Origin of the sequence: Bacillus sp. FSL K6-2971, assembly GCF_038006405.1 — a bacterium.
GTDB classification, from domain to species: domain Bacteria; phylum Bacillota; class Bacilli; order Bacillales; family Bacillaceae; genus Bacillus; species Bacillus pumilus.
Genome location: NZ_JBBOVD010000001.1, coordinates 576,716 through 632,987, shown reverse-complemented (window position 1 = coordinate 632,987; position 56,272 = coordinate 576,716). Strand labels below are relative to the sequence as shown.

The 56,272-nt window shown below is 41.1% G+C and carries 67 protein-coding genes and 7 tRNA genes (2 of these 74 cut by a window edge); 16 read left to right on the top strand and 58 right to left on the bottom strand.

Translation table 11 applies throughout. From position 1 onward, the window contains the following. The 3 genes from MHI33_RS03220 to MHI33_RS03210 form a co-directional block, all read right to left on the bottom strand. On the bottom strand, positions 1–286 hold the start of the coding sequence (locus tag MHI33_RS03220; RefSeq protein WP_003214133.1) for a nitroreductase family protein. 338 nt of this gene lie to the left of the window's left edge; only the first 286 of its 624 coding nucleotides appear in the window; the start codon lies at positions 284–286; its stop codon lies beyond the left edge, outside the window. Next, positions 270–743 carry a MarR family winged helix-turn-helix transcriptional regulator gene (locus MHI33_RS03215; protein ID WP_065097488.1) on the bottom strand — a complete coding sequence of 158 codons (474 nt, stop codon included), beginning with the start codon at positions 741–743 and terminating at the stop codon, positions 270–272. The genes MHI33_RS03220 and MHI33_RS03215 overlap by 17 nt, the downstream gene beginning before the upstream one ends. A gap of 108 nt (positions 744–851) precedes the next feature. Further along, positions 852–1,394 (bottom strand): dihydrofolate reductase family protein, encoded by a 543-nt coding sequence (locus MHI33_RS03210; protein ID WP_106066402.1) that lies wholly within the window; start codon positions 1,392–1,394, stop codon positions 852–854. A gap of 192 nt (positions 1,395–1,586) precedes the next feature. On the opposite strand from MHI33_RS03210, the gene MHI33_RS03205 reads away from it, so the two are divergent. Together MHI33_RS03205 and MHI33_RS03200 are read left to right on the top strand one after the other, a co-directional pair. After that, the gene (locus MHI33_RS03205; protein WP_106066403.1) at positions 1,587–1,982 is read left to right on the top strand and encodes a VOC family protein; all 396 of its coding nucleotides are present in this window, start codon (positions 1,587–1,589) and stop codon (positions 1,980–1,982) included. Then, on the top strand, positions 1,979–2,518 hold the full coding sequence (locus MHI33_RS03200) for a GNAT family N-acetyltransferase (RefSeq protein WP_106066404.1): 540 nt from the start codon (positions 1,979–1,981) through the stop codon (positions 2,516–2,518). Before MHI33_RS03205 ends, MHI33_RS03200 begins: the two co-directional genes overlap by 4 nt. On the opposite strand, the gene MHI33_RS03195 is transcribed toward MHI33_RS03200, so the two are convergent. Beyond that, the gene (locus MHI33_RS03195) at positions 2,515–2,784 is read right to left on the bottom strand and encodes a YesK-like family protein (RefSeq protein WP_003214041.1); all 270 of its coding nucleotides are present in this window, start codon (positions 2,782–2,784) and stop codon (positions 2,515–2,517) included. The two genes, MHI33_RS03200 and MHI33_RS03195, sit on opposite strands and share 4 nt — an antisense overlap. 54 nt (positions 2,785–2,838) lie before the next feature. On the opposite strand from MHI33_RS03195, the gene MHI33_RS03190 reads away from it, so the two are divergent. Then, positions 2,839–3,312 carry a GNAT family N-acetyltransferase gene (locus MHI33_RS03190; RefSeq protein ID WP_106066405.1) on the top strand — a complete coding sequence of 158 codons (474 nt, stop codon included), beginning with the start codon at positions 2,839–2,841 and terminating at the stop codon, positions 3,310–3,312. Here the strand turns inward: MHI33_RS03190 and MHI33_RS03185 are convergent. The 3 genes from MHI33_RS03185 to MHI33_RS03175 form a co-directional block, all read right to left on the bottom strand. Then, on the bottom strand, positions 3,307–3,510 hold the full coding sequence (locus MHI33_RS03185) for a GNAT family N-acetyltransferase (protein ID WP_243632632.1): 204 nt from the start codon (positions 3,508–3,510) through the stop codon (positions 3,307–3,309). The two genes, MHI33_RS03190 and MHI33_RS03185, sit on opposite strands and share 6 nt — an antisense overlap. Before the next feature lie 102 nt (positions 3,511–3,612). Continuing rightward, entirely contained in the window at positions 3,613–4,812 is a 1,200-nt protein-coding gene (locus tag MHI33_RS03180; RefSeq protein WP_340909058.1) for an MFS transporter, read from the bottom strand. A 31-nt stretch (positions 4,813–4,843) separates the two neighbouring features. Then, entirely contained in the window at positions 4,844–5,449 is a 606-nt protein-coding gene (locus MHI33_RS03175; protein WP_340909055.1) for a TetR/AcrR family transcriptional regulator, read from the bottom strand. Positions 5,450–5,654: 205 nt separating this feature from the next. Here MHI33_RS03175 and MHI33_RS03170 point away from each other — a divergent pair, with 205 nt between their 5' ends. Both MHI33_RS03170 and MHI33_RS03165 read left to right on the top strand, forming a co-directional pair. Continuing rightward, positions 5,655–6,107, top strand: coding sequence for a MarR family winged helix-turn-helix transcriptional regulator (locus MHI33_RS03170; RefSeq protein WP_065097490.1), 453 nt, complete (start codon positions 5,655–5,657; stop codon positions 6,105–6,107). A gap of 56 nt (positions 6,108–6,163) precedes the next feature. Next, complete coding sequence (locus MHI33_RS03165; RefSeq protein WP_340909050.1) at positions 6,164–7,063, top strand: alpha/beta fold hydrolase; 900 nt, start codon at positions 6,164–6,166, stop codon at positions 7,061–7,063. Between the two features lie 33 nt (positions 7,064–7,096). Here MHI33_RS03165 and MHI33_RS03160 read toward each other — a convergent pair whose 3' ends face one another. Then, positions 7,097–8,245, bottom strand: a complete 1,149-nt coding sequence (locus tag MHI33_RS03160) for a type II asparaginase (protein ID WP_185108419.1) — start codon at positions 8,243–8,245, stop codon at positions 7,097–7,099. 441 nt (positions 8,246–8,686) lie between these two features. On the opposite strand from MHI33_RS03160, the gene MHI33_RS03155 reads away from it, so the two are divergent. Further along, a complete protein-coding gene (locus MHI33_RS03155) occupies positions 8,687–8,890 on the top strand; it encodes a hypothetical protein (RefSeq protein WP_340909045.1) in 204 nt (67 codons plus the stop codon). Here the strand turns inward: MHI33_RS03155 and MHI33_RS03150 are convergent. From MHI33_RS03150 to MHI33_RS03120, 7 genes are all read right to left on the bottom strand, one after another. Beyond that, complete coding sequence (locus MHI33_RS03150; RefSeq protein WP_340909042.1) at positions 8,887–9,897, bottom strand: alpha/beta hydrolase family protein; 1,011 nt, start codon at positions 9,895–9,897, stop codon at positions 8,887–8,889. The two genes, MHI33_RS03155 and MHI33_RS03150, sit on opposite strands and share 4 nt — an antisense overlap. Further along, a complete protein-coding gene (locus MHI33_RS03145; RefSeq protein ID WP_340909038.1) occupies positions 9,894–10,646 on the bottom strand; it encodes a helix-turn-helix domain-containing protein in 753 nt (250 codons plus the stop codon). The genes MHI33_RS03150 and MHI33_RS03145 overlap by 4 nt, the downstream gene beginning before the upstream one ends. A gap of 105 nt (positions 10,647–10,751) precedes the next feature. Beyond that, a complete protein-coding gene (locus MHI33_RS03140) occupies positions 10,752–11,513 on the bottom strand; it encodes an SDR family NAD(P)-dependent oxidoreductase (RefSeq protein ID WP_283924172.1) in 762 nt (253 codons plus the stop codon). Positions 11,514–11,618: 105 nt separating this feature from the next. Continuing rightward, positions 11,619–11,984 carry an MmcQ/YjbR family DNA-binding protein gene (locus tag MHI33_RS03135; protein ID WP_003213869.1) on the bottom strand — a complete coding sequence of 122 codons (366 nt, stop codon included), beginning with the start codon at positions 11,982–11,984 and terminating at the stop codon, positions 11,619–11,621. 139 nt (positions 11,985–12,123) lie between these two features. After that, positions 12,124–13,017: an alpha/beta hydrolase gene (locus MHI33_RS03130; protein ID WP_065097494.1), complete on the bottom strand. Its 894-nt coding sequence runs from the start codon at positions 13,015–13,017 to the stop codon at positions 12,124–12,126. Between the two features lie 181 nt (positions 13,018–13,198). Next, a complete protein-coding gene (locus MHI33_RS03125; RefSeq protein WP_065097495.1) occupies positions 13,199–14,638 on the bottom strand; it encodes a DHA2 family efflux MFS transporter permease subunit in 1,440 nt (479 codons plus the stop codon). 72 nt (positions 14,639–14,710) lie between these two features. Further along, positions 14,711–15,289: a TetR/AcrR family transcriptional regulator gene (locus MHI33_RS03120; RefSeq protein ID WP_340909031.1), complete on the bottom strand. Its 579-nt coding sequence runs from the start codon at positions 15,287–15,289 to the stop codon at positions 14,711–14,713. A gap of 305 nt (positions 15,290–15,594) precedes the next feature. On the opposite strand from MHI33_RS03120, the gene bglS reads away from it, so the two are divergent. Then, complete coding sequence (bglS, locus tag MHI33_RS03115; protein ID WP_003214284.1) at positions 15,595–16,326, top strand: beta-glucanase; 732 nt, start codon at positions 15,595–15,597, stop codon at positions 16,324–16,326. Positions 16,327–16,368: 42 nt separating this feature from the next. Here the strand turns inward: bglS and MHI33_RS03110 are convergent, their stop codons facing one another. Beyond that, positions 16,369–16,770: a MerR family transcriptional regulator gene (locus MHI33_RS03110; protein ID WP_044140590.1), complete on the bottom strand. Its 402-nt coding sequence runs from the start codon at positions 16,768–16,770 to the stop codon at positions 16,369–16,371. A gap of 220 nt (positions 16,771–16,990) precedes the next feature. Between MHI33_RS03110 and MHI33_RS03105 the strand changes: the two genes are divergently transcribed. Further along, a complete protein-coding gene (locus tag MHI33_RS03105; protein WP_340909027.1) occupies positions 16,991–18,040 on the top strand; it encodes an NAD(P)-dependent alcohol dehydrogenase in 1,050 nt (349 codons plus the stop codon). A 248-nt stretch (positions 18,041–18,288) separates the two neighbouring features. Then, positions 18,289–18,750, top strand: coding sequence for a CarD family transcriptional regulator (locus tag MHI33_RS03100; RefSeq protein ID WP_044140588.1), 462 nt, complete (start codon positions 18,289–18,291; stop codon positions 18,748–18,750). A gap of 281 nt (positions 18,751–19,031) precedes the next feature. Here the strand turns inward: MHI33_RS03100 and MHI33_RS03095 are convergent, their stop codons facing one another. The 4 genes from MHI33_RS03095 to MHI33_RS03080 form a co-directional block, all read right to left on the bottom strand. Next, on the bottom strand, positions 19,032–19,235 hold the full coding sequence (locus MHI33_RS03095) for a cold-shock protein (RefSeq protein ID WP_003214229.1): 204 nt from the start codon (positions 19,233–19,235) through the stop codon (positions 19,032–19,034). A gap of 348 nt (positions 19,236–19,583) precedes the next feature. Beyond that, entirely contained in the window at positions 19,584–19,961 is a 378-nt protein-coding gene (locus tag MHI33_RS03090; protein ID WP_340909022.1) for a hypothetical protein, read from the bottom strand. Positions 19,962–20,374: 413 nt separating this feature from the next. Continuing rightward, the gene (locus MHI33_RS03085) at positions 20,375–21,175 is read right to left on the bottom strand and encodes an alpha/beta fold hydrolase (protein ID WP_340909019.1); all 801 of its coding nucleotides are present in this window, start codon (positions 21,173–21,175) and stop codon (positions 20,375–20,377) included. Positions 21,176–21,320: 145 nt separating this feature from the next. Further along, a complete protein-coding gene (locus MHI33_RS03080; protein WP_044140585.1) occupies positions 21,321–21,656 on the bottom strand; it encodes a winged helix-turn-helix transcriptional regulator in 336 nt (111 codons plus the stop codon). Between the two features lie 178 nt (positions 21,657–21,834). On the opposite strand from MHI33_RS03080, the gene MHI33_RS03075 reads away from it, so the two are divergent. The 3 genes from MHI33_RS03075 to MHI33_RS03065 all read left to right on the top strand — a co-directional run bounded on the left by MHI33_RS03075 (position 21,835) and on the right by MHI33_RS03065 (position 24,376). Beyond that, entirely contained in the window at positions 21,835–22,809 is a 975-nt protein-coding gene (locus MHI33_RS03075) for an NAD(P)-dependent alcohol dehydrogenase (protein ID WP_044140584.1), read from the top strand. A 440-nt stretch (positions 22,810–23,249) separates the two neighbouring features. Next, positions 23,250–23,594, top strand: coding sequence for a hypothetical protein (locus MHI33_RS03070; protein ID WP_034620217.1), 345 nt, complete (start codon positions 23,250–23,252; stop codon positions 23,592–23,594). A 224-nt stretch (positions 23,595–23,818) separates the two neighbouring features. Continuing rightward, positions 23,819–24,376: a hypothetical protein gene (locus MHI33_RS03065; RefSeq protein ID WP_340909013.1), complete on the top strand. Its 558-nt coding sequence runs from the start codon at positions 23,819–23,821 to the stop codon at positions 24,374–24,376. 177 nt (positions 24,377–24,553) lie between these two features. On the opposite strand, the gene MHI33_RS03060 is transcribed toward MHI33_RS03065, so the two are convergent. The 13 genes from MHI33_RS03060 to MHI33_RS03000 all read right to left on the bottom strand — a co-directional run bounded on the left by MHI33_RS03060 (position 24,554) and on the right by MHI33_RS03000 (position 32,653). Then, positions 24,554–24,637 (bottom strand) — tRNA-Leu (locus MHI33_RS03060). A 47-nt stretch (positions 24,638–24,684) separates the two neighbouring features. Continuing rightward, positions 24,685–24,767: transfer RNA gene (locus MHI33_RS03055), tRNA-Leu, on the bottom strand. A 7-nt stretch (positions 24,768–24,774) separates the two neighbouring features. Beyond that, positions 24,775–24,850: transfer RNA gene (locus MHI33_RS03050), tRNA-Lys, on the bottom strand. A gap of 30 nt (positions 24,851–24,880) precedes the next feature. Next, positions 24,881–24,955 (bottom strand) — tRNA-Gln (locus tag MHI33_RS03045). 20 nt (positions 24,956–24,975) lie between these two features. Further along, positions 24,976–25,047: transfer RNA gene (locus MHI33_RS03040), tRNA-Glu, on the bottom strand. Between the two features lie 9 nt (positions 25,048–25,056). Beyond that, a tRNA-Ser gene (locus MHI33_RS03035) sits at positions 25,057–25,147 on the bottom strand. A gap of 4 nt (positions 25,148–25,151) precedes the next feature. Next, a tRNA-Asn gene (locus MHI33_RS03030) sits at positions 25,152–25,226 on the bottom strand. Positions 25,227–25,435: 209 nt separating this feature from the next. Further along, positions 25,436–27,283, bottom strand: a complete 1,848-nt coding sequence (locus MHI33_RS03025) for a sigma-54-dependent Fis family transcriptional regulator (protein ID WP_340909010.1) — start codon at positions 27,281–27,283, stop codon at positions 25,436–25,438. Between the two features lie 108 nt (positions 27,284–27,391). Beyond that, positions 27,392–28,771: a dihydrolipoyl dehydrogenase gene (lpdA, locus tag MHI33_RS03020; RefSeq protein ID WP_340909007.1), complete on the bottom strand. Its 1,380-nt coding sequence runs from the start codon at positions 28,769–28,771 to the stop codon at positions 27,392–27,394. Positions 28,772–28,789: 18 nt separating this feature from the next. Then, the gene (locus MHI33_RS03015; RefSeq protein WP_340909004.1) at positions 28,790–29,935 is read right to left on the bottom strand and encodes a dihydrolipoamide acetyltransferase family protein; all 1,146 of its coding nucleotides are present in this window, start codon (positions 29,933–29,935) and stop codon (positions 28,790–28,792) included. Between the two features lie 17 nt (positions 29,936–29,952). Further along, positions 29,953–30,990 (bottom strand): alpha-ketoacid dehydrogenase subunit beta, encoded by a 1,038-nt coding sequence (locus MHI33_RS03010; protein WP_060595599.1) that lies wholly within the window; start codon positions 30,988–30,990, stop codon positions 29,953–29,955. A 20-nt stretch (positions 30,991–31,010) separates the two neighbouring features. Next, on the bottom strand, positions 31,011–31,988 hold the full coding sequence (locus tag MHI33_RS03005) for a thiamine pyrophosphate-dependent dehydrogenase E1 component subunit alpha (RefSeq protein WP_340909001.1): 978 nt from the start codon (positions 31,986–31,988) through the stop codon (positions 31,011–31,013). A gap of 191 nt (positions 31,989–32,179) precedes the next feature. Then, entirely contained in the window at positions 32,180–32,653 is a 474-nt protein-coding gene (locus tag MHI33_RS03000) for a SprT family protein (RefSeq protein WP_065097540.1), read from the bottom strand. A 99-nt stretch (positions 32,654–32,752) separates the two neighbouring features. On the opposite strand from MHI33_RS03000, the gene cmpA reads away from it, so the two are divergent. Then, positions 32,753–32,887, top strand: a complete 135-nt coding sequence (gene cmpA / locus MHI33_RS02995; protein ID WP_113754967.1) for a cortex morphogenetic protein CmpA — start codon at positions 32,753–32,755, stop codon at positions 32,885–32,887. 19 nt (positions 32,888–32,906) lie between these two features. On the opposite strand, the gene MHI33_RS02990 is transcribed toward cmpA, so the two are convergent. The 14 genes from MHI33_RS02990 to acpS form a co-directional block, all read right to left on the bottom strand. Further along, a complete protein-coding gene (locus MHI33_RS02990) occupies positions 32,907–35,066 on the bottom strand; it encodes a Tex family protein (protein ID WP_340908992.1) in 2,160 nt (719 codons plus the stop codon). A 76-nt stretch (positions 35,067–35,142) separates the two neighbouring features. Continuing rightward, positions 35,143–35,742, bottom strand: coding sequence for a PP2C family serine/threonine-protein phosphatase (locus MHI33_RS02985; protein ID WP_044140574.1), 600 nt, complete (start codon positions 35,740–35,742; stop codon positions 35,143–35,145). Then, on the bottom strand, positions 35,742–36,530 hold the full coding sequence (gene sigB, locus MHI33_RS02980; protein ID WP_012009000.1) for an RNA polymerase sigma factor SigB: 789 nt from the start codon (positions 36,528–36,530) through the stop codon (positions 35,742–35,744). Before sigB ends, MHI33_RS02985 begins: the two co-directional genes overlap by 1 nt. Beyond that, positions 36,496–36,984, bottom strand: coding sequence for an anti-sigma B factor RsbW (gene rsbW / locus MHI33_RS02975; protein ID WP_044140573.1), 489 nt, complete (start codon positions 36,982–36,984; stop codon positions 36,496–36,498). The genes sigB and rsbW overlap by 35 nt, the downstream gene beginning before the upstream one ends. Continuing rightward, positions 36,981–37,310, bottom strand: coding sequence for an anti-sigma factor antagonist (locus tag MHI33_RS02970; protein ID WP_044140572.1), 330 nt, complete (start codon positions 37,308–37,310; stop codon positions 36,981–36,983). The genes rsbW and MHI33_RS02970 overlap by 4 nt, the downstream gene beginning before the upstream one ends. A 59-nt stretch (positions 37,311–37,369) precedes the next feature. Further along, positions 37,370–38,377, bottom strand: a complete 1,008-nt coding sequence (locus MHI33_RS02965; protein WP_044140571.1) for a PP2C family protein-serine/threonine phosphatase — start codon at positions 38,375–38,377, stop codon at positions 37,370–37,372. 10 nt (positions 38,378–38,387) lie between these two features. After that, positions 38,388–38,789: an anti-sigma regulatory factor gene (locus MHI33_RS02960; RefSeq protein WP_003214085.1), complete on the bottom strand. Its 402-nt coding sequence runs from the start codon at positions 38,787–38,789 to the stop codon at positions 38,388–38,390. A gap of 2 nt (positions 38,790–38,791) precedes the next feature. Then, entirely contained in the window at positions 38,792–39,160 is a 369-nt protein-coding gene (rsbS, locus tag MHI33_RS02955) for an RsbT antagonist protein RsbS (RefSeq protein WP_003214235.1), read from the bottom strand. A 4-nt stretch (positions 39,161–39,164) separates the two neighbouring features. Further along, a complete protein-coding gene (locus tag MHI33_RS02950; RefSeq protein ID WP_340908985.1) occupies positions 39,165–39,995 on the bottom strand; it encodes an RsbT co-antagonist protein RsbRA in 831 nt (276 codons plus the stop codon). A 114-nt stretch (positions 39,996–40,109) separates the two neighbouring features. Beyond that, on the bottom strand, positions 40,110–40,460 hold the full coding sequence (ndoA, locus tag MHI33_RS02945; protein WP_003214169.1) for a type II toxin-antitoxin system endoribonuclease NdoA: 351 nt from the start codon (positions 40,458–40,460) through the stop codon (positions 40,110–40,112). A gap of 4 nt (positions 40,461–40,464) precedes the next feature. Next, positions 40,465–40,746: a hypothetical protein gene (locus tag MHI33_RS02940; protein ID WP_003214273.1), complete on the bottom strand. Its 282-nt coding sequence runs from the start codon at positions 40,744–40,746 to the stop codon at positions 40,465–40,467. 294 nt (positions 40,747–41,040) lie between these two features. Next, a complete protein-coding gene (alr, locus tag MHI33_RS02935; protein ID WP_340908982.1) occupies positions 41,041–42,222 on the bottom strand; it encodes an alanine racemase in 1,182 nt (393 codons plus the stop codon). Between the two features lie 334 nt (positions 42,223–42,556). Then, complete coding sequence (locus MHI33_RS02930) at positions 42,557–43,573, bottom strand: LolA family protein (protein ID WP_340908979.1); 1,017 nt, start codon at positions 43,571–43,573, stop codon at positions 42,557–42,559. A gap of 160 nt (positions 43,574–43,733) precedes the next feature. Further along, entirely contained in the window at positions 43,734–44,099 is a 366-nt protein-coding gene (gene acpS, locus MHI33_RS02925; RefSeq protein ID WP_340908976.1) for a holo-ACP synthase, read from the bottom strand. A 94-nt stretch (positions 44,100–44,193) separates the two neighbouring features. Between acpS and MHI33_RS02920 the strand changes: the two genes are divergently transcribed. Next, positions 44,194–44,799, top strand: a complete 606-nt coding sequence (locus tag MHI33_RS02920) for a rhomboid family intramembrane serine protease (protein ID WP_340908973.1) — start codon at positions 44,194–44,196, stop codon at positions 44,797–44,799. A gap of 56 nt (positions 44,800–44,855) precedes the next feature. Here MHI33_RS02920 and MHI33_RS02915 read toward each other — a convergent pair whose 3' ends face one another. The 7 genes from MHI33_RS02915 to MHI33_RS02885 all read right to left on the bottom strand — a co-directional run bounded on the left by MHI33_RS02915 (position 44,856) and on the right by MHI33_RS02885 (position 52,507). Beyond that, on the bottom strand, positions 44,856–46,355 hold the full coding sequence (locus tag MHI33_RS02915; protein ID WP_340908970.1) for a PH domain-containing protein: 1,500 nt from the start codon (positions 46,353–46,355) through the stop codon (positions 44,856–44,858). Next, complete coding sequence (locus MHI33_RS02910) at positions 46,345–46,824, bottom strand: PH domain-containing protein (protein WP_044140563.1); 480 nt, start codon at positions 46,822–46,824, stop codon at positions 46,345–46,347. Before MHI33_RS02910 ends, MHI33_RS02915 begins: the two co-directional genes overlap by 11 nt. A gap of 312 nt (positions 46,825–47,136) precedes the next feature. Further along, a complete protein-coding gene (gene cshA / locus MHI33_RS02905) occupies positions 47,137–48,627 on the bottom strand; it encodes a degradosome RNA helicase CshA (RefSeq protein WP_044140562.1) in 1,491 nt (496 codons plus the stop codon). A 165-nt stretch (positions 48,628–48,792) separates the two neighbouring features. Next, complete coding sequence (locus MHI33_RS02900) at positions 48,793–49,131, bottom strand: hypothetical protein (protein ID WP_003213982.1); 339 nt, start codon at positions 49,129–49,131, stop codon at positions 48,793–48,795. Between the two features lie 127 nt (positions 49,132–49,258). After that, positions 49,259–49,951, bottom strand: coding sequence for an alpha/beta hydrolase (locus tag MHI33_RS02895; protein WP_113768715.1), 693 nt, complete (start codon positions 49,949–49,951; stop codon positions 49,259–49,261). A 27-nt stretch (positions 49,952–49,978) separates the two neighbouring features. After that, positions 49,979–51,343, bottom strand: coding sequence for a UDP-N-acetylmuramoyl-tripeptide--D-alanyl-D-alanine ligase (locus tag MHI33_RS02890; protein WP_044140560.1), 1,365 nt, complete (start codon positions 51,341–51,343; stop codon positions 49,979–49,981). An 81-nt stretch (positions 51,344–51,424) separates the two neighbouring features. Next, a complete protein-coding gene (locus MHI33_RS02885) occupies positions 51,425–52,507 on the bottom strand; it encodes a D-alanine--D-alanine ligase (protein ID WP_044140559.1) in 1,083 nt (360 codons plus the stop codon). 183 nt (positions 52,508–52,690) lie between these two features. Here MHI33_RS02885 and MHI33_RS02880 point away from each other — a divergent pair, with 183 nt between their 5' ends. Both MHI33_RS02880 and fbpB read left to right on the top strand, forming a co-directional pair. Beyond that, positions 52,691–53,011, top strand: a complete 321-nt coding sequence (locus MHI33_RS02880) for a thioredoxin family protein (RefSeq protein WP_034663973.1) — start codon at positions 52,691–52,693, stop codon at positions 53,009–53,011. Positions 53,012–53,357: 346 nt separating this feature from the next. Then, positions 53,358–53,507, top strand: coding sequence for a Fur-regulated basic protein FbpB (gene fbpB, locus MHI33_RS02875; protein WP_065097549.1), 150 nt, complete (start codon positions 53,358–53,360; stop codon positions 53,505–53,507). A gap of 99 nt (positions 53,508–53,606) precedes the next feature. On the opposite strand, the gene MHI33_RS02870 is transcribed toward fbpB, so the two are convergent. From MHI33_RS02870 to MHI33_RS02855, 4 genes are all read right to left on the bottom strand, one after another. Beyond that, entirely contained in the window at positions 53,607–53,942 is a 336-nt protein-coding gene (locus MHI33_RS02870) for a hypothetical protein (RefSeq protein ID WP_003214381.1), read from the bottom strand. Positions 53,943–54,059: 117 nt separating this feature from the next. Next, positions 54,060–54,827: an ABC transporter permease gene (locus tag MHI33_RS02865; RefSeq protein WP_340908958.1), complete on the bottom strand. Its 768-nt coding sequence runs from the start codon at positions 54,825–54,827 to the stop codon at positions 54,060–54,062. After that, positions 54,805–55,731: an ABC transporter ATP-binding protein gene (locus MHI33_RS02860; RefSeq protein ID WP_044140557.1), complete on the bottom strand. Its 927-nt coding sequence runs from the start codon at positions 55,729–55,731 to the stop codon at positions 54,805–54,807. Before MHI33_RS02860 ends, MHI33_RS02865 begins: the two co-directional genes overlap by 23 nt. A gap of 126 nt (positions 55,732–55,857) precedes the next feature. Next, positions 55,858–56,272 carry the 3' end of a dicarboxylate/amino acid:cation symporter gene (locus MHI33_RS02855; RefSeq protein ID WP_044140556.1) on the bottom strand. Its footprint extends 827 nt past the window's final position, so only the last 415 of its 1,242 coding nucleotides appear in the window; the start codon falls outside the window, past its right edge; it ends in the stop codon at positions 55,858–55,860.

Genomic DNA, 56,272 nt, shown 5'->3' with positions numbered 1-56,272 from the left:
CATAAATGTTCGCCGCTTGCTGATAAGCCTTTGGGTCTCCCAGTACAATGATCGCTGCTGAGGCGGAATGCACTTTATATTGTCCAAATGCGGCTTCTCTTACTTGTTCTTTGAGACCTTCTGTTTGGACGACGACATATTGTGTGTGCTGTAAGTTAAAAGCAGATGGTGCCATTTTGACCTCTTCAAAAATGCTGTTAAGCTCTTCTCTTGAAATCGAGATATTTGGCAAAAAATTTGATGCGGATCGTCTTTCACGTACCAATGTATCAAAGCTGAGTGTCATCTTGTTTCCCCTTTTCGTGAAGTTGTTCTGCACCTAAACCAATTTTTTTTAGTAATTCAATGAGCTGTTCTTTTTCTTCTTTTTCAATAAAGGATAGGTTTTGTGAAATGACATCTGTGTGTTTAGGAAAAATGTCGTCAAACAATTGCTTTCCTTTTTCCGTCAGTAATACATGAAATACACGTTTATCAGAGGGCGCACATTGCCTTTTCACGAGCTCTTGTTTTTCTAGTTTGTTCACGACATATGTCATACTTCCACTTGGGATTGACAGGATGTCGCTGATTTTTTGGACGGGATGTGGCCCCTTACTATAGAGCAATTCAAGGATCTGAAAGTTTTCAAATCCGATATCATAACGTTCAATGTCTGTTTGAATATTTGTAAAAAGAGCTTGATAGGCTTTCATCCACACGCGGAATAGCCTTAAGTCTAATTCATGTTCATGCTGCACCATGGCAACTACTCCCTTTTTAAGAAATCCTAAAACTAGGATAAATTTATCCTAACACTAGGATATATGATTGTCAACGAGTTTGTTTCATAAAAAAAAGACCACCTCAGATCAATGATCCTCTTCTTTTAAGACAAAATGCAATTCAGCTATCTGCTTGTATTGTTTGACTTCTTTTAATGAAAACTTGGATTCTATATCCGCTGGGGAAAACAGAGGAATGCCTCTTCCAATCATGACAGGAGCGATTTGAAGGTAAAGCTCATCAACCAATCCTGCTTTGATGAAAAACTGAAGCAGTTCCCCGCCGCCGACAATCCAGATATGCTGACCTTCTTCATGTTTTAATTTTTTCATAAAAGATAAGATATCTTCACGAATGATATGGGTTCCTTTCAAACTGTCTTGTAAAGTACGTGACATGATATAACATGTCTTTCCTTCATAAGGAAACTCATCTGGTGACAGCTGTAGAACCTGCTCATATGTATTTCGCCCCATGATCAGCGTATCAACTGACGCATAAAAGTCATCATAGTTCGTATCTTCTTCGCCCTCTGTTCCTATTAACCAATCGAGCCTGTGATCCTCTCTCGCTAAATAGCCATCGATACTCATTGCCCCATAAAAAAGCAGCTTCCTTTTCTGACTCAATTCCATCACTCCTTACCCTATATAAGAACATACATTCTATTTTAATTGTATCAGAAAGGAAAGACAAAGTATACATGGATTTTTCATCATCCGTTTTCATATCTTCAACACCGTGATTCAATAAGGTATCCTCTTCAGGTAATGATATAATAAAATCAGTTCAATCAATGATCATACTTGGAGGAGAGACTGATGATACGACGACTTGATCATATCGTGTTGACTGTACAACATATGGAGGACACCATTCGCTTTTATACAAACGTATTAGGAATGAAGGAAGAAACCTTTGGAGAAGGCCGTAAAGCGCTTCGTTTTGGTTTACAGAAGATCAATCTTCATGAAGCTGGTCATGAATATGAGCCGGCAGCGGCTCATCCACTTCCAGGCTCTAGTGATTTGTGCTTTATCACTGATTTAGATATGGACAGTTTGCTGCTGCACCTTCGCAAGCAAGTGGTTCCTATTGAAGAGGGGCCTGTCAGGCGCATAGGTACATTAGGTCCGGTTGAATCTGTTTATATCCGTGATCCTGATCTGAATTTAATTGAAATCTCTCGATATATTGAGGAGGGTGATCCGTCATGACCCGCTTATTTTTGAGACCGATTGAAGAACAGGATTATCCGGGTATTCAAAGAGGATGCCAGCATGAAGAAACACTTTACATGACTGGCACACGCAAAACGTTCACACTAGAAGAAATTCGTTCAGCCTACACCCGATTTTTACAAGATGACAGCAGACGAGATTTCGCCATTTGTCTGTTAGACACGAAAGAAATGATTGGGGATGCGGCGATTGTGGATATTGATCCAATCAATCATACGGCAAGCTTCCGCATTGCGCTTCATGGACCAGAACATTTCCAAAAAGGCTATGGCACCGAAGCTGTCCGAATGGTTCAAGCATTCGCCTTTGATACGTTAGAACTCAACCGTCTTGAGCTCGAAGTCTTTTCCCATAATCCGAGAGCCTTCAGAAGCTATGAGAAAGCCGGATTTCAATATGAAGGAAAAAGGCGCCAAGCGCTTTATTTCAATGGTACCTACTCAGATGTGATCATCATGGGCATCCTTCGTGAAGAATACAATCAGATGAACAGTGGAGATGCCCCTGCTTAAGAAGGGACATCTTTTTTTAAAAATTGAATCGCTGTGACGATGATCAAACAAATCATGGAAGAGAGAACGATAGAGACGCTTGATATACTAAGCGCCATGCCTTCCCATCTGCCAATGAAGAAACTGGCTATCAATAAAACCAATCCAAATAGAATAAAGCATATAGGGAGGATCAGCCCCGCATGACGGTTTCTGCCTCTTCTCCCTGCCCACCATGAGAGACACAATACAACAATTGTAAAAATAGCGGTTTGCAGCCAAAACATGTTGTTTCAACTCACTTTCTCTTTTTTTATTTTATGATGATGGAGGTACTTCCAATGAACATGAGACCCATTGAGCAAAAAGACAACCCGTATATCGCAGCGATTATCCGCCAGTCACTAGAATCGGCGAATCTGGCGATTGAAGGAACCGCCTACACTGATCCCCACCTTGACCAGCTGTTCGAATACTATCAATCATTGACTCATGCAGCCTATTGGATTGCTGAAGAGAATGGCGATATTATGGGCGGCGTTGGCATTGCTCCATTTACTAACGGAATATGTGAATTACAAAAGCTTTATTTAAGTCCAAAGGCACAAGGAAAAGGTGCGGGCAAAAAACTGATGGATACGGCGCTGCAATATGCCTCTACATACTATGAAGCATGTTATTTAGAAACCCGCCAGGAATTAACTGCGGCTACAGGCCTTTATCAGCGATATGGCTTTTCTCTTCTTTCAGAACCGATTGAAGGCTCTGAGCATTCTGCAATGGATGCTTGGTATCTTAAAACTTTTTCATCATGAACAATAAAACAATCGATAGGTTTTTGTCCGCTGAAAGCCTAGCTTTTCTGCCAGTTTGATCGAAGTTAGGTGATGGACATCGCAATCCCAATGCGGTGTCCTCTTATTTTCAAGACAACTCTTGATCATCAGCTGACCTGCCAGCTGCGCTAAACCTTTCCCTCGGCAGGCTTCCTCTGTCCAAATATCTATCTCCACACGATCTTCACTTGAAAAAAAAGAAGACAAAGGGCTAAAATAAACATCATTTTAGCCCTTTGTCAACAATCTAAAGAGACCTCAATCAAGGTCTCTTTTCTGTTATTCTGCCGCAGGCTCTTCTGCCTTCCCCTTCCAAATAAGGGTTAAGCCTAATCCGAGAAATAAGACAACACCTGCGAATAGAAATGGGAAATGTATATTTTGATCGAATAAAATCCCGCCAAGGGCTGGGCCGAAAATCGTACCTAGGCTTGTGTAGGTAGAGTTCATCCCTGCGACAAATCCTTGTTGATTGCCAGCGATTTTTGATAAGAAGGTCGTTAATGCTGGACGCAATAAATCAAACGCTAAGAAAATCACACATGTGACAATGAGGACTACCATAAAGCCTGAGACGACAGTTGAAACAAAAGCGAGCACCGCTCCGACAATCAAGCATAGCTGAATGACTCTTTTTTCCCCAAGGGTATTTACGAGTTTCCCAAACACCAGCACTTGGATGATGACCGCCACAATCGAGCTGACCGTAATAATCACCGCAATATCTTTTGGACCAAATCCAAACTTATGATTTGTAAACAAGCTGAAGACCGTTTCATACGCAGACAGTCCAAACGCGAGGACAAACACAATGATAAAAGCGATGAGATAGCTTGGATGGATCGATTTTTTCAAATCCTTAAAGAAGGTGGATTCCTTCACTTGATCCATCTGCTTCGCTCGCTCTTCTTTTGTTAATGGCTCCTTTAGCAAAAGCATAGACGAAATGACAGCTATAAAGGCAATCCCTGCTGCAAAGAAGAATGGCAGGCGTACGCCGTATTCTGCGATAAAGCCACCAATTCCCGGACCAATAATAAAGCCGGTATTAATGGCCGCTGACACATATCCCATTGCCTTTGATCTTTCTTGAACGGTCGTGATATCAGCGACATAAGCAGTGACAGCTGGCATAACTAATGCCGCACTAATACCGCCTAGCAGCCTTGCAAAATACAGCACATACACGTGTGTCCCAAGACCGAAGACAAGTTCTGATAACGCAAATAGAAATAGTCCTGACACAATCATAATCTTTCTTCCATAGCGGTCTACCCATCTCCCTGCAATAGGTGATGCAATGAGCTGAGCCACAGCAAACGCTGCCACAAGGTATCCCATCGTACTCCCTGTTAGATGCATCACATTCATGAATAGCGGCATGACAGGAATAATAAGACCAATGCCTAAAAACGCAATAAATATGTTACTTAATAAAATAACGAGTACAGCTTTTTGCTCACGAATCGGTTTTTGCATGATGTTTGTTTCCCCTTTATTGATTCAATTGTTACTCATGAGGGTTGATTCCGTGAATAATCAATGAGATCGCTTGTTTTTGTAATTCTTTTTTCTCTTCGATTGGATCATTTTTATACAACACGTCTAATCCGTAAAAAACGGATAATAATATTTTCACCGTTGACTCGACATGCTGGATCGACCAGCTGCCATCTTTGTTACCTTTAAGTATGATGTCTCTCATCACATCATCAAAGTCGACATCAATCTTGTTCAGCCGTTCCATGACCTCGTCTGATGTAAAGGCACTTGCACAAAATTCCTCACTTGCTCTCATTAATGGGTAGTTAATGCCCATTTGACTGAGCAGCTCTGCAAATCCTGCGAGCTGATCAATGGCCAGGTGCATCGTTTGTTTTTCCTGATGCCACGTCTCCATCATCAAGAGGTGATCCTCTTCCATGATATGAAGGAACAAAAACTCTTTTCCTTTAAAATGGTGATAAAGATTGCCTTTACTCACTTCAGCCGCCTCTAGAATATCTCGCACAGATGTTTCTGAATATCCCTTTTTTGCAAATAAATCACGTGAAGCGGTGACAATTTTTCGCTTCGTCTTCTCGCTCTTTTCAGCCCCGCTTTGTGTACTTGTCATCTTTCACAATCCCTTCTATCTTGCTTTTCTTCATCAGGAAAATTCAAAACCGACCAGTTGGTTTATTTTTTTATTATAAATGGATCTTATTCAAAATACAATGAAAAAGTCATCGAAACAATCACTTATGCCATCTCTTCATTTAAATTACCTTAATATTTAACTTCACTTAACTATAAACATTGCCTATAATGGAATAGAGGTGATGTCATTGGATGCAGAAATCATTCATTACAGTAAAAAAATCATTGAATACTCGAATGCACTAGGCTCCATCTATGTAGAAGAGTATCAACGATTTTTAAAACATGAATATGCAGATTTATCAGCCAAACAAGAACTGACACTTGAATTATTACGGACAAAAACAAGAACAATCAACGAACTAGCTGATTACTTTTCAATTTCGGCAAGTGCCGCTAGCCAGCTTGTATCAAAGCTTGAACAACTTGGCTATGTCAAGCGAGAAATTAATCCACATAACCGACGGGAAATCATTGTTGATTTTGCTCAAAAGGGTCATGACTTTCACAAGAATACAGAAGAAATTCAATTGCACCTCATTCAAAAATATTATGCAAAGCTTCCAAAAGAAGATTTAAAAACATTATTGTCTCTATACGAAAAAATCTATCAGATTGCGAAAGAAGCGCCTTAATACGGTGTTTCTTTCTCCAACATTTAAGTTAGATAAACTATTAAGGAGATGAAAGTATGGATAGCATTCTTTTAAAAGATGGTCGTCATATTGGTTTGTGTGAATACGGGGATCTTGAAGGGTTTCCAGTATTCTTTTTTCATGGAACTCCTGGATCAAGAGTGATGTTTTTAGATGATGACCCCATTTCTAAAGAGCTCGGTGTTCGTCTCATCTGTTTAGACAGACCAGGATTTGGTTTATCTACCCCTCAACCTGACCGTACGATTTTAGATTGGGCAAAAGATGTGTTGGAAGTAGCAGATTATCTCGGCGTTCACCATTTTTCAGTGATGGGTGTATCTGGAGGCGGCGCATTCGCTGCTGGCTGTGCTTATCAATTGCCGAATCGAGTCCTTTCAGCCGCTCTGATTTCAAGTACAACGCCATTTCAAAACGGAAAACCGCCTAAAAGTATGCTCAAAGAAAACAAATTGGCTTTTTTCCTCAGTAAGAAGTTTCCTTGGCTATTAAGAGCAAGCTATCGTTCCCAGAAGAAAATGATTGAGAACAAACCAGAGAAATTTAAGAAGCTGGCTAAAAACGGGAACAAGCATTTACATCCGTGGGACCGTCAATTCCTTCAAACCGATGAGCAGTTAGAGATGATGATGACACATTTACACGAAGCCACTCGTCAATCGGTGGATGAATGTATTCATGAACCAGATTTACTCTCGCGTCCGTGGGCATTCGATATGAAAGATATTCAAATCCCAGTTGATGTATGGCATGGAAAAGAAGATTCCATGGCTCCGTTTGTCGAAATAGAAAAAATGGCTCCTAACATTCCAAACGTCAAAACCTATTATATCGATGAAGCGGGACATTTTCTTACGGATGTAGACGATATTTGGCGAGATATTTTACTCTCTTTAAAAACACGTGCAGAAGAGCATCATCAGGAGCACGTATAAAAAAAGACCCGAAGCTTCGGGTCCCTTTCTTCATTAATACTTTTCATAATATGCCTGCACTTTACTTGGATCTTTTGTCTTCGTTAGAGCGAGCATAAGCAGAATGCGTGCTTTTTGTGGATTCAATGAATCCGATGAAACAAAGTGATGTTCATCATCCATTTTTTCATGGGTCACAATTCCATTTCCTGCACGGCTTGATCTCACGAGGACCACGTCTTTCTTCACGGCATCTGTTGCCCCTTTGATGGCTTCTGTTGACATCGTTCCATTTCCGGCTGCGGCAACGACAATGCCTTTCGCTCCTGCTTTTACTGCTGCATCATACATGTATTTTTGATCATTTTGATAGCCGTATAAAATATCGACTTGTGGTAATTCTTTTATGTTTGATACATCAAATTCACTTTCAGACGTATGTTTTCTTGTTGGTTCGTTATAAAAGGAAACCACTTCACCAGCAATTTCTCCAATGTAGCCTTGCTCAAGAGACTTGAAGGAATCGGTTGTGGTCGTGTTTGTCTTTGTAATAAATCGAGCTGATGCAATTCGGTCATTTAATGTGACCATGACCCCTTTGCCTTTGGCTTCTTTTGTGGATGCAATTTTCACAGCATGATACAAGTTCAGCGGGCCATCCGCACTGATAGCAGACGCTGGTCTCATTGAGCCAACGACCACAACTGGCTTATTACTTTTGACAACCAAATGTAAAAAGTAAGCGGTCTCTTCAAGAGTATCTGTTCCATGTGTGATGACAATCCCATCGACTTGATCATCGTTTAAGAGTTTATTGACTCGTTTGGCTAATTTTAAAAGAAGAGCATCATCCACATTTTCACTGCCTACGTTCGCCACCTGCTCACCTGTTACGTTTGCAATATCCTTGAGCTGAGGAACTGAAGCAATGACTTTATCGATGCCAAGTGAACCAGATTTATATCCTGTCGTATCTGTATCACTGTCTGAACTGCCAGCAATCGTCCCGCCCGTCGCTAATACCTTAATATTAGACAAGGACTTATTGCCTGTTTCTACGGCTGTCGTTTTGTCTTTTGATTCCTTAGATGCGGTTTCGTTTTCGCTTTGATTTTTCTCTTGGGTACTTGTATTGGCACAAGCTGCTGTCGACATTAATAAAACAGAAAGAAGGACAGCACCTAACCATTTTGTTACGTTCATTCGATCATCTCTTTTCTTAAATGTGATGGATTCAAAGCTATATCTCTTTCTATAGGGTTTACTTTATACCAATCCTTCATTCATCAGCATGAGGCGAAAGTTACAGAACCAAATAAAGGCAAAAAGGTCATTATCACAATCATTTCTTTACATCTAAATACCTAACTTTTTTTAAAAAAAGGGAATATTGAGGTTGTTCAATTATTAACAGTAAACGATGCTAGATCATCAATTTATGATAAAATATAGTAAATTTTACAAAAAGGAGTATACATATTGCAAAAGCTTCAATCATTTCACAAAATCCTAATAACACTATTCCTTAGTTCGATTTTACTCAGTCTGTTCGTATGCTTCTATCCACCGATTCAGGGTGAGCCTACGTTTATGGTATTTTAGGTTCCCATCTTTTTTGTTTATTATTTCGTCTTTGCGGTTCCTTTGCAGTTGTTGTTTTCTTTGCAACCAAAGGCTTTCCATCCACTTTATCTAGCTGCTTATTTACTGATTGCAATGGTTGTCATGCTTTTTGTGATTGATGGAATTGGGAGTTCAGTATCTATACCTATCGTCATCATGAGCAGTCTCATCTACTGGGTCTTTGATTCTTTGCTTTATCAAAGAACATATGAAAAAAACACCTAATGTGAAGGTGTTTTTAGCTGCTCGAGTATATGCTCACAATGATCCAAGTACGCTTGGCTCAGTAGGAAATCTTTCGGTGCGGCGATCGATGCTAATGTGATCAGGGCATTGGAATGATGAATGAGCGGATTCAGCATTGAATGCTCTACGTCTCTTATTGTTTGAATATGCAACCATTGAGGTGCTACTTCTTTCTCGTAGATCCTTTTTGTTTCAGCGGAATCTACGTTTCGGTCATTTTGTGCCAGAACCAAATAGATCGGTGATTGGATGCGCTTGATATCTGAAGTGGCATCGGCTTTCATGTTCTTTTGAATGAATTCATAACGATCTTTTGTCATCTCTTGATCGTCCGTTTTCTTTTGATATGCGCGAAATGCCGCGCCTTCTTCTAATAATTTGTTTTGCTCATCTTCTTTTTCGATTGTTTTTTGAATTTGTTCTTGAGATGCATTCGTTTCTTTTAATGTTTGAAGTGTATTGTACCTTCCCTGTCTCATCCAATTGATAGCAGGCCCGACAAGGATGGAGGCTGTGATATCGGTTCGATCTGTCATTACTTTTGGGATCACCCAGCCCGCTTGGCTTGCTCCCCATAAGATGATTTGTTTTGATTGAAGATTATGCTCTTTCTTCGCCCATTTGATCACATACTCTACTTCCTTTGCACGATCATCCATGGATTGATGCAGCCAGTTTCCCTCTGATTGACCCACCCCGGGCTTATCCCATGATATAGACGCATAGCCTTGCTTTGCAAAGCGTTCCATTAAAGGTCTGTATCCTCCGTCATATGTGGCATTTTGTGGACCATCTCCGTGTACAAAAAGTACAATTCCTTTTATTGACTCCTTCTTAGGTGTTGTGACGATACCTGATAATGTCCCATCCGCAGTCTCCATGACAACTTCCTTTTCATTCATAGCAAAGCTGTTTTCATAAAATACAAATGCTGTGATAAAAATGAATGCCGTTGCAGCGATGATCAGCCAAATCCTTTTTTTCAAGTTCTATTCCCCGCTCTCTGTTCAACTGTATACACCATGGAATCTTGGTACGTGACAGAGACTGGTACATTCTCATATAAGATCATATAAGAAGGCTGGTCAAACGGAGCTTCGTGTAGAAAAGCCTCAATTTCTTCAATGACTTTCTCTTCATCTTCGGCTAAAAAACTTTTAACCGCGTAAGAACCTGCATCCAGTCTCACATCGTAATCCTGTTCATTTGATACATAATAAGAAATGGTTGAGTCATCTTGCAGATTGATCACATAATATCTCTCCTCAAAAAGAGACAGATCCAGATCCTTTTGTTGAACGATTTGTTTAAAATCGAGCTCTGTTTCAGTCTTTAGAAGATGATCTGGGATCTGTTTTAAATAACGAATTGGCCGATCTTGAGTGGTTATTTGATGAAGCTGAAGGTTGTTTTGAATCGACAGCATATGCTCCAGACGCTGTTTCACTTCACTCAATTCCTGTAATTGCTTCTCGACCTGATCCAGCATACCTTGATAGGACAGAGTCATACCGGGTTCTTTCGAAAAGCTCTCGCTAATATCTTTTAAAGAAAACCCCGCCTTTTTTAAGAAGAGGATTTGATAAAGGGTGTAAATTTCTTTTTCATCAAATAATTGGTACCCATTTTGAGCGACCTTCGCAGGGCGGACGAGATCCTGTTCTATATAATGACGAAGCGTATACTTTGTGATGTTTAATAGCTTACATACTTCTCCACTTGTTACATACGTCACTAGATTCCCTCCTTGTGTACACATTCTAAACCATGTGGTTACCACACAGTCAATCATGCCATAAAAAAATCACCGAGGACATCTTCCCTCAGTGATGTGTCATTTCTATTTCATACTTGGACCAGCATGTGAAAAAATCGGATCTTTCAATTCAAAATCAAATGTCTTGCCGTCAACAATACCGACTGTTTTTTCATGGTCATACAGCTCAAGCAGACAAGCTGCCATTTCTTTTGATGTATGATATTTCTTGATATTGCCTTCATATTCGAATTGATCTACATCTAATGAACGCTTTGCAAATTCTGATTCTGTTGCAGAAGGTGCTAATATTTTCGCCTGTAACTTAGCTCCCTTTTCTTTCAACTCTAGTGCCAGTCCTTCTGTAAAGGCACTCACGTAAAACTTCGTGGCCGAATAGGTGACGGCATTGCCGACGACTGTATAGCCCGCTCTTGAAGAAATGTTGATCAGCTGAGCCCCTTCTACTTGCTCATAATCACGAACAAATAAAGTGGATAAAATCGTTAAGGCTTCGATATTCAGATGAAGCATATCTCCAATTTTACTTAAATCCTGTTCTCCTATCGAGCCGAAATGGCCGAATCCTGCATTATTAATGAAGGTGTCGAGCTCATATTCAGCCAATGATTCATAAAATGAATACACTTGCTCCATGTCGGTTAAATCGACAGACTGTATATTTACTTTGATATCGGGATATTGATCAAGAATCTCCTTCTTCAGTTCTTGGAGTTTCTCGAGCCGGCGTGCAGCTAAAATAAGGTTTTTGCCTCGTGCTGCAAAGGCCAGTGCCGCCTCATATCCAATACCTGAACTTGCTCCTGTAATGACTGTATAGCTCATTTTATATCCCCCTATGAACGTCTTCTAACTAGTCAAATTATAACGACAGCACTTTGCTCTAGTCAATTTTGAAGAGAATCACAGGGGTGATTAACTTGTCTAGCTTCATTCATCATGTTGGAGGATGTCATGTTGAGATTTTTTTGTTAATTTGTGAAAAACCAATTGGTAGGAATGTTCGATTAACTCCTCTACAAATGAAGCTGGAATGTCTGCATCAAGGTAAATGGAATTCCAATGAGTCTTATTCATATAATAGCCCGGAATAATCCCCTCATGCATCTCTCTTAGTTCTTCAGCACGTTGAGGGTCACATTTTAAAGTGATAACAGGCTTTCGATTCGCATCTCCTCCCATCATAGCAAACATCTTTCCACCAATATGATATCGATCTGCCTGCCATTCTGGCTGATAATCATGGGTGACTCCTTTTAAAGAAAGACAAAATGCCTGTAGATTCTCTTTTTCCATTAGATTCGCTCCTTTTTTAAGTCTACTATTCTTTCTATTATATCGACTATAAAGGCATATATCTGATCTTTTTCATTCACTTCACAACAATAAAGCACAGACCCGCTGGGTTCTGTGCTTTTCTATCAATGTTTCTTTCTTATTCAAACGCCTTCTTCAATTGATCACTCATGAGATGCCAAGCTTCTTCAGCTATTTCTAAATCTCCGGCATGCGTGAAGGCGTGAGGGACTCCTTTAAACTGTCTGTACGTGACGTCTATCCCTGCTTCTTTTAACTTCTCCGCATATTGTTCGGCTTCTTGAGCTAGCGAATCTCTTTCAGCTGTGATAACGAGAGCTGGTGGCATTTGTGCCAAGGATGAACGATCGGCAAAGATCGGAGAAACGAGCGGATTGTTCGGATCTTGGCCTTGCAGATAGAAGGCATTAAAGAGCCTCGCCATTTCAACAGGGATCGCTTCTTCAAATGCTGGCTTTTGTGCTGGATCAGTGGCTAAATCAAGTGGCGGATAATCAAGCACTTGATAGACAACCGGGAGTTGGTTCCCTTTTTGGATATTTAAGAGACAAGCAGCCGTTGCCAAGTTTCCTCCTGCGCTATGTCCGCCAATGGCTACTCTATTAGGATCTATTTGAAGCTCATCAGGGTGTTCATACAGCCACTTCAGCACATCGTAGCATTCATGAAGAGCGGCTGGGAAAGGGTGCTCTGGGGCAAGCTGATACTCGACATTGACGACAATACATTGGGCTCGGTCTGCAATGACCGGACACCAGTGGTTATCCATTTCAGCACTGCCTAGGATAAATCCTCCGCCATGTAAATTCACAAAAACGGGCAGCGGCTGCTTTGAAGTGTTAACTGGCTTAAATACCCATACCTTTGTTTCGCCAGCACTTGTTGGAATGTCATATTCCATTTTATTCACTTCAGGAGGATGGACTGGTTTTAGTTCCGATTGACTCGGTAATGAACCTTCAGCCGGTTGACGTAATGACTCAGCGATTTTGATTTGTTCTTGTAAGTTCATGATCTCAGTCTCCTGTCTTATTTATTTCTTCTTAACTCATTCGTTTCTTTTTCATCTTTTCCTTCTACTGAATCAGCAGCACATTCTCATTGGTTCACTTTTTATCTATCTCCCCATTTTCGCCCTCTTTGAATATAAAAAAAGCACTGCGGCGCTAAGTCCTCAGTGCTTTTCATCTGTTTTATGAAACTTGCTGTTCTACCTTCACTCGTTTAATAAAGAAAGCGATGATCAAACCAATGACGGTCACGATCACAGCAAAGATAAATGCATGCTGGACGCCATTTGTAAAGGCGAGCAGCTTGTTCATCGGATTTGCAGGATCAGCCACATTTTCCATAAAGCTGCGGGTTCCTGATGAAAGGATCGAAATACCAACCGCAGTACCAATGGCTCCTGACACCTGCTGCAATGTATTCATAATCGCTGTACCATGCGGATATAGCTCTGGCGGCAGCTGATTTAATCCATTTGTTTGTGCAGGCATCATGATCATCGCGATGCCGACCATTAATGTAATATGAAGGGTCACAATGTATCCAATCGATGTATTCACACTTAGATTGGTAAAACCTAACATCGTCACTGCGACGATAGCAAGCCCTGGAATCACAAGCCATTTCGGTCCAAACTTATCAAATAAACCACCCATGATTGGAGACAGCAGACCGTTGATAATTCCACCTGGCAATAGCATTAAACCTGCTGTAAAGGTCGTTAGTGCCAAGGATGTTTGCAGATACAATGGCAAAATCATCATAGCAGACAGCATGACCATCATACAAACTAAGATCAGCAGTAACCCAATGACAAACATCGGATATTTAAACGGGCTTAAGTTCAGCATCGGTTCCTTCATATTCAACTGTCTGAGAGAGAATACAAGAATCCCAATGACACCTACTACAATTGCCACGATCACATGCATACTGCTCCAGCCGCCGCCTTCACCGGCACTACTAAAGCCATACACAATTCCTCCGAAACCAATGGTTGAAAGCACAATGGATAAGATGTCGATTTTTGGTCTTGTTGGTTCTGTAATATTTTGCATAAAGATAAAACCAAAGACGAGTGCAGCTATTAATAGCGGAAGTGAAATCCAGAAAATCCAATGCCACGTCAGCGATTTCAAAATAAGACCAGAGACTGTTGGACCAACAGCTGGTGCAAACATGATCACAAGACCTATAATCCCCATAGATCTGCCTCGTTTATGAGGCGGGATGATTACCAAAATCGTATTGAACATCAATGGAAGAAGCAATGCTGTCCCGACTGCCTGTACGACACGTGCCACCATTAAAATACTAAAGACTGGTGCAACTGCTGCGATAAAAGTTCCAATGATCGAAAAGACGAGCGACGTCATGAAAAGCTGTCTTGTTGTAAACCATTGAAGAATGAGTCCTGAAATTGGTACGAGAATACCAAGTGTTAATAAATATCCTGTTGTCAGCCACTGAGCTGTCGTCGCTTCAATTCCAAAGTCTAACGTTAAGCTTCTCAGCGCCATATTTAGTGCCGTTTCACTGAACAAGCCAATAAAACCAGCTGTAATAAATGAGATAATAATGGGCAGCGTTCGAATATGAGAAGCTGCTGCTTGCTGTTTGTTCATAGTAGGTTGGCTCCTTTTCTTTTTCAATTTAAATCAATCATAGGAAGTGAGGACGGTCAGAAATGAGCCACTTCAATGTCTATTGAAAACAGATAAAATCTGTTTTTCTGCAGCGAATTGAGCGATTTTTTCGATTGTATAACCAGATTCATGAATATAAAACATCATTTCAGGCGTCATCGGAGAGGACATACAAAGTGTCGTCAGTTCAATATCCTGTATATTCGCTTCACCTTTTTCATCTGCTTCTTCTAGCAAATCACGAATCATTTGCCTAAGCGATTGACTGTAATGACAGTCATACACTTTGCTTGTCTGCTCTAAATTCCCAGATATCGTAAGCATCCGAATCCAGTCTAAATGATGACCGACAATGAGATGAATTTCTTCGAGCACATAACGCAAACGTTCACGAACCGGCTGGTCACTGATTTTGCTCAAGTAAAGATGCAAAGCAGGGATCAGCTGTTCAAATCTTTCTCCAAGGATCGAAAGGCACAAATCACTTTTATTGGCATAACGGCGATAAAGAGTACCCTGCCCAACACCAGCTGTTTTGGCAATTTTATGCATGCTGACATTTTCCACGCCAAATTCCTGAAACAAAGTAAAAGCGACCTCTTCAATTTCCTTCCCAATATCCTTTTCCATGATGCTTCACCTTCTTTACCTTCATCCATATTGCACTTCTCTCTATGTGTTCAATCAAAACTTTTTGGTTTTCATTAGGACAATTGTACCGGTATTATCTTACGGACAACTGTCCGCTTTGTCAATCATTCTTTAGTAAACAGCCTGAAAAAGATCATTTTCTTTCGTAACTTCCTATGAAATAAGAGAAAAATCTAGTAAAAAATCCTCTTTAATATCATATATTAGACCGATTTTCCATTTCGAGAGAATCATGTATGATCAATTAAGAAAGCGCTTTCAAAACAAGAGAGGGGAATGCCTACATGTCTTACCGTGTGAAACGAATGTTGATGCTGCTTGTCACTGGAATAGTATTGAGTTTATCCACATTTACTGCGGGTGCCTCGGCCCAAACAGGCGGATCGTTTTATGAGCCTTTTAACAACTATAATACGGGGTTATGGCAAAAAGCCGATGGGTACTCGAATGGAAACATGTTTAACTGTACGTGGCGTGCAAACAATGTCTCCATGACGTCGTTAGGGGAAATGCGATTATCGCTCACAAGTCCTTCCTATAATAAGTTTGACTGCGGAGAAAACCGTTCCACTCAAACATATGGCTACGGGCTTTATGAAGTCAGTATGAAACCAGCCAAAAATGTTGGGATCGTGTCTTCGTTCTTTACTTATACAGGACCGACTGATGGTACGCCTTGGGATGAAATTGACATCGAATTTCTTGGAAAAGATACGACAAAGGTTCAGTTTAACTACTATACCAATGGTGTAGGAAATCATGAAAAGATCGTCAACCTTGGTTTTGATGCAGCAAACTCTTATCACACGTATGCATTTGACTGGCAGCCCAACTCGATCAAATGGTATGTGGACGGACAATTAAAACATACTGCCACTACTCAAATCCCTCAAACTCCAGGAAAGATTATGATGAACCTGTGGAATGGTGCAGGTGTCGATGAATGGCTCGGCTCCTATAACGGTGTTACACCACTCCACGCGCATTATAACTGGGTGCGTTACACAAAAAGATAACCACATCACAAAACCTGTGACAAGTCACAGGTTTTTCTTCATTTAAATAGAGCTGGTTTTTAGTTGATGAACTAGCTTTTGTTCATAACTGTGGATAATATCTTCATAACTTTCTATCTTGTAATCTAATCGCTTAATCGTCTCTTCGATTTCCTTTTGCTTTTCTACAAGTCTTTCTCTCTCATTGACCAAAATACTTTTTCGCGAGGACAGGGTATGATCCTCGCCCTCGATAAATAAAGCCGTATATTCTCGAAGTGCATCAATTGAGAGACCCGCATTTCTCATACATTTGATAAATTCAATCCACTGAATATCCTCTTCTGCATAATCACGAACACCGTTTTCATCACGACGGATCGGTCGAATTAAACCAATATTCTCGTAGTATCTGAGCGTAGCAGTAGATAAATTGAGCTGCTTGGCGGCTTGTGCTATTTTCATTGTTTTCACCCTTCTCTTCTTCTTCTCTCACCTTATGAAAAATGAAATTCCTTCTTCTCATCATCTCCAATTTGATAGAGAACGCAAGATGCTTTTGGCTCAATTCTTTATTTAAGGATGTTGAAAAGCCTGAAGAGGGTTCTCTATTGACTTAGAGTTCACTTTAAGACGTACAGTATAGAAGTAGAACAGAATCTTACTTTTGAAAGGATGATTTAGAATGTGTCAGACGCACCAATCAAACGTTTTAAGTGTTTCACATGCAAAAGCGAACTTTGAACGGACAACCATTGAACGAAGAGCGCTTCGTCCACATGATATTTTAATTGATATTCAATTTAGCGGGATCTGTCATTCAGATATCCACAGCGCCTTTGATGAATGGGGCGGCGGTATTTTCCCAATGGTTCCGGGTCATGAGATTACTGGAGTCGTTGCCGATGCCGGCGATGATGTGACGAAGTTTCAGATCGGAGACCGTGTAGGTGTTGGCTGCTTTGTTGATTCCTGCGGCACTTGTGAATATTGCCAAAATGGAGACGAGCAATATTGTAAGAAAGGAGTCATCCAAACGTATAACAGCCTTGACTATGACGGGGAACCGACTTACGGCGGCTATAGTCAGAAGATTGTCGTGACAGAGCGCTTTGTCGTCAGCATTCCAGATCAACTATCCCTTGATGTCGCAAGTCCTCTTCTCTGCGCTGGCATTACCACTTATTCTCCGTTAAAGCACTGGAAGGCAGGTCCTGGCAAAAAAGTCGCCATCGTCGGGATGGGCGGGCTCGGTCATGTGGCCATTCAATTCGCACGTGCACTTGGCGCTGAAGTCACAGTATTGAGCCGCTCTATGAATAAAAAAGAAGAAGCACTGTCATTTGGTGCAAAAGACTATTTTGCTACAAGTGATCCTGATACATTTAAAACACTATCCGGCCAATATGACCTCATTCTCAATACGGTCTCTGCTAATATCAATGTAGACGCCTATTTGTCCTTACTTCGAGTGGACGGAACCTTGGTGAATGTCGGTGCACCACCTGAGCCAGATCAGTTCCATGTCTTTTCATTAATCACCGGGCGCCGCAGCATTGCTGGTTCACTCGTTGGCGGCATCCAAGAAACACAAGAAATGCTCGATTTCGCAGCTACTCACCATATCGCACCACAAATTGAAGTGATCAACGCAAGTCAAGTTGATGAAGCGTATGAACGTGTGCTGAAAAGTGATGTGCGTTATCGGTTTGTCATTGATATTTCGACATTATGATCGGATTCTATCTGGAAAGACCAGCTCAACGGCTGGTCTTTTTTAATGGTGGATATCCTGTTTTTCTTGTAGTGAGATTCTAGAGGATAAGTTCAAAAATCATCCAACATTTTCATGAAATTATCTCTTTTTTTTAGAACTAAATTTATTGACAAAAAATAAATAAACATGTTATTATTAAAAATTTGATTATTTTACCCCTAAGTGTGGTACCCTTAAAGTAGATACATGATATGGAGGCGGATGATATGTTTCAAATTGGTGATAACATTGTTTATCCAATGCACGGAGCAGGTATAATTGAAGCCATAGAAGAAAAAGAATTTTCTGATGAAAAACAACAGTATTATGTGATTAATATGTCAATCAGTCATATGAAAGTGATGATTCCAACACGGAAAATATCGGGTTCACGCATTAGACCTGTTACAGATATACTGGCATTAAACAATGTGATGGACATTTTCCAGCATGGCGAATCAGTTCAAATACCGACATGGAAAGAACGGCATACAATTAATACAAACAAAATAAAAACGGGTAGCATCCAAGACGGTGCTGAAGTTGTACGTGACCTGATGCGTATGAAAAAAGAGAAAGCACTAAATGCAAGTGAAAAGAAAATGCTAGATGATGCCCATGAATTTTTGCTAAGTGAATTAGAGGTCATCGAAGGGATTACAGAAAAACAAATCAAAAGTTTCTGTTAAGAACTCTGCCGCTCTTTTGGGCATCCCTCACCATTTTTGAATTCAAGTTCTCTGACCCATCCTTCAATTAATGAAAGAAAAAAGAATTTATTTAGGCAAATTCCGCATATTGTAAATCCAATATGCTATACTGTTGATAAACCTTTGAAGCATGAATTTTTTTTACGATTACCTTGTAACAACTCCCTACTTGTACGCTGAGTAGGGTTTTTTATTGAAGAAATAAATGAAAGCACAAAAAAACAGGCTCTCTACAGAGAACCTGTTTTAAAAAATGAAGATTAAGCAGTTTTTTGAACGTTAGCAGCTTGAGCTCCACGAGAACCTTGCTCTACGTCAAATGTTACTTTTTGACCTTCGTCTAAAGATTTGAATCCGTCACCTTGGATAGCTGAGAAATGTACGAATACATCGTCGCCTTCTTCACGTTCGATAAATCCAAAACCTTTTTCTGCGTTAAACCATTTTACTGTACCTTGTTCCATGTTTGTTGCCTCCTAGTGCGTTATCACACAATGTATTATACTATCCTTGCCCAAAGTATCCTCAAGACGAAAAGTCTTTCTTCATGCTATCCTTTACGCCGAACAAAAATAATTAACCTTATTGTAACATGATTCGGAAATAATTGCAATTTAGGATTTAAAAGAACAAAATCAACGATTATACTCAATTTTGTTCTTCACTGACTTTAAAATATTTTTTTGCAAAAAGGGTGTTCAATCCGAAGGGAATAAGCAAGTTTATAACGTCAATCCATTTTTCAGTTTTATTTAAAAGTAAGGAATAACGAAACATTACTGTACTCTTAGAAAATTGATGTCATTTTTATTTTAGTTAAGATTAGCATCTTTATTCCTATCAATTCTTAAAGTGACTATAAGACTAGCTACACTGGCTAAAGTTCCTACAACAGAAACAACAATTGTTAAAAAATCTGGAATAAGAAATCCTATTGGAATGAGCCCTAGAAAAGATAGAACAATAAAACATTGGTATACACTAGATATAGTTCTCACAATCAAGTGACTGAAAAAGGACATCACTAACGGAGGAATGAATAAACATACCATTATTACAATTGATATTATTAAGATGTGAGGCTGATCAAATGAAATGACATGATCCCCAGAGGAATTTTTGGCAGCCGCTAGCAAAACAACTATAGACATCATGAGAGTAAGTAAAACTAGAGAAAACCTTTTTATCATGTTATAACTCCTTTGGTTGATCTTATGCGACTTAATTTCTTTTTATCAAATTATCTCATTATAACCTTTATTTAACAATATGAAAGATGAAAGGAAACTAAAAGCTGAATAAAAGAGCTTATTCAGTTCTTTTATGGACATTAATTAAAGTTGCAATATGATTTCGCACCTAAGATAATCTGATGTGGAATCGTTCATTCAAAAGAGAAATTTATATTAAAATGACCGGGTATGTTTCCACTTAGCATACTATCGATGTATCTTGTTATCACTTTATAGTAAAAGAGCACACAAAAAAAATACCAATGGTACACGACCCTTGGTATTTTTTAGAGATGCCCGAGAGGACTTGAACCTCCACGGGGTTATTCACCCCTGACTCCGATTTGCACATATTTTGCACAAAACCTAATCTATTTCTTTACATTTTCCGACTCAAGTCTGATTAACCAGTTATGAACTAATGAGTTAAATACATCGGGTTGTTCGATTTGCAGGTTGTGGCCAGCCATATCAAGCACTGCAAAGGTTGCCCTTGGATAGTCTTCGATCAGCCGCCACGCATCGTGATATCCAACTACATTGTCTTGACGCCCTGTGATAATGAGCGTGGGATACTGAAATTCAGATGTAATGTCGAAGGTATAGCCATATCCATTTTGAAGAATGTTATTGATGAATTCATGATTTGTTTGTTTTGAAGGAAGGTAAATTTCATCTCGAAACCTCTCCCATTCCGGTTTTCCTTGCACAACTGCCATGGAGCAAAATTCATCCGTCTCCTCTGGAGAGAGTTGTGATATCAAGCTGCTGTCACTTTTTAGAACGGTCTTCTCTGGCACGACTCTTTGATCGAATACAGGTATAGTCATTGGGGCCACAAGTAGTAATCCACGAACGGTTTCTAGGCGTGAATGAACAATACCTCTAGCTATGTACCCTCCATACGAATAACCACAAACAATAAACTGTTCATCAGGGATAATTTCGTCCAAAAGACGGAATACCGCTTCTAACATATCATCAGAATTCTGAATAGATGGATGCGGCTCGGAACGTCCCATACCCGGTAAGTCTATGTATATTCTCTTCCAACCGCTTTGTTTTTCAAATACCGGTTCAAATGCATGTAACATCACTTGATGGTCAAGTGTCCAACCATGTAATATAACGATCGGATATCCTTCTCCAATGACTTTATGGTAAATTGACATGTATTTGCATCCCCTTTTCTAGCGCTTCCCTAGTAATCTCAAGATTTTTTGTTGTTTTTCTTCATCATAGCTTAAAGTGAATAAAATCTTTGTTAGGAAGCTATGCTATGATTCCCTAACGAACTTCTCACGTAGATGGATTTTATTATGACTTTGATTTTTCTAATTGGTTTTCGCCCCATAAAAAAAGTTGTTCAAATATAGGGATCAGCTCTAGTCCTGCCCCAGTCAATGAATATTCTACTCTTGATGGAACTTCATTATACTGAACTCGTTGAACAATTCCGTTTTCAATCAGGTCCTTTAATGATTGATTGAGCATTGTTCCTGTAATTCCATACACTTTACGCTTTAACTCATTATATCGAATCTCATTGTAACTACATAGTACAGCTAAGATTTTTAAATTCCATTTTCCCGCTAATATATTTAATGCATAACTCGCTGGAGCTATCGCTTTATTCAGCTCACTTTCAGTCATATTTTATCCACCCCTTAGTCAGTTTTTCCTTCCTTAAGCAGTTTATATTGCGTACTTGTTAAATCAATTCCATTTATTATAATCAAATATGTAAACCGTGTCATCCAGGTATTAGAGAGCCAAATTGATTATAAAAAACCTTCAAGTCAATACTTTTTCAAGGAGATGGAGTGAGTAAATGAAAAATGAACAGATGCGCGCTGCACAATACACTAATTATGGATCACCGAATGTTCTTTTTGAAGATTCTATATCAAAACCTGTTATAGAGTCTGGAGAAGTACTCATTCGTGTACATGGTTCGAGTGTAAACTCTATGGATACGCTGTTTCGATCAGGCAAGTTGAAACTATTAACGGGTAATCAATTCCCTAAAGGGACAGGGGCAGATTTTTCTGGAGAGGTTGTTGAAGTAGGATCGAACGTAAAAAGTTATCAATTAGGTGATAAAGTGTGGGGAGTTCTTCCTATGAATCTCAGGAGCCAAATTGGTAGTGCCGCTGAATATGTAGCTATATCACCTGAGAAAATATCTAAAACTCCTACAAAGATTGATCTCATACAAGCCGCGGCATTGCCTGGCGTAGGTGCTACTGCAATTATTGCCTTAAAATATCAAGCTAAACTTAGAAGAGGCGAAAATTTACTTGTACGTGGTGCAAGTGGAGGAGTCGGAAGCATTGCGATTCAAATTGGAAAAATGTTAGGTGCTCATGTAACTGCTCTTGCAAACGAAGAACATCTCACTTTTCTTCAAGAGCTAGGTGCAGACGAAGTACTTGATTATAAAAAGACGTATCCTACTGATCTTAAAAAGTTTGATGTAGTCATGGACACAGTTGGAACTGACCTCAAACATTATAGGCGCCTGCTTACAAAGAACGGAAGAATGGTTACTATTGGATTTCCTAGTTTTTCGTCTTTCATATATATATTAGCTTCAACTACTTTCGGTTCTCGTAGAGTTCGCACATTCAGCGCAAACCCCAAAAATGAACTTTTAAAAGAATTAGCATTTTATGTAGATTCCAACAAGGTCAGGCCAGTTGTTGATAGCATTTATCGTTTATCTGATGTTGCCAAAGCCCATCATTCCTTAGAAACTGGAGGTGGACGAGGAAAACGTATCATAAATTTACTTGATAAAAAATAAACCATCAATTGACATGAAATTATTTAATTTTTCTGTTGCAAATGGTGCATGCTTGGTAGCCATTTCAAATCTTCCAGCTCTTCTAAAGTATTCAGCTGCTTCTAATGCAAAAATTTTCAATATCACCATGCATTTGTCTACTTTTAAAGAACGCAAAACACTGATCCAACAAATACTTATCTTCTTTTATATAAAGACCTTGAGCCAAAGAAATACTTTTTTTACATAAACCATTGCTTCTGTCCTTCTGTTATCCTTGCATAAGATATGAGACATATTAATAGTATTAAACTCCTTTTTCAGATTATTTTTGAACTTCATGTCCAGAATAGAGTAGACCACATTACTCCTTATTTACTTTTCACAAACAATCCATATATTTCAAATATTTTACATGTTATGATATATTTGTAACAAAATCAAACTTAGGGGGAAGTATTATGAATAAACTTTACAAGGGATTAATTGTTTCAGTATTATCAATTTCTTCATTAGCTCTTCCAGCTTTAACAAATCAAGCTTCTGCGCAAGAACCTGCAAAAATTCACAATATAGCAAAGCCTACAAATGAAATTGGAACGGTCGATTTCCATATGCTAAGAAACTCAAACGTTGGATTGCTGTATGGCTATACAAGATGGGAAATCATCTCTGGCAGTCACCTTATTAGCATTAGTTCTAGTGGTGTCGTATCTTCTTACTCATCACTTGGCACGGCGTTGGTTTATGCCTATGATATAAACGATAATTACGTCATTTTTAAGATTACAGTTGAACCTCGATAATTTTGTTTAGAAGGAGTGGTCTACTCACTCCTTCTAAACTTTTCTTTAATTACATCGATTTTTAGAAACAAAAAAGAACAGTCTTTTGACTATCCTTTAAAAACTCATACCCCCAATTCTTCAGAGGACTCCGATAGGCAGCTCAATAGAAATGCACTCCCCTATAAAATAATGTATAATTCTTAATCACAATTATGGTATAATATGGTTAAAGGAGTGGTTATATGTCTCATTTCTCTTTAGTTTTCAAGCAGAATTCTCCTTCATTTTTTGAATCAAATGATGATTATTTAGCCAAAAAAGAGACAAAAACAACACCTATAGAGATTTACCAAACAAATAAAGAGGTTAAATCTTTAGCTCAACTAATTGTATTAAAAAATAATGTGTCAGACAATAAACTGAACCCAGTTTTTGAAATCAGCAAAAATATGAAAGTAACTTTAAACGAACTATTTTATTCTCTCGATTCACCTAACGAAATTAAGTATGAACTACGTGTCTATTATGGCCAAGCCCAATTTATAAATGAAAACGGACACGATATTATAAAGTTCACAACAGAACTACATCATAAGAATCACCCAAATGAAATCGTGACTGACACACCTTCTATTAAAATTTTCTCTTCTAAGTTCAATGAATTTAGACACCTGAAAGGATTAGTGAGTTATCTAAATACCGATAAAACTTTTACTTGTTATTATTTCGGTTTTCCAAAACTAGACCGATTTATAAGATTCATACCTTACTATTATAACAACCTGTTTATCGAGTATTAAAAATTTCTCTGCAATCATCAACGAGTTTCTCCATATCAAGTATATTTAATGTTTTAACACAGTTCATATAATGCTCTTACTCGAGAAATATAATATTATACAAATTTTTCTCTCCAAAATAAGAACATTGAAAATAAAACAAAAAAACCAAAGGTCTACAACCTTTGGTTTCTTAGATGCGGCCGAGAGGACTTGAACCTCCACGGGTTATTCACCCACTAGGCCCTCAACCTAGCGCGTCTGCCATTCCGCCACGACCGCGTGTATGATGTGCTCATATATTCATAAGTGCACTGTTTGAAAAACAATGCGGGTGAAGGGACTTGAACCCCCACGTCATAAAGACACTAGATCCTAAGTCTAGCGCGTCTGCCAATTCCGCCACACCCGCGTGACAATGGTGAGCCATGAAGGACTCGAACCTTCGACCCTCTGATTAAAAGTCAGATGCTCTACCAACTGAGCTAATGGCTCATCTGCTATGCAGAAAAACATATAAAAAAATGGCTGGGCTAGCTGGATTCGAACCAACGCATGACGGAGTCAAAGTCCGTTGCCTTACCGCTTGGCTATAGCCCAACGAATCAAAAAACAAAACATGACCCGTACGGGATTCGAACCCGTGTTACCGCCGTGAAAGGGCGGTGTCTTAACCGCTTGACCAACGGGCCATAAAATAATGGCGGAGAAGGAGGGATTTGAACCCTCGCGCCGCTCGCGCGACCTACACCCTTAGCAGGGGCGCCTCTTCAGCCACTTGAGTACTTCTCCATTATGGCTCCGCAGGTAGGACTCGAACCTACGACCGATCGGTTAACAGCCGATAGCTCTACCACTGAGCTACTGCGGAATAATAAGACATGTTTCATTATATATATGCCAGAAAAATGTGTCAAGAATTTTTAAGCGTTTCATCCCTACTTCATTTGCGACGGCTTTTATAATTTAACATATACTAATATAACAGTCAAGCCTTTTTCCATGCCATTTGTTTAACTTGGCATAAAGCCCCCGACCTCTTCACGTAGACCAAGGGCCTTGATGCAGCCTTCCATGAGATTAAGACAGATGAAACTTTCTCATCCATTTATAAAAAGTACTTCTTGGCACTCCTGCTAACCTCGCTGCTTCTGACACATGACCTTTTGTTTTATGCAGTGCTTCTATCACTGTTTGCTTTTGAATGCGTTCCCTGAATGTGAGTTCTTTTGGAGTTTCAGTACACTCTGCTGGATGCAGCTTCTGCTTTTTCTGATCAATCGCCTCTAATACTGAAGCATATTGCGATTCACCAATCCATCCGCCTTGCGGAAAGAGGACCCTAAGATGTTCAAATAGGTTAAAAAGCTCTCGTATGTTTCCTGGCCAATGATACTCCTGTAATTTCTGAAAAAATGATTCAGGAAACGCCGCATGCCAGTGGTGCTTCTTTTGGTAATAACGATATAAATCATGAATGTCTTCTTTTCTTTCTCTAAGCGGCGGGATGTTGATTGGATAGACATGAAGACGGTAATACAAGTCTTCTCGTATTTTTCCTTCCTTCAGCAGTTCGTTCATATTACGGTGTGTCGCAGTAATGATTCTAATATCCAAAGGGGTTTCGTGTGTCCCGCCGAGCGGTACGACTTTCCTTTCTTCTATCACCCTAAGAAGCGCTACTTGCATCGCATATGTGATTTCGCCAATTTCGTCTAAAAAGAGTGTTCCTTTATGAGCTTGTTCAAATTTCCCTTTAGCTCCATGACGTTTTGCCCCTGTAAAAGCCCCTTCAGCATAGCCAAATAATTCGCTTTCTAAAAGGCTTTCAGGAATGGCTCCGCAATTAACAGCAATAAACGGCCCTCTATGCCTTTCACTGGCTGAGTGAATAGCTCTAGCGGCCAGTTCCTTTCCTGTACCTGTTTCTCCCCAAATATATACATTTGCATCTGTTTGTGCCGCTCGTTTCATTTCGCTGAGCGTCTGTTGAAATACCTTACTTGTTCCGGATTCCCCGGGAAATTGAGCAAAAGAAACGGTTATGCTGCTTTTCGCTGCTTCTTCAAGGGAAAGGGATATGCCTAGCATCTTTCCATCGTGCTCTGATTGAATGATCTGCTTCCCTCTGATAACAAATGGATGATCCTTAAGCCGCTCGACATCCATTCCATACCAGTCTGAAAATCGTTCTCTAATCGACCTGCTGGCAGAAACAATTTGCATTTTTTCATTACAGACCACATACGGTTTGTCTACTTCCACCTGCTGGAGACAGTGAGTGATTAGCTCCATCTCCCTCCTTTTTTGCTGGACTTGAATTTCTCTCTCGATGGCATAAGCAACCGTTGAAGCCATTCCAAGCATAAAAGGGTGCTTGTTATCCGTCATACAGGAGATGTCAATCACCCCTATGATTGTACCGTCTGCATCGCGAATAGGAGCGGCTGAACAACTCCAATGGTGAGAGGCGATAGAAAAATGCTCAGTTCCATTGATCGTCACCGCTTCTCCGATGACGAGTGCCGTTCCGATCGCATTTGTCCCTACATCAGTTTCGGTCCAGCGTGAACCCTCCATAAAATTTATTCTTCTTGCTTCCACCATCGTTCTTTCGCTTCCTGTCAGACTTAACACATAACCGTCTGCATCGATGAGTAAGGCCAGCATGTCAGATTCTTTTAATTGCTGACTGATTTTATTTAAGTAAGGGAGAGCCGCATTTAGGAATAATGAATATTTCTTTTTTTGGGCACTGAATCTTTCCTTTTCTAACAACGACTGTCCTTTATCTAAATACGGATTCACATTTGCCTGTTTACACCTGTGCCATGATTCCACCACTCTCTTATTCAGACGAGACTGATCAAGCAAACCTTCACGAACAAAACGTTTCCACGTATTTAAATAACAAGGCGTCGGATTCATTCCATCCTCTCCTCTAGGGGCTTTTTATTCATTATAGATAATTATAAAAGCGCTTTCAATTATCATTAGCTAACCCAAGAAGTCAATCGGATAGAAAAGAAGCCTTTTTCAGCAGTGTACCGCTCGTCCAATGGTTTGCAGCAAGGCTTCGTGTATCGCCTCTGAAAGTGTCGGATGTGCCGCAATAAACTGCTCTAATGCATCAGCGGTCAGCTCTGTATGCATCATCACCGCCGCTTGTCCAATCAGTTCTGTTGCATGCGGTCCGATGATTGAAATGCCTAATATTTCTTGATATTGCGGTTCAACAATGACCTTTACTTGACCGGCCGGTTGATTTAAGATTAATGCTTTTCCATTTGCAGAAAATGCACATGTCCCTATCCGAATCTCCTCATATTGTTTTCTAGCACTCTCTTCATTTAAACCAACACTGGCGATTTCTGGAGAGGTGTAGATGCACCTCGGAATTACTTGCTCATTGACCTTTACATGTTCTCCTGATGCATGGGATGCCGCAACCGTTCCTTCATGAAAAGCAGCATGAGCAAGCTGGACCCCACCTGTTACATCACCGCACGCATAGATATGCGGGTGATTGGTTTGCATATGTTCATTGACGTAGATGCCGTTTCTATCAAAATCAATACCAACCTGATCAAGATTCAATTCTCCAAGCTGCGGATTTCTGCCAATGGCCACTAAGCAAAGATCCGACTGGATTTCACACCGCTCTCCTTGATTATTCTCCACCACTACTTTTCTTGAAGAGCAATCAAGCTGTTTGACTGCGGCGGACGTCAAAATGTCTACACCCGTTTCTTCGAGCTCATCGTGAAGACATTGTGCTGTATCACGATCTTCTTCAGGTAAAATGTGCACTGCCCGTTCAACCATGACAACCTTTGATCCCATTCTGCTAAAGATGCTCGCAAACTCACAGCCGATCACCCCGCCCCCAATGATGCAAAGCGAATCTGGTATCGAAGAAAGTGACATGGCATCCTTGCTGTGAATGATCCATTCGCCATCAAAAGGTGAAAAAGGTAAAGCAGCAGGCGCTGCCCCTGATGCAATAATGATTTGTTTTGCTTGAATGATGTCAGACTTCCCTTCACTTTCTATCAATAGCTCATGTGCTGATAGAAATGAAGCCTTCCCATTTACCACGGTGACTTTGTTTTTATTCATCAAGTAGCGAACACCATCAGTGAGCTGCTTGACGACAGACTGCTTCCGTTTTTGGACAGCATTCCATTGGATGATAGGCTCATGTTCTGGAAGCTCAATTCCAAAATGTCCAGCCGATTTCACATGCTCATACATATCGGCACTTTGCAAAAGTGCTTTGGTCGGAATACAGCCTTCATTGAGGCAGGTCCCCCCCAGCTGACCTTGATCAATTAACACAACCTCCCTGCCGAAACGGGCGGCTGTTATGGCTGCCACATAACCTGCTGGTCCGCCTCCTATAATGACCAGTGTCATGGTACGTTCACCTTCTTCCTATAAAAGAGTGGATATTGGTTCTTCTAAATGTGCTTTGACCGTTGATAAAAATGCGGACGCCGGCGCTCCGTCCAGCACGCGGTGATCAAACGTAAGACTGAGAGGCAGGATGGTCCCTTTGCACAATTCATCCTCTCGATAAACCGGGGTGTCATACATTGTTCCGACGCCCAGGATACCTGCTTCCGGCGGATTCAAAATTGGCGTGAAATACTCTACACCATAGGCTCCAAGATTGGTCAATGTAAAGGTCGAACCTTGGATTTCATCATGGAGAAGCTTTCCTTCACGTGCTTTTTGGCCATACAATTTAATGCTCTTCGCTAGCTCTATCAGCGTTAACCGCTCCGCATGCTGAATGACCGGTACAGCCAATCCGTTATCTAACGCAGCAGCAATCCCAAGATGAACATTCTCAAAGGTTTCCAAAACTCCGTTATGATATTGACTGTTCATCGCAGGATGTTCTAACAACGAAAGGATCGCTGCTTTGGCTACAAAATCGGTGATGGTCAACTTTGTATCGTAACGTGCTATGGCTGTTTCATTTAGCTGTTGTTGTAAGTTTGTAAGTTGTGTCACGTCCGCTTTCATCGTAATGGTTAATTGTGCACTTGTTTGCAGGCTTTCCATCATTCTTGAGGCAATTGTTTTCCGCATCATGTTAATAGGCTGATGCTCTGTCTCTTTTTGTTTTTTCTCTTTTTGTTTTTTCTCTTCCCGTTCAGGAAGTGCATGAAGCACATCCTCTTTCGTAATTCTTCCACCTGGTCCTGTCCCCACGAGCGTATCAATGTCTAGGTTTGCGCTATTCGCCATTTTACGGGCAACAGGTGAGATTTTCTTTCTCTCTTTCTTTGGTTTTGACTGGTTGTCTCTAGCTTTCTTTTCCTCCACTGGTTCATTTCCTTCACCGATATAGCAGATGACCGTGCCAGGCGGTACACCTTCTCCCTCTGACACTTTTATATCCAATATGGTTCCTTCAGCAGGTGATTCGATCTCCATTTCAATTTTTTCGGAGTTGATGCTTGCAATGCTTTCTCCTTTATTTACGGTCTCACCAACCTCCTTATTCCAGACAGATACCGTTCCTTCTTTCATCGACATGCCCAATTTAGGCATCACAACTTCGACAGCCATCTCCCTCTCTCCTTTCTTTAGTTCAAGATCTTGTCATGACTCTTGCCAATCATCTCTAATACGGTGTTCACAACTTTATCAGGTGTTGGCAGATATATATCTTCAAGAGGTGGTGAAAATGGTACCGGTGTATGAGGAGCCGTCACTTTTTTGATTGGAGCATCAAGTAAATCAAATCCTTTATCTGCAATCAAAGAAGAGATATCTGCGGCAATTCCGCACCTTGGATTTGCTTCATCGACAATGACAAGTCGATTTGTTTTTTCTACTGAAGTCAGAATGGCCTCTTCATCGAGCGGCGACAAGCTTCTTGGATCAATCACTTCCGCTTCAATACCTTGAGCAGCTAACTCTTCTGCTGCTTCGAGTGCTGTATGCACTTGTTTGCCTACTGCAAAGATGGTTACATCAGATCCTTCTCTCTTCACATCTGCTTTCCCAAGTGGCAGTGTGTAATACCTTTCCGGCACATCTCCTGTGATATTGTAAAGCGTCTTGTCTTCAAAAAAGATGACAGGGTCCTGATCCTCGATCGCTGCCAGCAGCAGCCCTTTGGCATCATATGGTGAAGAAGGCACAACTACTTTCAATCCAGGGATGCTTGTAAATAGTGCATACAAACTTTGCGAATGCTGGGCAGCTGCTCTAAAACCCGCCCCATGTGTCGTTCGAATCGTGATTGGCACCTCTGCTTTTCCGCCAAACATGTATCGAAATTTTGCGCCTTGATTCAGGACTTGGTCCAGACAAGTACCGATAAAATCATTAAACATAAGCTCCGCAATTGGTCTTAGCCCTGTTGACGCAGCTGCCATAGCCGCACCAACATAGCCAGCTTCACTAATCGGTGTGTCAAGGACACGCTCACGTCCAAATTCCTGTACGATTCCTTTCGTTACACCAAGAACACCGCCCCATGCTTCATCATCCTGTAAGTGATCTACATGAGCGCCTCCCGCAACATCTTCTCCCATTAAAATGACATCTTCGTCTCTTCTCATCGCCAGTTTAATCGCTTCATTCAAAGCACTAGACATGCTGATTTCTCTTGTCATTTCCCTCTCCCCTTTCTGATTTATCGATACGAAACATACACGTCGGTCAATAATTCGGATTGATCTGGATATTCACTTTCTTCACTGAATCTAACCGCTTCATCTATCGCTTCTGCTACAGCCGCTTCAATACTTGATATCTCTTGATCCGTCAGCAGCTGCTCCTTTAATAATTCATTTTTAAAAAGCGTGATGGCATCTTTCTCTTCTTGGTGTTCTGTTTTTTCTTGGTTTGTTTTGTAGCGCTGGGCGTCTCCTTCAAAATGACCATAATTCCGATATGTCATGCATTCAATCAATGTCGGACCTTCTCCATTTTTTGCTCGTTCTATCGCTTGTTCTGCTGCTTGATAAACGGCTGTCACATCTTTTCCATCTACTTGAATACCCGGAATACCATAACTGGCGGCTCGATCCACAATCGATTTGCAGCTTGAAGCATAGGAAAATGGCGTCGCTTCCCCGTAACCATTGTTTTCTGCGATGAAAATGACTGGCAGTTTCCAGATAGCGGCGAGGTTGATTCCTTCGTGAAAAGTCCCTTGATTGTTTGCACCATCCCCAAAAAAGCAAACGCTTACATTATCTGTCTTTTTATATTTAGCTGTGAGGGCTGCCCCGCACGCAAGTGGAAAGCCGCCTCCAACAATTCCGTTGGCACCGAGCATTCCTTTATCAAAATCTGCAATGTGCATAGATCCACCTTTTCCTTTACAAAGGCCTGTGGCTTTTCCATAGATTTCTGCCATCATTCCTTTTAGATCACAGCCCTTAGCGATACAATGACCGTGGCCACGGTGAGTACTTGTAATACTGTCTTGTTCATTCAGATGAGCGCAGACTCCGACAGCAACAGCTTCTTCACCAGCATAAAGATGGACAAAACCTGGCAAGATCCCTTTTGTAAAAAGCGTGTGTACTTGATCTTCAAATTGGCGGATTTCCTGCATTTTTTGATACATCCAAACGGCTTTTTCTTTTGTGAGTGCCATTTCCATGATAAAACCTCCTATCTTTTTTGCTTGCACTTCTATACAAGCAAAAAGCGTGCCAACATCATGGCGCTTGAAAGCCTAGGCTTTGAGCGATTCACATCGATCAAAAAAGAGACAAAATGAGACTTGCGTCTCTATTTGTCTCAATGTGTCTACTTCATCTCACAAAAAAAGCATCCCTAAAGGAATGCTTATCACTCTGAACCGATTGTACGCTTCCATTTTAATTTTCCTTTGCAGACGCCGCACACATAACGAGAGGTATCAAACCGTCTTTTCCTGATAAAATACTGACCGCATCCTGTGCAGACATATTCATGCCGTTTCTGTACACGCCGTTTATTTTGTACGGTCTTTAGCGGTGTACAAAAACGCGGGGCTCCTACTTGTTTTAATAACTCTTTAAAGGAACGGTCACGATGCTGATAGCCTTTCCCCTCAAGATGCAGATGATAATGACACAGCTCATGCTTAATGATCCCGATTAATTCTTCTCGTCCATGTTCCTCTAGGTATCGGCGGTTCAGTTCGATATTGTGTGTACCAAGTAAATATCGCCCGCCTGTCGTTTTGAGACGGTCATTAAAAACAGCCTGATGGCGGAATGCCTTACCAAAGAAATGCTCAGAAATATGCTCTGTTAACTGCTGTAACTCGCTCTCCTTCAATCAAGATCGTTCCTTTCTATAAAAACACCGAACAGGACAATTTCCCCTTTGCATACATTGAAGGTACACCCACTGTTTTGATCAAAGGAGGAATGGGCGATGCCCAACTGGCTGAAAACTCAGATGCAGAAGGCTTTTTTCGAAAAAAATCATTACCAAATCAAGTTGCTGAATCAATGCTGGTACTTCTACAGAAAAAAACATTCAGTCACATCAAGGCACACCCCATCCTAAGGTGCGCCTCGTTTTTTGTTTACTCTGGTTTCAGCATGGAGAGGGCAACGCGGCCTTTTACCTGATCAACGGAGTCCACCCATACAGTCACAATGTCACCAACTGATACAACGTCAAGCGGATGCTTCACAAAACGGCTGCTGAGTTTAGAAATATGGACAAGCCCGTCCTGTTTTACACCGATATCAACGAATGCGCCGAAGTCTACGACGTTTCTTACCGTTCCTTGCAGCTCCATTCCTTGCTTCAAGTCCTCCAATTTCAACACATCTGTTTTCAAAAGAGGTTTTGGTACTTCATCGCGCGGATCACGCTCAGGTCTTGTCAGCTGATCGATGATGTCCTGAAGTGTAATGATACCAATATCAAGCTGCTCTGCTGCTTCGTCCAGTTTGACCTCTGCGATTTTCTCCTTTAATTGCTCTGTGCCAAGATCATTTGGTGTCATCTTGATCATGCGTAAGAACTGTTTTGTTTCTTTATAGCTCTCTGGGTGAATACCTGTCCGATCAAGTGGATCTTGTCCATCTGCGATGCGCAGGAAACCGATACACTGCTCATAAGTCTTTGCCCCAAGTCTTGGAATGTCCTTTAGCTCTTTTCTGCTTGTGAATCTCCCAATCTCTTCGCGGCGCTTGATGATATTCCCTGCGACGGCTTTTGAAAGACCTGACACATATTGCAGCAGCGCCTGTGAGGCCGTATTGACGTTCACACCGACTTGGTTGACGACCGTCTCTACCACGAAGGTTAACGAGCTGTTTAATTGCTTTTGGCTCACGTCATGCTGGTATTGACCCACTCCGACAGACTTCGGATCAATTTTCACGAGCTCTGCTAAAGGATCTTGTAACCTTCGAGCAATGGATATGGCGCTTCGTTCTTCGACTTGCAGGTCTGGAAACTCTTCTCGCGCCAGTGCAGACGCAGAGTATACGCTTGCTCCTGCTTCATTCACGATCAAATAGGAGACCGGCTGATCCAACTCTTGAATGAGGTCTGCAATGAATTGTTCAGTCTCTCTTGAGGCTGTTCCGTTTCCAATCGCAATGACTTCAATATTTGATGATTGAATGATCTCTTTCACTTTTTGTTTGGCTTCCGCTTTTTTCTGCACAGGCGGATGCGGGTAAATGACGCCGATCTGATGGACTTTGCCCGTATCATCCACGACGGCTAATTTACAGCCTGTACGAAACGCAGGGTCCACTCCAAGTACACGTTTCCCTTTCATCGGCGGCTGAAGTAGTAGTTTTCTTAAGTTTTCAGCAAAAATATGAATCGCTTGTTCTTCTGCTTTTTCTGTCAGCTCTTTGCGTATTTCTCGTTCGATGGAAGGCTGAATGAGGCGTTTATACGCATCGTCAATTGCCGCTTCGATAAACGGTCTCGCCGTCGTCTGTTTGCCTTTTATGACTTGTTTGTCGAGATAGAAACGAATATTTTCAGCAGGTGGCTCGATGGCTGCCTTTAAGATGCCTTCTTTCTCTCCACGATTAACCGCTAGTACACGGTGAGGTACTATCTTTTTGATGGGCTCTTGATAATCGTAATACATTTCATAGACATTTTTCTCATCGCTTTCGATGTCTTTTCCTGATGTGACTAGACTGCCCTTTTGATACGTTTCGCTGCGAATCCATTTCCGCATATCAGGATCATCTGCCAGCTGTTCAGCAATGATGTGCTGCGCGCCTTCAAGTGCCTCTTCTACACTTGTTACTTCATTTTCTTCGTTGATAAAAGAAGCGGCCTTCTTCTCGATCTCATCGTTTGGCAGCGTGAGTACATATTCAGCCAGCGGCTCGAGCCCTTTTGCTTTGGCTACATTTGCTTTTGTTTTACGTTTTTGTTTGAATGGCCGGTATAAATCTTCGACCTCTTGCAGTTTATGAGCCTGCTCAATTTTTTGTTTTAATTCATCCGTCAGTTTGTCTTGTTCTGCAATTAATCGGATGACTTCTTCTTTTCGGTTCATGACATTTTGGATATATGTATAGCGCTCTGAAATGGTTTGAATTTGCACCTCATCCAGTGAGCCTGTCTGCTCTTTCCGGTAACGGGCAATAAACGGGACGGTGTTGCCATCCTCTAAGAGCTTGATGACACTTTCAATTTGTTTTGTTGAAAGCTTTAATTCTGTTGCAATTTGTTTCAATAAAAAGTCAGATGTCTTCATACTTTGCATCCCCTCACTGTGTCTTCTCTTTTAGTGTATCAAAAAAATCGGCAAAACAGAAAAAAGGTCAGCTATTTTACGTGAGCTGACCAAGTACATAGGTGAGATCGTCCTTCTTGTCTTGTGTGTATGTTTCAAGTTGTTTGGCAATGTCTGCAACTGAATGACTATGCTTTAAACACATTCTCATGTTTGGCACATTCAATCCGTCTGAATACATAATGAATGTTGATCCTTTTTCGTAGGAATAGGTGTATGTTTTATATTTTCTAGGTTTCCCTGATAAGTATCCTGATGTCGGAAGTGGATAAATATAGTCGCCAGAAGGAGCATTCAAGATGAACCGAATATTACCAACCGAACAATAGGTAAATTGCTGCTGGGAAAAATTCACCTTTAAGATCGCAACTGTGGCTCCGCGTTTATTTTTCATCGCCTGATTGCATCTTTCGATGAGGGTCGTCATATCCTCATGTCCATATTCTTCGACAATTTCGCTGACTAAAGAAGATGATTCATTGGCGAACTGACCGCTGCCTAATCCGTCTGCCACAGCACAAATTAGTTCTTCATCATCTGCTTTAATAAAAAAACTGTCCCCACAGCATGATTTCCCTTCTTTATTCGATTGATAGATAATGGCATTCACATGCTCGTGCTGTTCAATCTGCTTCATTACCCTAGCTCCATAGACGCATCTTCTGATAATGCATCTCGTAGCTTTTTAACTGCCTTCCGTTGCAGTCTCGATACATGCATTTGGGATATCCCTAGTAAATCGCCTGTTTCTTTCTGACTCTTATTTTGCAAATAAGTCAGGTTGATAATCTCTTTTTCTCGATCTGTCAGAACATGAAGCACACTCTCAAGCATCATTTTTTGGTTTACACGTTCGTAGCCCTCTTCTTGTGAGCCGACAACGTCTAAAATGGTGACTGTACTTCCTTCAGAATCAGCCTCTACGCCTTGGTCAACAGACAGTGCTTGATAGCTTTTGCCCATCTCCATGGTTTCCAGTACTTCTTCCTCTGTCACATCTAGATATTCTGCAATTTCTTGAACTTTAGGTGATTTTTGCGTCTCCGTTGTCAGATGATCAACGGCCATCTTGATTCTTGGTCCAAGCTCTTTGATCCGCCTTGGTACATGGACACTCCATGTTTTATCTCGTAAAAAGCGTTTGATTTCCCCAATGATGGTTGGAATGGCAAAGGCTTCAAATGATTTACCGACGAGTGGGTCATATCGCTTAATAGCGCCAAGTAAACCAATCATTCCAACTTGTCTGAGATCCTCATGAAAGCTTTTTCCTTTTGAATATTTTTTTGCCAACATATCGACCAAGTTTGTATAGCATTCGACCAGCGTGAGCTGCGCCTGCTCATCTTGGTTGGATTGATAGCTTTGGATAAGGCGATCCACTTCATCTTTAGTTAGTTTCATAGTTTTGGATGGTTGTGTCATGGTCAACTCGCTCCCTGTTTAAAAACTTTGTCATCGCAACGGTAACTCCGGAGTTTGCTTGCACCTCGACTTCATCCATCAATGTTTGCATTAAGTATAAACCAAGACCTCCTTCTGCCAATTGATCCACCGTATGAGCAGATGTGTAAGGCCCTAATCCTTCCTGCTTTTGCTTAAAGTCAAAGCTACCGCCTTTGTCAGCAACAATGATTTCTAGACGATCCTCATAGACAAGAAAGCGAACTGCTACCTCTCCATCTTCGCCATGTTCACCTTTATAGGCATGCTGAACTGCATTTGTACAGGCCTCACTGACGGCAATTTTTAAATCTTCAATCTCTTCGTAAACATAGCCCATTCGGCTTGCTACGCCTGAAAGAGTCAGGCGGATGATGCCTACGTATTCTGGTTTCGCTGGGATTTTCATCTCGATTAGATCTACTGATTCGTTCATTGTACCCCACCCTCTGTCTTTGCAGAAATGTCAATGATGTCCTTTAGTCCAGTAATTTCAAACAACCTTACAAGCCGTTCTGACAAGTTCTCAAGCTTTAGTGTTCCACCTGCTTTTTGAGCCGCTTTAAACAGCCCAACAAATACACCTAATCCTGTACTATCCATATACGTAACATCCTTCAAACAAATTTCAAGATGCTCTCCCGCCTCGGCTTTAGGCATGAGTGTTTCTCTTAGCTGAGGAGCAGAGTACACATCGATTTCTCCGCTGACACTAATTTTTGTTTTTTGATCTATTTGATGCTCTTTCACTGTCATATTCATTATGCATTCACCTCGAAATTCTTGTTTCCTAGAATTTTATATACCCGCATCTTCACTTTCTAAACCTTTCTTTTGAGCACAAGTAAAGTGAAGTCATCGTGAAGCTGAAAATCTTGTAGCTTGAGTAAGCTGGCATAGATGGCATCGACCATTTCCTGAGCTGAGTAGGATAGGTGCTCTGCTATAAGCGCTTTGATATCCTCCCGCTCTAAAAAGCCGTCCTCCGACTTAGATTCTGTGACACCATCAGAGAATAAGATCACCATATCTCCTACGTCCAAATGCTTCTCATACTGCTTATAATCAAAATCTGGTGCGATTCCAAGGACAAGCCCTTTTGCATCTAAATCGTAAAATTGGTTCTCTTGATTGCAATAGAAAAAGCCCGGCTCATGACCAGCCGATGCATATTTAAATTCATGCGTTTCTTTATTATAACTGCCATAAAACATGGTGATAAACATACTTGGGTCTACGTTTTGCTCGACAACACGATTAAGGGTTTTCAGCACTTTAGTTGGGCCGCTCCCTGACTCAGGCAAGGAATCCATCGCATATTTAATCATCGACATACAAAGCGCAGCTGGGATTCCCTTTCCAATGACATCTGCGATCGCAATATTAATCGTATCGTGATCCGTTACAAAATGGTAATAATCTCCACTCATCTGTTTTGCCGGTACACTGATCGCCCCAATATCGAACGTATCTCCTTCTGGAATTTTCGTTTCCAGAAGGGTTTGCTGAACATTTGCAGCAATTTCAATTTCAGATTTAATTTCTTGCTGGATGCCTCTAAGTGTTAAATGTTCCTGATAGGCAAGTCCGTACCCAATCATGACTTCAATTAAGAAGTCTAGTGAATGAAAAACATCTTCCGGCAAATCAGGGTAAAGCTCCTGAATCACTTTTCGGTGAACACTCACTATTTCTTCAGGAGGTATTTGATGCTCAATGGTTTTACGGCTAAATTTTTGAGCTTGATAAAGCGATGTTTCAGTTAAATCACTGATATAACGACTGAGCAGCTGATGGTACCGTTGCTCCATTACCTCCTTAAAATCCATGGTTTCCCTCCTAGCGAAGCCACTTAACAGCTTGTATCTCCGTTCCTTGTTCTGGTGCAGAATCTAATTTAAATTCATCCATCAGTCTTCTGACGCCCGGCAAGCCTGCTCCGAGTCCGCCTGATGTAGAAAATCCGTCTTCCATCACTTTACGTATATCCATGATGCCAGGCCCCTCATCGGCTGCGATGACCTTGAGTCCACGCTTTCCGCGCTCCATCACTTCTTCTATACAAATCTGACCTTTACCAGCGTATAAATAGATGTTTCGAGCTAATTCTGAAATGGCCGTCGTAATTCTTGCTTGGTCAACTGTTCCAAAACCAAGTTCTTTTGCTACATTGCGCCCCAATTGTCTTGCTGCGACTATATCCCATTCCGTCAATATTTTCACACAGGATTGGTCTTTCATATCTATTCCCCCAATTCCCGCTTCAGTGTCTCAAGCCCTTGTTCAAGATCTAGTGCTGTCTGAATTTCTTCCAGTGATATACCAAGTTCAATAAGCGTCACAGCGACTGCCGGCTGTATTCCTGTTAATACAACTTTTGCCCCCATGAGCTTGGACATGGTGATCACATCACCTAATACCTTTGCGATAAATGAATCAATCATATCGACAGATGTTAAATCAATGACAACACCGTTTGCTCCTGTTTCATGAATTTTATTCAGTAAGTCTTCTTGAAAGTGAAGAGCTGTTTGATCATCAAGCTCCCACTGTATTGAAATCAGAAGACAGTTATATAGTTTTAAGATTGGAATCTTCGGGTGATTTCTCAATTGGTTATCCCTCCAATGAAACAATTTTTCGATTTGTCATTTCCAAAGCAGTTTGAATTCCTTTTTGAAGGGTATTCTTTGTTGTAACCTGTGATAAATCAATTCCAAGGTTAACGATCGTTTGGGCTATTTCTGGGCGAATACCGACAAGTAAACACTTCGCTCCTACTAATCTCACAGCCTCTGACGCTTGAATGATATGGTGGGCCACCATTGTGTCCACGACAGGTACACCCGTGATATCAATTAAGACGACCTCTGAGCGATGTTTGACAACACCATTGAGCAGGTTCTCCATAATTTTTTTCGCACGATCTGTATCAATTGTTCCAACAAGTGGCATGACGGTGATGTGCTCAAATACAGGAATTAGCGGGGCAGAAAGTTCCTGCAGCGCCATTTTTTGAAGGCTGACGGTTTTTTCCCATGAGATGGAGTACTGGTTTAAGATCTCGTTATGGATGGGTGTGATGAATCGATCGATTTGCCAAATGAGGTCATGACTTTCTTGTGTTGTATCTTTGTCATCGTTCATTTTTTCATATAAATGTGTACGGATTTCCGTTAGACCGTTTGCCAGTAACTTAAGTGATATACCCATTTGAACAATTTTTAAAGCAAAATTTTGCACTTTTTCTTCAAAATCCTCACTATACCCCTCTGAAAGAGATGTAATGATGAGTTGAACATATTCCGAACAGATGGTTTCATACATTTTGTCGTTCAGCATCATGTCCGTTTCTTTTTCTCCGAGTCGTTTTAAAATGTCCGTCCACTCTTTTTCTAATTCCTTTTGATGCTTTCTTGCAAAAGCTAACACGATATGATTCGACATGTTTTACCCCCTACTTACATTTAAAGCTCTTCTTTAGTCTTTCTTCATTATAACGTTAATAAAAATTGAACACAAAAAAAAGTTGCTCCAGTAGAGCAACCATATCTCACCATATTAAAAATCAATAAGAGCCAAACTAACTTGTAAGGCTTCATCAACCTTCTCCATCATCTCATCATCAAGATGTGTGATTTTATCTGTCAATCTTTGTTTATCGATTGTACGAATCTGTTCCAAAAGAATGACAGAATCTCGTTCAAAGCCGTAGCGCTTTGCATTAATTTCGACGTGAGTCGGTAATTTCGCTTTTTGTATTTGGGCTGTTATGGCTGCAACGATAGCAGTCGGGCTAAAGCGATTTCCAATGTCATTTTGAATCACCAATACCGGGCGAACCCCGCCCTGCTCGGAGCCAACAACAGGAGATAAATCAGCAAAGTAAACATCACCGCGTTTAACAATCAAATGTTTAACCCCCGCTGACTAATCGCTCAACTGTATTCTCAGCCTCAAACTCTGCGTATTGTGCCTCTGAAGAGATATTCAGATTAATTTTCGCCATCTCCATGTAGCCGCGTCTCATCGATTCACGATTTTGTCGAATATTACGTTCACGAATATACGTTTTTGTCGCTCGGTAGATCAATTCATTTCTTGTTACCTTATCCTGCTCTGCTACTCGTTCGATCTCAGACATTAAAGCCTCCGGCAGTCGAATCTTCATTTCATTTGTTGCGCTGGATTCAGACAAAAAACATACACCTCCACAAAACTTACGGATACCGTATCGATCCATTCCAAGACTAATCATACCATTATTCAATGCACAAGCAAAGCTGTTTCATGATTTCTTTTTTAGATGATGATATTGCGTTCGGCCACCCGTAAATCAAGATGATAATGGAGTTCCTCTTTCCCATTATACGCTTTTTTCCGAAAATCATACGGTATTTCCAAAATCTCTAAAAAAGGGAGAATGTTTACCCTACTTTTGTCGAATAAAAAAGAACGAAGTCAGTTTGACTATCGTTCTTTTGAATGTTGTTTATAAAAAACTTGGCCCGCCTTGAAGGAGCGGATTCCGCACATGCACTCTTTCGCCGTCCTCTATATATACTCTTGGGACGCGGTGGCCAATCGAACAAGTGACTTCATAGTTAATGGTTTCAAGCCTTTTGGCGATTTCATCGACTGATACCATGTCTTCTCCTTGCTGACCAATCAAAACGACCGGCTCCCCTACTGGAAGCTTGTCTTTCAGTTCAATCATGAATTGATCCATGCAAACCCTTCCTGCGATCTTCCGGCGCTTTCCGCCAACAAGCACTTCCGTTCCTGCCAGCTTCCTGATCCATCCATCTGCATAGCCGACTGGAACCGTGCCGATCCACGTATCTTGATTGGCTGTATACGTCGCCCCATAGCTGACACTCTCACCCTTTTGAATATGCTTTACATGGGCAAGCTTTGTATGAAGAGACATGGCTTCTTCGAGATTGAAAGGCAATTCATCTTTGATTTCTTCAGACGGTGACAGCCCGTACATACTGATGCCGAAGCGAACCATATTAAACAAAACGTCTTTAAACCTTAAAGCTGCAGCACTGTTGGCGCAATGAATGAGCAGCTTGTCCGTATGAAGCGGCTCAAGCAGTGTTTGAAAGGTGTCGACCTGCCGATCAAAGTAGGCTTCATCCTTTTCATCTGCTGTCGCAAAGTGAGTAAATACGCCTTCCAGCTGTAAATAAGAGTGCTCGCTGACAAGCTTTTTCACTTCGTTCACTTGCTCTATCGTTTTCACACCTAATCGGTTCATTCCGCTGTCTATTTTCAAATGAAAACGTATCGGTTGTCCCATCTGCCCTTTCACCATTTTGGTGACGTCTCTCAGCCAATCGATGGAGTAAGCGGTCATGATGACATTGTATCGAACGGCTGCTTTGACATATTCCGGCGGTACAGCGCCGAGTACAAGTATTTTTGCTGTGATGCCTTTATTTCTTAAAGAAACGGCCTCATCTAAAAAGGCGACGGCTAATACGTCTGCTCCTGCTTTGAGAGCAGCTCTTGCCACTTCTATATCTCCATGTCCATATGCATTGGCTTTCACCACAGCCATCAGTTGAACACTTTGACCGATATGATCTTTCATATGTGAAACATTATGCTTGATTGCTGATAAATTAATTTCTGCCCATGTGTCTCTATAAAAGGCATTTGTGTCCATCCGTCACACTTCCCTATTGAATGATTCAATCCCCTCATATGATACTAAAAATCAAGAATAAAGTGAAACAAATCAAAAAAATCAGCCCTTGCATAGGGCTGATTTAGATTGTTGACAAAGTGCTAATATGATGTTTATTTTAGCACTTTGTCTTCTTTTCAGCGTGATAGAAAACCTTTGAAGTCTAGGAAGGGCGGCTACTTTTGCGGAGCGAATTGAACATTCGTGAGCACCAGCGCGCAGACCTGACAACGAATGCGAGGGTTTGTCTACACGCTGAATCAGCCCTTGCATAGGGCTGATTTTTCATTTCTAAGGCTCTCGCCTGAGGTATTTATTTAGCTGACTGGCCTTCTACACTCTTTGCAACCATCAAGAGCTCTTCCTTCGATAGATCACTTGAAGAAATCAAGTAGTCCACTCCGTCAGATGTCCATGAAAGGGATTGATCTGTAAGAACCCCAACTGTCATGCCAAGGTCGACTGGCTCACCGTTCATTGTCACAGGCGTAGATGCTTCAGCGACTCTCGCTTTTTCCTGAATAAGTGTGAAGGATTTCTTTCCGCCATACGTCATGACATAACGCTTCCCGGTATCTGTCATCATTTCTTTCTCTTCCATCTTTTTCACACCCTCTGGCATGTCAACTGGCGTTTTCACCGCAAAGCTGTCAGATGGGTCTGCACTTGTGGCAACATCCATTTGAGAGAGTGTCATGTTTTTCTTCTCATCAAATGCATCTTTGCCAAAGGATTTATTGAATTCAAAGTGAGAGAATTCCACTTTCACCATTGGCTTTTTGTCGCTATCCAGCACTTTCACACTGGCAGGCGCCATTGTTTTTTTATGAAAAATAATCTCTTGGGTAGGCAGCATTTGGTTGTGCTGATAATTGGTTTTGGTTTCAAACACATACTTTGAATCTTTCGCTTTGAACTGAGCGGCACTGTCATTTTTAATATCCTTCACGAGTGACTCAAATAAGTAGACCTGACTGCTATTATTCGGCCAATCACTGTGGAAACGGAAGCTCTTGTTCAATGAAGGTGTCAGCACAAACACACCATTGCCATTTCTTAAAATGACTTGACTCTGATCCTTTTTCGGATTTTCTAAATAGACACGGTAAAGTTCCGGCTTCTTGTACCAAATCTCTACTTGATACTCCTGCGGGTCATTTCCTGTCTCAATGGTCATTTTTGCTTTGGCTTTGTATGATGTCATTTCCTCTGCCTTTTTGTTTAAATCTCCAACGATATCCTGCTGAGATTTTTGACCGCATGCGGAGAGAATCAGTACAAAAAGGATTCCCGTTACAAGCAAAACAAAGCTTTTTCTCACCCTTTTCAACCCCTTCGTTAATTGTGTTAAAAGGAAGAAACCGCTTGTTTGACTTTAACAGTACGCCTCAAGAGTTAACTGCGTACCGCGAACCATCAAAGCCTTTTAGCAACTCGCCCTTCCTTATCGCACTACCCAATATATGAAGGGGGGACAAACAATATGCAGACTAGCTTGACAACCTTTCAATTAAAACTTGTGCAGCAGCATATTCTTTCGTGTGAGTGATGGACACATGAACCTGGTCACCCTTCGTCTTTTCGCTTTTGATGAAGGGTTTTCCAAGTTCGTCTTTATGGATTTCCATATCATGAAAGCTTAAATGCCGGCCAATTCCCGTTCCATATGCCTTAGCGAAAGCTTCCTTTGCTACAAAACGTCCTGCCAAAAATTCCAGCTGCCTCTTTTCACTAAGTGCGTGAAAGATGTCTTGTTCATTTAACGTTAAAATCCGTTCTGGTAAACGAGGCTGTCTGCTAAGCACGCGCGCGAGCCGGTTGATCTCTACTATATCAATACCTATTCCTTTGATCATGAGGTACCTCCTATGATACTCGTACTAATTTGGATGTTCTCTTCATAAACGTGTTACTATAAACTTACCATTATCTAGTCAAAAGGGGTTTGTTATGTTTATTCGAACGGAGAGCTTTCAACAATTTATTAGATCTTATCCAATCGTCACAACGATCCTTGCTTTGCAATTTGGTCTATGGCTTATATTTGCGCTTCCTATCCCTCTTATACAGCTTGGTCACGACCATCTCGTCGGTTTCAATTATGGTGTAGCTACTGGAGAATGGTGGCGGCTCGTCACACCTGTTTTCCTTCACGGAAGTCTGACCCATATTTTGTTCAATTCTATGTCTTTGTTCTTATTCGCTCCAGCGCTTGAACATTTGCTTGGGAAGGTTCGATTTCTCATTATCTATCTTGGTGCAGGATTCATTGGCAATCTCGGAACCTATTGGGTGGAGCCTTTAGAGTATGTACATGTCGGCGCTTCTGGTGCCATCTTCGGTTTGTTTGGCGTTTATTTATACCTTGTTCTATTTAAACCGCATATGATGGACCGCGGTAATTCTCAGGTGATCTTAACGATTCTTGCAGTCTCTGTCATCATGACGTTCGTCAACTCAAACATCAATATTATGGCTCACTTATTTGGATTAATCGGCGGCATGCTCCTAGCACCTCTTACGCTACTTTTCCATACAAAAAAAAGACGCTACTAACCTCATAAAAAATGTCGATCACTCCTATGAACAGGAAGCGGATCGACATTTTTTGTTTAAGAAGATTTATTTTTTTCATATGAATACCAATCCATTACACGTGCTGCATCTTCTTCCTCAAGGTGATGAACACCAAAGGAATCAAGCAGCGCAGAGGATTTCACAAAGGTGTGAATACTCGCCACTCGGCCTTTCTTTTGAAAGAAAGATTGCGTCATCGTATAGTTTTGCATTCGTTTCCTCAAGACAATGCCGGTGGTTTTGCCAATGCCTCTTGATGTCAGTTGAATCAATGGATCTTTGATCGTATAGCCTGATTGTTTATAAGCTAAATAGCCAAAAACCAAAGCAATAGGAAGCGGAATGAGTGCCAAATACCCCCATGGCGGGAAACGGACAGATAGGATCACGCCGACAAGTAATGGTACAAAGCCGAAAGAGATCAGATAGCGCTTGAGTGAACGCTTTGGCACCTTTTTCAGTTCAGCTTCTGGCTCCAAATGATAATCATCTGTGAATTGAGAGAGCAGTTCGTTGATTTTTTTCTTCCGAATCAGTGGAAATAAGACGGAAGAGGTTTCTTTTTCGGTAATAGAACCTCCTGCACTCACAAGCATCACCGTCGCAAAACCAAAGGGTTCACGGAGAATATTTTCTTTGATTTTCACTGCTTGAATTCTCGCAAGTGGAATGGTCATTTGATGCCTCTCAATGAGCCCTCTTGTGATGATGATGTCTTTCCCTTTTCGTTTTGCGGTAAAATTTGCATATTGAAGGGCCGTTACCCCAACACTAAGAATCCACGCAATCAATACGGCAATAAATATGAGAATCGCATAAATCTCAACACTCGCATGACTTAAAAAAGAGAACCGCTTGAAGAATCCGTCCAAAGGAAGAATTTCATCTATTTGTGTGTAAATGGCGAGACACCCAGAAATAATGACTCCGATCCCACTTGAAGTGGTCGCAGCCAAAAGCAGCTCTGGTATACCCATTCGGTAGGAAACATTGATTTCTTTTTCTACAGGTTGCTGCGCTGTCAGAGTATCATGCGGGACATCCCCATTTTCATCCACCATTTCTTCTTGCTGCAAGCTTTTCTTCCGGTTGAAAATCGATTGCTTTAATTGTTCCGCTTCTGCTTTTGTAATTGCCGTCAGACTCACTTCCGGACCGTCTGTTCCGCCAGCTGTTTCAATTTGGACACGCACCAAACCAAAAATCCGCTGGAAGATACCTTCACTTGTATTCACCGTTTGAATTCGTTCTAACGAAATATATTTTTTCTTTTTTGTGATGACGCCCGATTCCACGCGAAATTCATCCTCTTCCATCCGGTAGGTAAATCGCCTCCATGCTAAAACGGTTGAAACAGCTTTCCATAAAAGAAGCACACCAAGAATGATAAATGCATAAAAACGAATGCTCGAGTTCGAGTTCACAAAAATAAGTACGAAAAAAGGGATAATGAAGTTTTTGATCATGGCTACGGCATCTGATATAAAATCAATGAACATCGAGATTGGATGTACACGTTTTGGTTCAGACATCATCTTCCGTCACCCTTGCTAAACGAGATATGTAATCACGAAGCTCATCTGCTTCTTCTAATTCTAGCGCCGGTATATCATGAACTGTGGCAGCAGTCGATATTTGAACAGATGCCAAACGGTAGCGCCTTAAAAGCGGCCCTTGTGATGTATCGACATGCTGGACACGAACCATGGGTACAATCACACGTGTAACGCGAATGAGTCCATGCTGAATTTCAATTTCATTTTCGAATACTTCGTAGCGCCAGATACGATGACGGATTTTCGGTATAAGCCAAATGCCAAAAATGACCTGTAAGACCCATAAACCGGTGAGGATGGCGCCAATCCAATATGGCCATTGAAGATAATAACTAGCAACAAATACCCCAATGATGATGAGTAAGAAAATCAATGAGATAATTCCATTTTGAAGACGCCATACCTTTAAACCATTTAAACTAATTTGACGTTGCGGCTGTTTTCTCACATTCTTCCCCCATTCTCTTACTTTTCTATCAATATATTACGAAACAAATCCTAAAAAGTTTCAGCAAACCTGTTAAAAAAAAGCGAATCCTGCAAAGGATTCGCTTTAGATTGTTGACAAAGTGCTAAAATGATGTTTATTTTAGCACTTTGTCTTCTTTTCAGCGTGATAGAAAACCTTTGAAGTCTAGGAAGGGCGAGCACTGGCGCGGAGCGAATTGAACATTCGTGAGCACCAGCGCGCAGACCTGACAACGAATGCGAGGGTTTGTCTACACGCTGAAGCGAATCCTGCAAAGGATTCGCTTTTGAATTAGCTATTATAAGATTTCTTTTGACGACGATCGCTAGAAGAACGATTGCGGTCATTTGAAGAGCGCTTTTTATCACCGTAAGATGAGCGGCTTTTCCCGCGATAGCCGCCTCCGCCGCCACCGTCTCTACGTTTAGAAGAGCTGCGGTTGTTACGATTGTGTTTTGAAATCATTGGTGCTTCATCTGTCAAACGAACAGGTGTTGCATCTGGCTCTTTTGTCATCATTTTGATGGCAGCCGCAACCACTGTGACAGAATCATGATCTTCTAGCAATTCAGCAGCAGCTGTCATGTAGAAGTTTAAGTTGTTTTCACTGATGATTGTGCGCAGCCGATCAATGGTTACTTGCTGTTGACCTTCAATTGCTTCATCTAGAGTTGGTTCTTTCATACGTTCCATTTTACGGTTAGTCGTTTTCTCAATCGCACGAAGCATATCTTTTTCACGCGGTGTGATGAATGTCACCGCCATACCTGTACGTCCAGCACGGCCTGTACGTCCAATACGGTGGACGTAGCTCTCTGGATCTTGTGGTACGTCAAAGTTATACACGTGTGTTACGCCTGAGATATCAAGTCCACGTGCTGCAACGTCTGTTGCTACAAGCACATCGATTGAACCTTCTTTGAATTTGCGAAGCGCAACCATACGTTTCGCTTGAGTTAGGTCACCATGAATCCCTTCAGCTGTATAACCTCTAAGGTTAAGCGCTTCTGACAATTCGTCAACACGGCGTTTCGTACGACCGAAGACAATTGAAAGCTCAGGTGATTGAATGTCAAGAAGACGTGTCAATGTATCAAACTTCTTACGTTCGTGAATATCCAAGTAGAACTGTTGGATGTTAGAGACAGTCATTTCTTTCGCTTTTACTTTTACGTGTTCTGGGTTGGTCATGAAACGTTCCGCAATGCGCTTAATTGGTGCAGGCATTGTCGCAGAGAATAAAAGGGTTTGGTGTTCACTTGGTACATTTGAAAGGATCGATTCAATGTCTTCGATGAAACCCATGTTTAGCATTTCGTCTGCTTCATCAAGCACAACAGTCTCAACATTTTGAAGACGCATTGTACGACGGTTAATGTGATCGAGTAAACGTCCTGGAGTCCCTACGATGATATGAGGATTTTTCTTGAGCGAACGGATTTGGCGGCTGATATCTTGTCCACCGTAAATCGGAAGTACGCGCGCACGCTTGTCTTGGCCAATTTTGTATAGCTCTTCAGATACTTGAATCGCTAATTCTCTTGTTGGCGCAATGATAATCGCTTGGATATTTGGAGACGCTGGGTCAATTTTTTCTACAAGAGGAATACCAAATGCTGCAGTTTTTCCTGTTCCTGTTTGTGCTTGTCCAATGACATCTTTATTCTGAAGACCGAGAGGAATTGTTTCCGCTTGAATCGGTGTTGCTTCTTCAAATCCCATGCGGTTAATAGCTTTCATGAGACTTTCGCTTAATTGAAAATCTTGAAACGTTATAGTCAAATTATTCAAACTCCTTCTAATTGCTGTTTCAGTAATCTCGTGAATGATCATTAAAAACTGCCCTTTTCCGAAAGGACAGGTCCATTATATACAAAGCCCGAATTACCCTACCTTATATCTTACCATTACACTATTTGTTTTTCAACAAGACAGAAATGGATATATCTACTGTTCCACAATGACAGATTCACCATCACTTTGATCTCCATCCATCCATTTCCACTTTTCGAACAGTTGAATTTTTCCGTTATCCAACTGCTTAGGTGTAGAATTGCAAGACCCGCTTCTCATGCTACCGTCTTTGCTGACATGGTGGTACCTAAAATGAAGTGTTCCATCCTCATTTACAGTTCCTACAAGTACACCAGATACAATACTGCCGCCTTGATATGTGCCCGTTAATATATTCCCGTCCTGACGATATTGAAATATGGTGCCTGCCGATACTTCTCCGTTACTCGAATTAGACTGCGGGACAAAGGTTTTTCCGTCATATTGAAACAACCGAATCAGCCACCTTTTCTTTCCTATTGTACCATAGGCTTGTCACTCATTCGACAAAAATGATGCAATTTTTAACAAGTGGGATTCAATTTATATTAGTTTAGCCACATTTTCGCTTTTCTATAGATTAAATTGTTTTTTTTAGAAATTGCTCTACTTTTTCAAACAATTGCTGTGCACACGGCTCGTGACAAACGTGGTGTTTACAGTCAGGTAAATAAAATATTTCTTTCTGTCGAGACGGGATTTTATGATCAATAAATTGTGCACTTGAAGCTGGCACAATCCCATCGCTTTCCCCTTGAACAATTAACACAGGGAGGTGAAGCTTCTCAAGGGAGCTCTTTGTTTGCTTCACCAGCTTCATAAATTCTACAGCGGCTGACAGCGGTGTGCTCGTTAGCTTATGACGGTATCTATCATACAAAGGATTCGTATCAATCAATCCAGACAATGATTGCTTCACCATCTGCCTTGTGTCTTGAATCATTTGTTTTGGATTCACATATTTCGCCGCAGCACTTAAAAGGACGAGACGAGCAACTGGATACTTCGCTGCAAGATAAGAAGCAATCATTCCTCCCATAGAAAACCCGATCAAAAAAATGGTATCACATGTTCGGTAAAGAGAAAGAAGTTCTAATTCAGCTGTCGCAATCCATTCTTGATAGAGAATGCCTTTTAGTTGAAGTTCATCTCCATGCCCCGGAAGCGTGACAGACTGAACGTTCCAATCTGTCTTCTGCTTTAAATATTGCGCTAGCGGTTCCACTTCATAGGGGGCGCCAGTGAATCCATGTATACATAGACAGCCAATCATTCTGTCACCTTCTTTGCCGCTCTCTTTTTATAGTGCAGTAATGACTTCTTCTAATCTCATGCCGCGAGAGGCTTTGACGAGAACAACATCGTCAGGACCTGCTACGTCAGCAAGTTTTTTCTTCAGTTCCTCTTTGTCCATAAATGAGAACACGCGCGCGTCACCGAATGATTTCTTTGCTCCTTCAGCGATGAATGCACCTAGGCGGCCATACGTCATCACATGATCAATAAATTCAGGCTTGATATAGCGGCCTAGTTCATAATGATACGTTTCTTCTTCGCTGCCCATCTCAAGCATGTCTCCAAGGACAAGAATGCGATTTGCGAAGCCGTCCATATCTCCTACAAGATCAATGGCAGCTTTCATGGAAGTAGGGCTTGCATTATATGCATCATTGATAACAGTGATTCCTTTTTCCGTTTTAAACAGTTCAAGACGCATCCCTGTCAACTTTGTTTGCATGAGTCCTTGGGCGATTTGTCTTTCATTCAGTCCGAAATGCTGGCCTATGGCAATGGCAGCAAGGGCATTCTTTACATTATGTTTCCCTAATACAGGAATGAGAAAACCCTGGGCATACCCTTCGACCTGAAATTCAGTTCCTTCTGCAAGCTGGTTGATATGCGTTACCTTGATATCACAGTCCTCTGCTTCTCCAAAGGTTTTCACTTGCTGCGAAAGTAGAGTCGCTCTCTCTCGGATCAAAGGTTCATCTCCTAAATAATAAAAGGTCCCATCCTCTTTTAGCCCTTTTGTGATCTCACATTTTGCATCAGCAATGGCTTCTCTTGATCCTAAATCTTGCATATGAGATTCTCCGATATTAGTGATGACTGCTGCATCAGGCTCAGCTAGGTTTGACAAGAACTCGATCTCGCCTTTTGCACTCATGCCCATCTCCAATACAGCTATCTCTGTACCTTCTGGCATCGCAAGAATGGTGAGCGGAAGACCGATATGATTATTAAAGTTACCGTCTGTTTTATGAACTTGATACGTTGTTTGTAAGACGGAATGAATCATATCTTTCGTTGTCGTTTTCCCGTTACTTCCTGTAATACCGACAACACGAGGGTTTTCTTCTTTTAAATATGATTTTGCCAATTGCTGAAGTGCTGCCAGAGTATCGTCGACAAGAATGACAGGTACACCGAACGGTGGATTGGCTTCTTTTTGATTCCAAAGAACGGCTGCGGCTCCAAGCTCCACTGCTTTAGAAGCAAATGTGTGACCGTTAAAATGTTCTCCAATTAAGGGGATAAACAATGCACCTTTTGATACTTTTCGTGTATCTGTCGTCACTCCGTAAATTTGCTCTTCGCCAAAAGCTTGATTAGATAGTGTCCCACCAGCCATTTGGGCGATTTGATTCACTGTACGTTTGATCATGATTTTTTCGCCTCTCTTTCTCATTTCACGTTTGAAGGAAAAGAGACACTACCTAAGGATAGTGTCTGCTTGTTGCTCACATTAAAAAGTCGTTTTAATGGTTTGTTTTTCTTGATGGCGTTCAATTGCAAGTGACACTAGCTTTTCAATTAGCTCTGGATACTCTACACCAGTGTGCTTCCAAAGCAGCGGGAACATACTGAATGGTGTGAATCCAGGCATTGTATTCACTTCATTGATCAACACTTCGCCTTTTTCTGTGAGGAAGAAGTCTGCACGTACAAGACCAGAACCGTCTAGGGATTTAAATGCCTTAATCGCCATATCATGAATCGTCTTGTATTCATCTTCTGACACACTCGCAGGAATGATCAAATCTGTATCGCCATCTTCATATTTTGCTTTGTAGTCATAAAAATCTGTTTTAGGTGCAATTTCACCAACGACAGAGCATTTCGGCTCGTCATTTCCTAATACACCAATCTCGATTTCTCTTCCTACAACGCCTTCTTCTACGACCACACGACGATCATATTGGAAAGCCAAGTCGAATGCGGTTTGTAGCTCTTCTTTGCTGCGGCATTTGCTTATTCCAACACTTGATCCCATGTTGGCAGGTTTCACAAAGCATGGATAGCCAAGTACTTGTTCCACCTGTTCTAAGCTGTCTGCCGTGGCTTTCTCATAGTCTTTTTTATTGAAGGAAAGGTGCTTTGCTTGTGCAAGTCCTGCTTGAGCAAAAACATCTTTCATCATGACTTTATCCATACCCGCGGCAGAAGCAAGAACGCCGTTGCCGACATACGGGATATTTAGCAGTTCAAGTAATCCTTGCATCGTTCCATCTTCACCATTTGGCCCGTGCAATAATGGGAAGACAACATCAATCTTCTCATCAGCGGATGCAGGCTGTGGAAACATGCTCTCATTTAAAGAAGTTGGTAAAAACGTCTTTGCGCTCTGTTCAAATTGAAGCATTCTGACGTTTGATACTGGTTCAGTGAGTTTTTCTCCTCTTAGCCATTCGCCCTCTTCTGTAATATAAATTGGATGTATATCGAACTTCTCAGTGTTAAGTGCTTTTGTAACTGCAAGGGCTGTTTGCAGTGATACATTATGTTCGGCTGACTTTCCGCCGTAAATCAATCCTAAACTTATTTTCAATGGATACTCCCCCCACTAAAATTCATCTTTACTATCTTATCACTTTCAAGCAAAAATGCTCTAATTAATTTTTGTTGTTACGGAATTGAAATGATTTGTAAAGTTGTAAGCGCCTCCCGAGCATTTGTATGTCATTCGCCTTTATTTTATATTAAAATGACATTGAAAAGGAGTTGTGACAAATTGAAAAAAATCACAAGTACTGAACAATTCAATGAAATCATTCAATCTGACAAAGAAGTCATCGTTAAATTCTTTGCAACATGGTGTCCTGACTGTACAAGAATGGACATGTTCATTCCAGACATCTTAGAGGCGTATGCTCACCATGAATGGTTTGAAATAAACAAAGATGATTTCCCTGAATTAGCAGAAACGTATCAGGTCATGGGTATTCCAAGCCTGTTAATTTTCAAAAATGGCGAAAAAACAGGTCATTTACACAGTGCAAACGCAAAATCACCTGAAGAAGTGACAGAGTTTCTTCAAGGGCACGTTTCTTAAATCGTGAAACGAAGGACATCAGCAAACACTTGCTGGTGTCTTTTTTTCTCCATCTCTTACATCAAATCTCTTCATAAGACGAATTGTTCAGTCAAAACGTTTCAATGAGCGAAAGAATGTTTTATATAGATGCTTCTCTTACGACATGAAATGACAGGAATTATTTCCTGGGAAAGAATGAGCGTCGACTAGGCTTCGAATTTGTCGATTACGTGAATTTTCTGAATATAATCTTTACTTCCGGCATCGCGCTTTGTATAATAGAGGTGCTAATTGAAAATGATTATCAATTTCATCTATACGGAATCCTATAGACGTTTATTCTTATAAAGGAGCGATGAGTCACATGTCTAAGAAGAAAATCAAAACGTATCAGCAATTGATTGAAGAAAACAAGAAAGCCATCATGCGCGATCCTAAAATGATGGAAAGTATATACGAAACCATCGACAAAAAGCATCAGAAGCAGCTTGCAGTTGCTGGACGTGAATCATAAACATAAGGGGGAGCAGTCAAAGCTGGCTGCCCCTCTCTTTTGTCTTTTTCAACAAAAAAAGCCGATAAAATCTATGCTGTGATTTTATCGGCTTTTGTTTTAATGTGATTTCGCTACACGGTCCTGCTTCATTCCTAAATAAATGAGCATATATGTGAGATAACCCATGGTCATTGTTAAACCACCGAAGAAGAACTGAGAAAAGACAGGCTCCTCAAATGTTGTGACAGCAGCAAGAATGATCCAGCTCGCATATAAATAAACCATGAACCATTTCATGTTTCTTTTAAGTGTATACAGAAAGAAAAGACCCGCTAACGAAAAGATCCCCAGCGCTAGCCTGAAATAAATAAGATGATCAAACTGGAAGGCAAAAGACACAAACGAAAACGACAGCAACAACAAAATGGGTAAAGCCGTAATGAAATTTTTCACGATAGTGCCACCTCCAAAACTCCCTCTTATTATAAGACAAAATCAGACGGTTATCGTGAAATGCAGACTCGTTTTCACAAAGATGTCACGAATTTTCCTTGTTATTTGACACAATTTTTACACATTTACATCACGCTTCCAAAAAAGAACCCAAGCCGTGCCAACAAAGAAAACAAAATGCGCCCCTACCATAAATAGAGAAAACAAAGGGCTCATGCCTTGGAAGGGCGGCGGTCCTTGAAAGCTGTACTGAGTAAAGTCCGTATTAGCAAAAAGCAGAATTTTCCCCCACTGATTTTCTAAAAGAGACATAATAGGCACAAGTGATTTAGCCGCATATAAAACAAAAAACGAGGTCACAAGCGCAACGAAGCTGTTCCTAAACAAGCTGGAACACATAATAGCGAAACTTGCCATCATGATCACTTCCACCCACTGAGATCCGATCACAGCAAATGTATGCTGAAATAATCGTCCCGTACTTTCATCAAATGCAGTACCAAAGAAAATAAGGCCAAATAGGAAAGCAATGACATAATAAAAAACAAACAAATAAATGACCATAAGCACAAGGGTGATGTATTTTGACATGAAAATTTGCAGCCTTGTTTTGGGCCGTATCAATAAAAACTTGATCGTCCTTTTTTGAAATTCTGTTGAGATCAAGGTCGCGCCAATGACAACTGCGAGCACCTGTAAAATAAACACGACATTCGTGGAATAAGCAAAATAGTTGGCGACAGTGTCTTGTCCACCAAAGCTGGAAATGACTCGTTTCAACACTAAAGCCATCGCCAATTGAAACACAACGATCAATCCAAGTGCAATGAACGTGATCTTTTTCCTCATCATTTTCTTATGCTCATTCTTGATGAGTTGAAGCATCTGCCGTCCCGCCTTCCGTCCATTTCATAAATGCCTCTTCAATTGATGGCTTTTGAGGCGTCATTTCAAGTACATCAAATCCAGCCAGAACAAGCTGTTTGTTCAGCTCAGGCACTTGGTCTTTGTTCAATTGAAGTAATACATGTGCTCCGTTTCGTTCATATGTATAGGCATGTGTATCGAGCCACGAAACCGCCTTTTCCACTGGCTGAATATTCATGAGCATCTGTTCTTTCCCCTCTATGTCTCGAAGCATGGCACTAGCTTTGATCTGTCCTTTTTGAATGATGATCATGCGGTCACATAGCTCTTCAACCTCATGCAATAAATGTGTGGCGAATAATACGGACGTTCCTTCTTCTCTTACTAGTGTTTGCAAGTGCTCCCTGAATTCCTTCATACCTGCAGGATCAAGTCCATTTGTCGGTTCGTCTAAAATGAGCAGGTTCGGCTGATGTAATATGGCTTGTGCAATCCCAAGCCTTTGTTTCATCCCCAGTGAATATGTCTTCACCTTTTGATGAATGGCGTGCTCCAGACGAACTCTTTTCACCACTTCCTGCATTCGTTCCTCCGTCACTGCATCGTGCATCGCCGCATACAGTTCAAGGTTTTCAAAGCCTGTTAAATAAGAATAAAATTCGGGATTTTCTATGATTGCACCAACAGATGACATCGCATGTCGAAAATCCTCATCCTGTGAATATCCATTGATCATGATTCGGCCATTGTTTTTTTTCATCAAGCCAACGATCAAACGAATCAAGGTTGTTTTTCCAGACCCATTTGGTCCTAGTAAGCCGACGATTTCCCCATTCCTTATTTCTATAGATATATCTTGTAAGATCATTTTCCGGCCAATTCGTTTATCGACTTTCTCTACTTTTAAAACAGCAGACTCCAACGTGGCTCCTCCTTCTGATGTAAAACCTTTGGCGGCAAATAAGACCGCTCATTCTGTTAAAAGTATATCACGCAAGACAAGGGACTCCATGAAAAAAAGGCTGATCGAGTCAGCCCTTCTTTTACATTACATGGATAGGTTCGGTGATGCTGCGTCTTTCTCGTGTTTTTTCTCCGTTTCTGTCACAATCACCGCACATGCGGCGTCACCTGTAATATTGACAACGGTTCTTGCCATATCTAATAAGCGGTCTATGCCAAGGATGAGCGCAATGCCTTCAACCGGCAGATTCACAGAGTTCAGTACCATAGCGAGCATGATGAGCCCAACTCCTGGCACACCCGCTGTACCGATACTTGCTAAGACAGCCGTTAAGACAACCGTCAGCATTTGGACAAGCGTCAGTTCAACTCCATACACTTGCGCGATAAAAATAGTCGCGACCCCTTGCATAATCGCTGTACCATCCATATTAATGGTTGCACCAAGCGGCTGTACAAAGCTTGAAATCGGCTCTGGTACCTTCAAGCGTTTCTGGGCT

Excerpts from the sequence above, each read along its gene's own strand:
- MHI33_RS03215 (WP_065097488.1), bottom strand. The coding sequence starts at position 743 with ATGGTGCAGCATGAACATGAATTAGACTTAAGGCTATTCCGCGTGTGG.
- MHI33_RS03205 (WP_106066403.1), top strand. The coding sequence starts at position 1,587 with ATGATACGACGACTTGATCATATCGTGTTGACTGTACAACATATGGAG.
- MHI33_RS03200 (WP_106066404.1), top strand. The coding sequence starts at position 1,979 with ATGACCCGCTTATTTTTGAGACCGATTGAAGAACAGGATTATCCGGGT.
- MHI33_RS03195 (WP_003214041.1), bottom strand. The coding sequence starts at position 2,784 with ATGTTTTGGCTGCAAACCGCTATTTTTACAATTGTTGTATTGTGTCTC.
- MHI33_RS03190 (WP_106066405.1), top strand. The coding sequence starts at position 2,839 with ATGAACATGAGACCCATTGAGCAAAAAGACAACCCGTATATCGCAGCG.
- MHI33_RS03180 (WP_340909058.1), bottom strand. The coding sequence starts at position 4,812 with ATGCAAAAACCGATTCGTGAGCAAAAAGCTGTACTCGTTATTTTATTA.
- MHI33_RS03175 (WP_340909055.1), bottom strand. The coding sequence starts at position 5,449 with ATGACAAGTACACAAAGCGGGGCTGAAAAGAGCGAGAAGACGAAGCGA.
- MHI33_RS03170 (WP_065097490.1), top strand. The coding sequence starts at position 5,655 with ATGTCATTGGATGCAGAAATCATTCATTACAGTAAAAAAATCATTGAA.
- MHI33_RS03165 (WP_340909050.1), top strand. The coding sequence starts at position 6,164 with ATGGATAGCATTCTTTTAAAAGATGGTCGTCATATTGGTTTGTGTGAA.
- MHI33_RS03160 (WP_185108419.1), bottom strand. The coding sequence starts at position 8,245 with ATGAACGTAACAAAATGGTTAGGTGCTGTCCTTCTTTCTGTTTTATTA.
- MHI33_RS03140 (WP_283924172.1), bottom strand. The coding sequence starts at position 11,513 with ATGAGCTATACAGTCATTACAGGAGCAAGTTCAGGTATTGGATATGAG.
- MHI33_RS03135 (WP_003213869.1), bottom strand. The coding sequence starts at position 11,984 with ATGGAAAAAGAGAATCTACAGGCATTTTGTCTTTCTTTAAAAGGAGTC.
- MHI33_RS03130 (WP_065097494.1), bottom strand. The coding sequence starts at position 13,017 with ATGAACTTACAAGAACAAATCAAAATCGCTGAGTCATTACGTCAACCG.
- MHI33_RS03125 (WP_065097495.1), bottom strand. The coding sequence starts at position 14,638 with ATGAACAAACAGCAAGCAGCAGCTTCTCATATTCGAACGCTGCCCATT.
- MHI33_RS03120 (WP_340909031.1), bottom strand. The coding sequence starts at position 15,289 with ATGGAAAAGGATATTGGGAAGGAAATTGAAGAGGTCGCTTTTACTTTG.
- bglS (WP_003214284.1), top strand. The coding sequence starts at position 15,595 with ATGTCTTACCGTGTGAAACGAATGTTGATGCTGCTTGTCACTGGAATA.
- MHI33_RS03110 (WP_044140590.1), bottom strand. The coding sequence starts at position 16,770 with ATGAAAATAGCACAAGCCGCCAAGCAGCTCAATTTATCTACTGCTACG.
- MHI33_RS03105 (WP_340909027.1), top strand. The coding sequence starts at position 16,991 with ATGTGTCAGACGCACCAATCAAACGTTTTAAGTGTTTCACATGCAAAA.
- MHI33_RS03100 (WP_044140588.1), top strand. The coding sequence starts at position 18,289 with ATGTTTCAAATTGGTGATAACATTGTTTATCCAATGCACGGAGCAGGT.
- MHI33_RS03095 (WP_003214229.1), bottom strand. The coding sequence starts at position 19,235 with ATGGAACAAGGTACAGTAAAATGGTTTAACGCAGAAAAAGGTTTTGGA.
- MHI33_RS03090 (WP_340909022.1), bottom strand. The coding sequence starts at position 19,961 with ATGATAAAAAGGTTTTCTCTAGTTTTACTTACTCTCATGATGTCTATA.
- MHI33_RS03085 (WP_340909019.1), bottom strand. The coding sequence starts at position 21,175 with ATGTCAATTTACCATAAAGTCATTGGAGAAGGATATCCGATCGTTATA.
- MHI33_RS03080 (WP_044140585.1), bottom strand. The coding sequence starts at position 21,656 with ATGACTGAAAGTGAGCTGAATAAAGCGATAGCTCCAGCGAGTTATGCA.
- MHI33_RS03075 (WP_044140584.1), top strand. The coding sequence starts at position 21,835 with ATGAAAAATGAACAGATGCGCGCTGCACAATACACTAATTATGGATCA.
- MHI33_RS03070 (WP_034620217.1), top strand. The coding sequence starts at position 23,250 with ATGAATAAACTTTACAAGGGATTAATTGTTTCAGTATTATCAATTTCT.
- MHI33_RS03065 (WP_340909013.1), top strand. The coding sequence starts at position 23,819 with ATGTCTCATTTCTCTTTAGTTTTCAAGCAGAATTCTCCTTCATTTTTT.
- MHI33_RS03025 (WP_340909010.1), bottom strand. The coding sequence starts at position 27,283 with ATGAATCCGACGCCTTGTTATTTAAATACGTGGAAACGTTTTGTTCGT.
- lpdA (WP_340909007.1), bottom strand. The coding sequence starts at position 28,771 with ATGACACTGGTCATTATAGGAGGCGGACCAGCAGGTTATGTGGCAGCC.
- MHI33_RS03015 (WP_340909004.1), bottom strand. The coding sequence starts at position 29,935 with ATGGCTGTCGAAGTTGTGATGCCTAAATTGGGCATGTCGATGAAAGAA.
- MHI33_RS03010 (WP_060595599.1), bottom strand. The coding sequence starts at position 30,990 with ATGACAAGAGAAATCAGCATGTCTAGTGCTTTGAATGAAGCGATTAAA.
- MHI33_RS03005 (WP_340909001.1), bottom strand. The coding sequence starts at position 31,988 with ATGGAAATGGCACTCACAAAAGAAAAAGCCGTTTGGATGTATCAAAAA.
- cmpA (WP_113754967.1), top strand. The coding sequence starts at position 32,753 with ATGCCCAACTGGCTGAAAACTCAGATGCAGAAGGCTTTTTTCGAAAAA.
- MHI33_RS02990 (WP_340908992.1), bottom strand. The coding sequence starts at position 35,066 with ATGAAGACATCTGACTTTTTATTGAAACAAATTGCAACAGAATTAAAG.
- MHI33_RS02985 (WP_044140574.1), bottom strand. The coding sequence starts at position 35,742 with ATGAAGCAGATTGAACAGCACGAGCATGTGAATGCCATTATCTATCAA.
- sigB (WP_012009000.1), bottom strand. The coding sequence starts at position 36,530 with ATGACACAACCATCCAAAACTATGAAACTAACTAAAGATGAAGTGGAT.
- rsbW (WP_044140573.1), bottom strand. The coding sequence starts at position 36,984 with ATGAACGAATCAGTAGATCTAATCGAGATGAAAATCCCAGCGAAACCA.
- MHI33_RS02970 (WP_044140572.1), bottom strand. The coding sequence starts at position 37,310 with ATGAATATGACAGTGAAAGAGCATCAAATAGATCAAAAAACAAAAATT.
- MHI33_RS02965 (WP_044140571.1), bottom strand. The coding sequence starts at position 38,377 with ATGGATTTTAAGGAGGTAATGGAGCAACGGTACCATCAGCTGCTCAGT.
- MHI33_RS02960 (WP_003214085.1), bottom strand. The coding sequence starts at position 38,789 with ATGAAAGACCAATCCTGTGTGAAAATATTGACGGAATGGGATATAGTC.
- MHI33_RS02950 (WP_340908985.1), bottom strand. The coding sequence starts at position 39,995 with ATGTCGAATCATATCGTGTTAGCTTTTGCAAGAAAGCATCAAAAGGAA.
- alr (WP_340908982.1), bottom strand. The coding sequence starts at position 42,222 with ATGGACACAAATGCCTTTTATAGAGACACATGGGCAGAAATTAATTTA.
- acpS (WP_340908976.1), bottom strand. The coding sequence starts at position 44,099 with ATGATCAAAGGAATAGGTATTGATATAGTAGAGATCAACCGGCTCGCG.
- MHI33_RS02920 (WP_340908973.1), top strand. The coding sequence starts at position 44,194 with ATGTTTATTCGAACGGAGAGCTTTCAACAATTTATTAGATCTTATCCA.
- MHI33_RS02915 (WP_340908970.1), bottom strand. The coding sequence starts at position 46,355 with ATGATGTCTGAACCAAAACGTGTACATCCAATCTCGATGTTCATTGAT.
- MHI33_RS02895 (WP_113768715.1), bottom strand. The coding sequence starts at position 49,951 with ATGATTGGCTGTCTATGTATACATGGATTCACTGGCGCCCCCTATGAA.
- MHI33_RS02890 (WP_044140560.1), bottom strand. The coding sequence starts at position 51,343 with ATGATCAAACGTACAGTGAATCAAATCGCCCAAATGGCTGGTGGGACA.
- fbpB (WP_065097549.1), top strand. The coding sequence starts at position 53,358 with ATGTCTAAGAAGAAAATCAAAACGTATCAGCAATTGATTGAAGAAAAC.
- MHI33_RS02865 (WP_340908958.1), bottom strand. The coding sequence starts at position 54,827 with ATGCTTCAACTCATCAAGAATGAGCATAAGAAAATGATGAGGAAAAAG.